Below are 57,105 nucleotides of genomic sequence, written 5' to 3'. Positions count from 1 at the left end.
GCCCCACGCCGGGGTGCGACCTTGGCGTCCAACCCGGAGGCGAGCGCCCTCAGATGAAGTTCGTATGCGTCGCCTGCCGCCTTGGCGGTGGCCTTCGTCGGGTAATCCGGCGAGTCCGGCACCCGGGCGCACTTCCGCCGGCCGGTCGCATCGGCCAGTGGTTCCCGGTAGTAGGCAGCCCAGCTGCCCGAGGCGAGTGATCGGGCGTAGCCCATTGCTCATGTCCCTTTCGGTCATGAGCACAGCGCACCGGCGAGCCTAGCCCAGAATCAAGCCCGGTGATGATCTTGTGTAGCGCTACGAGTAGCAGACGCCGTATCAAGATCGAATACACCGGGCCTGACCTGGGAGGGCACTTGCTGTCCGATTTTTCGGTCAGAAGTGCCCTTTACACGTCCCGTGCTGTCAGCCATCGCCTACCTGCGGAGAAACTTCGTGACCAGCGGAGTTCTCAGCTATCCGCGAGTTCCCGATATCTCTGGCGCTTGTGGCTGAACTGAGGTGATCTCAGCGAGAGATGGTATCGTATAGCAAGAAAGTGATACCGTTGCTGGGATTTCCTCAGTTGGGGCGTGCAATTCCGGTGCGGTCAGAACGTCAGAACGTATAGAAGCTGGGGCCGTTGACGGTGCGCACGTTCGCGCCCACGCGCCCATCGTAGGAGAGAGAGCCGATGTACCTGTCGGAGTTCGCCACCTTAATGTCAACTCGTTCAGCATGGTTGCCACCATATTTGAACGACTGGCAGGTCCCACGCCTGACGACGAAAGTCGAGAACCCGCCACGCTCGGTAAATGTCGCGAAAGAGTCGAAGTTGCCCCCGGAGCACAACTTGAAGACCCCAGGTGTGGCGGCCTGGGCGATGCCAGCCTGCCCGAGGACAAGAGCGGCACCGAGCGCACTGGAGATAGCCACGCCGCGAACGACCGAACGGAAAGATGACTTCATTATGTTCTCCTTTGTGTTGTATAGCGAGGACGATTGAAACAGAGCTCCTGACAGCCGGACAGGAATCCCTCCGCGAAGAGGCTATTCGTGCCACGGAAACTGCCCTATCTAACATGAGTGATCGACTGGAACCAGACGCCGCGTCAGAACCGCCCTCGGTAACAAGGCGCAACGGATCTATGCTGCCGCCGCATATCCCCAGTTGAACGCCCTTAACTGGGCGGGATGAATTATCCGGGGTCGGTCAGGGCGCTGAGGCGTACTTGGCGTCGTTCGAAGGACGCGTATCGGGCAACGGGTCAACCACCAACCCAGTTCACAAGATGACCACGATGTTGTGGCCGGACGAGATCGGTGAACCGGAACTCTTGCCGCTCTCCGAGGTCGACACGCTGTTGGCCGGCGCATTCGCCCCTCCGCTTACCGGGATGAGTAACTCGACAAGCTTCGGGAGCCCAGTTCCTCCAGAGCCGAAGGGCAGCAGCCCGCCTTCGAGATCTGGAACCTCAACCACAAGCTACGACGAAGACTGGTCGAACTGGCTGACCGAGCGCGACAGGCGACTGCTCGACTCCCTGACCGGTAGAGCTCTCACCACGCGCGCACAGGCTGACGACGAGTCGGCCTGCGCGCTCACACCGTGATCAAATCGATTACCCCCTGACGCGCGGGCCGTTGCTCTGTGTGATCTTGCTGTTCTCGTGATACGCAGCGTGCATGTCTACGGAGATCGGCTGCGGAACGCTGCCGCTGACGGCTGCCCAGACGGGCGTGTGGTTCGCCCAGGAGTTCGATCCGGCCAACCCTATCTACCGGGCCGCGGAGGCGCTGGAGATCGACGGCCCGGTGGATGTCGCGCTGCTCGAGGTCGCGTTGCGCCAGGTCGTTGACGAGGCGGAAGCACTGCGGGCCCGATTCGGTGACGACGGCCACGGGCGGATTTGGCAGGCGATCGAACCGTTGCCGGACTGGCAGCTGCCGGTGGTCGATCTGCGCGGGGCCGCCGATCCGGTTGGGGCCGCCGAGGAGTGGATGTGGGCCGATCTGGGCAGGCCGGCGGACCTCCGCCGCTCGCCGCTGTTCTCGTTCGCCTTGCTACGGACGGGGCAGCAGCGGTTCACCGTCTACCTCGGACTGCACCACATCATCTTGGACGGCTTCGGCCTCTCGCTGTTCATCCAGCGGGTCGCGGAACTCTACACGGCGGCCGAGGAGAGGCGTCCCGCCCCGCCGTGCCCGTTCGGCTCCCTGGCGCAGATCCTGGCCGATGAGGCCGAATACGAGGCGTCCGAGCGCTTCGCCCGCGATCAGCAGTACTGGGCGGAGCAACTGGCCGACTGGCCTGCGTCGCGCGGGTCGCACCGACCGTCGTCGATCGTGCCCCACACCTTCCTCCGCGAGACCGGTTACGTGACCCCGGCGGACACCGAGGGCCTGCGGGCGCTGGCGCGGCAGGCCCGCACGAGCCTGCCATCGGTCGCGATGTCCGCGCTGGCGCTGTACGTGCATCGGTTGGCGGGAAACGACGAGGTCACGCTGGACCTGACGGTGAACGGCCGGGCGGGCAGCGCCGCGCGCGGCGTGCCGTCGATGGTGGCCAACGTGCTGCCGCTGCGCACCCGGATGACGCCGTCGACCACCGTTGCGGAGCTGGTGCGCACCACCGCGAACAGCGCGAAGAACCTGCTGCGCCACCAGCGCTACTCCTCGACGCACCTGCTGCGCGATCTCGGGATCGCCCATCACCGCGGCGGATACCTCGGCGACTGGGGCATCAACGTCATGACCCACGACGTCCAGCTCCGGTTCGGCCGCCACCCCGCAGTGCTGCGCAACCTCTCGAACGGCCCGGTGACCGGCCTCGGCGTCAACGTCTACGACAGGCCCGCCGATGGATCACTGCGGATCGACTTCAACTCGGATCCGGCCAAGTACGACGCGGCGACCACGGCGGCGCACCACCGCCGTTTCCTCGCACTGTTGCACGCACTCGCGACCGCAGACCTCGAGCGGCAAGTTGGCGCGATCGACATGCTGTCCTCGGATGAGCGCGAACTGGTTCTGAACGCGTGGAACGACACCAGGCGGGAGACGCCGGCCACGACGTTGCCGGAACTGTTCGAGGCCCGAGTCCGCGCGGCACCCGATGCCACCGCGCTGGTCTGCGGCTCGACGACGTTGTCCGCCGCCGAACTCAACACCCGAGCCAATCGCCTGGCGCACCTGCTGATCGCACGTGGCGCTGGCCCAGAAACGCGCATCGCGCTGGCGTTGCCGCGCACTGCCGACTACATCGTCGCGGTGCTGGCGGTGCTCAAGGCCGGCGCGGTTTGCGTGCCGCTCGACACGAGCCATCCACCCGCCCGGATCGAGGCGCTGCTCTCGGACGCCCGGCCGCTCCACGTGCTCACCACCGCGACGACCAGCGCGACTCTTCCGGTCGAGCAGCCGCTCCTGGTGCTCGACGACGTCGGCATCGACCGGCAGCCCGGCACCGATCCGGCTGGCACCCACCGGCCGGACCACGCGGCGTACGTCAGCTTCACCTCCGGCTCGACGGGCAGGCCGAAGGGAGTGGTCGTCGAGCACCGCCAGCTCGCCAACCTCTTCCACGACCACCAGCGCGAGCTGATCGCCCCGGCGGGGCGGCGACTGCGCGCGGCGTTGACCGCGTCGTTCTCGTTCGACACCGCATGGGAGGGCCTGCTGTTCCTGGCCGCGGGGCAGGAAGTCCACCTCGTCGAGGACGCGGTGCGCCTTGACCCGGCCGCACTCGTGCGCTACTTCTCCCGGCACCGGATCGACTTCGCCGACCTCACCCCGTCTTTCCTCCGGCTCCTGCTGGCCGAGGGCCTGCTGTCCGGGCCGGAGAAGTTCCCGTGGCTGCTGATGGTCGGCGGCGAAGCGATCGATCCCGCGCTGTGGTCGACGCTGCGCGACTGCCCCGGTGTCGAGGCCTGGAACTACTACGGGCCTACGGAGTCCACAGTGGATGCTGTGTACTGCCGGATCGAAGGCGATCGGCCGGTCATCGGCCGTCCGGGGCACAACGTCCGGGCCTACGTCCTCGACCGGGCGATGCGACCCCAGCCGCCGCTCGTGCCCGGCGAGCTGTACCTGGCCGGTGACCAGGTCGCCCGCGGGTACCTCGACCAGAAGACGCTGACCGCGCAGAGCTTCCTGCCCGATCCGTTCGGGCCGCCTGGCGCGCGCATGTACCGCACCGGCGACGTGGCCCGGTGGACGGAGAACGGCGTGCTGGAGTACCTCGGCCGCACCGACGAGCAGGTCAAGATCCGAGGCGTCCGCATCGAGCCGCGCGAGATCGAGGCGGTGCTAACCGCGCATCCACGAGCCGCCGAGGCCGTGGTGACGACGACAACGTCCGCCGAGCCCGAGCTGATCGCTTACGTGGTTCCGGGGCCAGGGCCGGTCGACACGGCGGAACTCCGGTCGTGGCTCGCGAAAAGACTGCCCACTTCGATGGTGCCCGCGTCGTTCGTCCTGCTCGACGAGCTGCCCCTGACTGTGCACGGCAAGCTCGACCACTCGGCCTTGCCGGCCGCCGAAATCCGCGCCGGTCGGGCCGCCCGAACACCTCGCGAACAGCAGCTGTGCGCCCTGTTCGCCGAGGTGCTCGGCGTTGGCGAAGTCACCATCGACGACGATTTCTTCGAGCTGGGCGGGCAATCGCTGCTCGCGGCCGAACTCGTCACCCGCCTCCGCGCTGACCTGAGCGCCGAGGTGCCCCTCGGCGTCGTCTACGAGGCTCCGACCGTGGCCGACCTGGCGCGCATGCTGGAGCGGGAAACGTCGTCGAACGCCTTCGAGGCGCTGCTTCCGCTGCGTGCCAGCGGTTCTCGACGGCCACTGTTCTGCGTGCATCCGGTGGGTGGCCTTAGCTGGTGCTACGCCGGCCTGCCGCGCCACCTGCCCGAGGACGTGCCGGTCTACGGCCTGCAGTCCAGCGGATTGACCCGGCCCGACGACCTGCCCTCGTCGTTCCGCGAGATGATCGACGGCTACGTGCGCCAGATCCGCTCGCTGCAACAGACCGGGCCCTACCATCTGCTGGGCTGGTCGCTCGGCGGCGCATTGGCGCACGCGATCGCCACCCGCTTGCAAGCCGACGGCGAGCGCGTGGCGTTGCTCGCCCTGCTCGATGCCAGGCCGGTCGACCCGCAGGCACAGCGGGCCGCGCCCAAGCGCGAGGACGTCCGGTCGATGTTGCTTCAGGCGGCGGGCCTGCCGCCTGAAGCCGAGGCGCACCCTGCGCTGGGGGAGAAGCACCTCACGGCGCTCACCACGGTTCTCATCAACGCCGCCGCGCTGCTCCCGACCTACACCGAGTCCGTCTTCGACGGGGATCTGTTGTACTTCCGCGCGACGCAGGCCGACCACGTCTCCGATGGTGGCGAGTGGCGGTCGCGGATCACGGGTCAGGTGATCTCCCATGACATCGCGTGCACCCACCACACCATCACGCAGGCGGAACCGATGGCCGTCATCGGCAGGCTGATCGCAGACCACCCGCAATCGCAGCCGGCAGGCGGCGACCGCTGCCACATCGCGGTAGCGGCCGCGACGTCAGTCGCTGGAGCCCCGCAGATCCACAACCGGCCCGCCGTCGAGGTAGACCGCGAGCGCGGCGGGGCTGCTTAGCCTTCGCCCGCCGCGATTTGATCGTCGCAAGCGGGTGGGACGCCGTCGAAGCCGGTGGGCCAGTAGCGACCGCGCAGGGACAGCTCGAGGAGCATGCCGGTGGCTTCCTCGGGCGAGTCCTTGTCGTGTAGTGGCTGTAGAACGTCGCTCGGCCGAGATCGGCGCGCGGCGCAACAGGCTGATCGCCGCCACCGATGAGGGGTACCGCGTGCGCGACGAGGCGAGCTGCTGGTCGACCAGGCTCACGGCGGCTACTTCGAAGGGCTGCCCGAAGCCGCCGTGGTCCAGCTGCGCGAAACCCTGGGGCGGATCGTCTTCGCGTAGGTGCGGGCCTGCCTTCGCTGCGGTGCTTACTCGACCCGCGTGACCTGGGTTCCCTCGCCGTCCTCCGGCAGACGGACATCTTCGACGGTGATGTTCACCTCGACGACCTCAAGACCGGTCATGCGTTGGACGGCCTTGATGACGTTGCGGCGCACCAGCCGCGCCACCTCTGCTTGCGCGACCCCGTACTCAGCGGTGATCGCCAGGTCGATCGCGGTCTGCCGTTCGCCGACCTCGACGGCCACCCCGGTGGTCTGCGAGGCGCTGGCACCAGGAATGCGTTCCCGCAACGCCCCGAACGCCCGCGCCATCCCGGCACCGAGCGCGGCGACACCGGCGACTTCGAGAGTGGCGACTGCGGCGATCTTCTGCACCACCAGCGCCGCGACAGTGGTACGTCCGGTCGAGGGCTGCACGACTTCGCCGGTCGATGCCGGTTTGCTGGGCGTGGTGGTCCAACTTGACTCCGCGCTCGCGGCTTCCTGCCCCCGGCGCCCAGGTTCCTTCTCGGCCACCACGACCGCCTCCTCGTCAGCTCGTACTCATCTCGACAACGCGGGCCGCACAGATCCCAGTCGTCCTGTCAGTGTCGATCCGCGTTGCGTAGACCGCTACTCGCGCATGAGCACCGTGTGGTGTTGGGATCCACGTGTTGCGCGGGCTTCGCCGATGTCTGACCACCTGAGTAGCTTGGCTGCATGTCTGCACACGACAAGCCGATCGAGCTGCGGCCCGCCAGCCCCGCCGACGCAAAGCCAGTAGCGGACATTTGGTGCGGCGGATGGCGCGACGGCCACGTGGGACATGTACCCACGCTCTGGTCGCAGTCCGCAGGGCTGAGTCGTTCGCGCCCCGCGTGGCGCAGCGGGTCGAAGACACCGTGGTCTCGCTTTTCGACGGCACGGTGGCAGGATTCGTCATGGTGCTCTCCGCCCCGGTCGAGCAAGTCTACGTGGCCGTGGCCTACTGCGGCGGCATGGCAGCTCTGCTCCTCATCGAGGCGGAGCGCCGCGTCGTCGAGCCCGGTGACGACCTTGACTCCGGTGGCGAAGCCGGACATCGCTCGGCGGAATGCGGTGGGGTTCACGACGTCCTTGGCCGTTCCGCCCCGGTGGGCCGCCGCCGCTGGGCCCGGCGACCACTGTCCGCTGTGGACACCGCGTCAGCCGCCGTTCGCGGTCAGCGATCGGATGCCTCCCATGAACTCGCGCAGGCAGCGCGTGGCCAGTGCGGTCGGCGAGCCCGGTCCCTCGGTCGTCGCCTCCGCCTGCGCCCACGCTTCGAGCGAGATGCGGATGGCATCGGTCGCGGCCGCAGCGATCAGGCGCACCCCCACGGAGTCGGCCTCGGCCCCGGTCAGCGCCGCGAGCACCGGTCGCAGCTTCTCCTCGGATTCCTGGTTGACGACGTACCAGACGGCTCGCAGCGCCGGGTCGTGAGCCGCGACCCGCAGCAGCCCGTGGGTCCAGCGGAGCCTTTCGCGCGCTTCCTCGTCAGGTGTGGAGAGTGCCTGCTCGATCGCGGATTCCAGGGTGGTGGGCAGGTCGGCGCCGGGTTCGGCGTCGGCCAGCAGAGCGCGCCAGCGGTCCGCGCCGCCCGAGAGGAGTGGGGCGATGGAGTCCTGCTTGGTGCGGAAGTAGCGGTAGAAGGTGCGGGGCGCGACACCTGCTCGCTGGGCGATCTCCTCGGCGGTGGTGCCCTCCAACCCGCGCTCGGCGAACAGCTCGGCGGCGGCGCGTGCGATGTCGAGCTGGGTGGCCGCCTTGCGGCGCTCGGTCAGTGAGACGGGCTGAGGTGACTGAGTGTGGCGCACCGGTCAACCTTAACGTTGCGCGCCAGTCTGGCGCGAATTGCATAGGTGGCGCAATCTGCCACTAAGGCATATCGTGTACTCCACACCAACGGGGTCGATGGAGACATGGAGCGAGAACATGAACCGCTACGAAGGCCGACGCGTGCTCATCACCGGTGCTGGCTCGGGCATCGGTCAGGCGACCGTGCTTCGCGTGCTCGCGGAAGGCGGCAACGTCGTCGCGGCTGACATCAGCGAGCCGGGCTTAGCGGACACCGTCCAGAAAGCCAGCGCCGACGCTGACCGGCTCACCACGCTCGTGCTCGACATCTCCGACGAAGCGTCGGTCAGGGACGCCGTCGCCTCGGCCGTCTCAGTGCTCGGCGGCCTCGATGTTCTGGTTAACGCGGCCGGGATCCTGCGTTCTGCACACAGCGACAAGATGAGCCTCGCCGACTTCAACAAGATCATCTCGGTTAACCTGACCGGCACCTTCCTGATGATCCGCGAAGCCATTCCGGCGCTGCTGGGAGGAAACAGCGCCGCCGTGGTCAACTTCAGCTCCACCTCGGCGACCTTCGCTCACCCCTACATGGCGGCGTACGCGGCGAGCAAGGGCGGCATCCAGTCCATGACGCACGCCCTCGCAAGCGAGTACGGCAAGCGGGGCATCCGCTTCACCGCCGTTCAGCCCGGCTCCATCTCGTCGGGCATGACCGATGGCAGCGGGGCCAGTCGGTCGAGCGTTGGCCCGGGCCTGCCCGCCGACGCCGACTTGTCTCTCTTCGTGAAGCTGAGCCCGGCCATCGGCGAAGGCTACGCCGGTCCGGAAACGGTCGCGTCGGTCGTCGCGATGCTGGGCTCCGACGACGGCAAGTTCATCACCGGCACCGAGGTCCGCATCGACGGCGGGGCCCACTTCTGATGTCCCTCGCAGACGACGCGTTCCGCTATCGCACAGCCGTCATCGCCGGCGCCTCCGCCGGTATCGGCGCAGGTTTCGCCCGCCATGCCGCGCATGAGCGCTTCGGCGCGGTGGACCTGCTCGTCAACAACGCCGGGATCATGGCCACGGGGATACTCCCGGGAGATCCCGGCCGAGCGCTGGGACGCGATGCTCAGGGCCAACATCGGCGGTTGTGCCAACGGCATCCGGGTTTCGTGCCGAGAATGCTGGAGCGCGGGCGCAGCGAGATCTTCAAGGCTGGAAGGCCCGAAGGGCGTTACGCCACCGGAGATCGTCGCCTTCAACGAGCGGCTGCAAGAACGCGCCGACGAGCACCGACCCGAAGAGCACGCCGAACGGGTCTTCGAGAAATACGTGGAGCGCAAGTACTGGGTGATTCCGCAGCCTGAGGAGCTCTTCCCGGCGTTGCAGCCGCGCACGGACAGGATCCCCGACCGAGACGAACCCAGACCTGCGCATCATGTGAGGTCCTGCCCTGGTTCAGGCGACCGATAGTCCACAGTGGCGGCTACTGCCACGTCTGTCCGCACCGCCCAACCCGCATTGGGAATTGTGTTGCTGTGACCGCTGTGGGACCAACGGCCCTTGCTGCCGTTTCCAGTGAGGTTCACGCTCGGTCCAGGGGCCACTGATGAGTGCGCGTACGACCATTGCCTGATGAGGTCCGCAACGGCCTTGGCATCGATATCCGTTCCCGCGGGGGCAACGGTCGAGCTGGGACCGCCGGAAAGGCGCCGTCCCGGCCAAGGAGACGGCATGATGACTCGTTCGACTAGAGACCGCAGGACTGGGCGGAGAAGCAGCCGCCCGCGCTACCGCTGGGGCGGGCTCGCTTGTGGTGCAATGGCTTTGGTCGCGGTCGCATGCTCACCCGGCGAGTACCCGGACGGAGTCGGAAGTGGACTGCCGCCACCACCGACGACGGCCCCACCGGTCACGGACGAGGTCATCGCGCTCCAGACCCTTGAGGTGCCGAACCTGGGCACCGTCCTCGCCGGCCCCAGCGGTCGCACCTTGTACCTGTTCAGCAACGACCGGGACTCGCAGCCGACCTGCGTCGGCGGGTGCACCTCGGCCTGGCCGCCGCTCACGACGACCGGTCCGCCCACTGCCGGTGCGGGCGTGAACCCCGCTCTGCTCGGCGTCGCCACACGTCCGGACGGCCGCGCCCAGGTCGTCTACAACGGACATCCGCTGTACTACTACGAAGGTGACGACGTTCCCGGCGAAGCCAACGGTGACACCGTGAACTCCAACGGCGGCACCTGGTACGTGGTCTCGCCCGCTGGGAACAAGATCGAGCAGAACGGCGGCTAGCTGGACGTCGCGCCGATCACCGAACCTGCACGTCGCCTCTTCGAACCTGCCCCTCAGCGCCAGAGGCCGTCGCCGAGCTCCTGTCCTGGTTGTGCCGGATGGTCGGCGACCTGCTGCTGGCCACCGAGAGCGCTCGACTCGTGACCGCCGACGGGTCGCGTCGCCGACCTCGGTGCTCCGCAGAACAGCGCGAGGCAGAAGAACAAGCCCGATCCCGCCAGGGACAAGAACAGGCCCTGGGCGTACCAGGTTTCGGCCGCGTCGTCCGACGGGGTTCCGCCGGTCCACGTCAATGCCATCAAGCGGACGTTGCACCACATGGCCAACCCGAACAGCGCGGCGAATGCGCCCCAGATCGGCAGCCGCATGAGCCACTTCTTGCGGTGTGATCGATCCATGCCGCGTGATCCTGTCACCGCTTCGGCTCGTCACAACTTGCTCAACCCGTTAGGGCGACACTCGCCCGACCGAAGCGTCCGGGGTGCTTTCGCCGTTGGACCCGACGGCGGACCGCGATATCGGTGGTGGCGCACCTCGAACGCGGCAGTGCGGCCTTCGAGGTGGCCAGTATCTATCCGCGTGCGGTTCGACCGTCCCTGGAGCCAGTGGCATCCGGTGGCACCCGGTGGACCACTTCGGACAGACGCGGTACGTGATCACGCAGTGCTTGGGGCGGATCTGACTTCGCCGTTCCAGAGCCCCAGGACGGCCAGGTGCTCGTCGAAATGCACTTCGCCTCGATCTGCGGATCGGGCATGCACATCACCCTTCGACGTCAGCCGAGGTGACATCGAGGTCGACCACTGCCTAAGGAGCATGCACGAGCTCGACGAAGCCCGGCGGTCATGGAGCTGGCCCGCGCGCACGGCAACGGGGCGGCCAAGGTCGACATCTGGCTGCATCTGGCTGCCCGATCCGGTACTCCGGCGGTGTCGCAGCGCACCCTCGCGTGCTAGACGGCTTCGACGACCTTGCCCGCTGATTGCACGATCTTGCCGTGACGAGCAGGTGTGCGCGACGGCGGGAAGGCTTGCTGCCCCCGCGCCGCGCGCCGGTCTCCGTGCGGTGGCTGGTCGCGGTCGCCCACCCGCCCTCGGGCCACCGCGAGGGACCCCAGCACTGGCGATGCGGTGCTCATCTGGCTAACGGCGGAAGCCGGGGCGCCCGCCGCGACCCTCACCGCAACGGCCCTCGCCCTGCTAGGCGCCTTCGGCTACGCGCCGCGTGGCCCCGGCGGTGGTGGGGGACTCTTGGCGCGAAGCGCAATGCGGCTCCCCCTCCTGGTCCGGAGGGGGAGCCGCATTAAGGCTCAGCCGGGATTCCGATCGGTCGGGTCGGCGACGAGCGGAAGGCTCAGAGCGGGCGCACGCCGCTGGCCTGCGGGCCCTTCGCGCCCTGGGTGACCTCGTACTCCACCGCCTGGTTCTCATCGAGGCTGCGGAACCCGTTGGTGTCGATGGAGGAGTAGTGGACGAAAACGTCCGGGCCACCGTCGTTCGGGGCGATGAAGCCGAAGCCCTTTTCCGCGTTGAACCACTTCACGGTTCCCTGTGCCATGCTTTTCTCCTTCTTCGAGCGCTGGATGACGGAACACCACACTGTGTGGCGAACCGGGCCTTCAGATGGCAGTTTTCTCCAGATCGATCGAAGACAACAACACATCCGCACGAGATCCTGCGAACATGTACTAACACGTACCCAGAAACTAACGACCGCGGGCGAGCTTAGCATGATCCGCGCCGGCAAGGTCCAGCGATCACATCGTGACCCGTCGTGGCCGATGCCGGTGCGCTGCGCGCAGCAAGGCACCGCCCGATCGACGTGCGAATCCACTCAAACCGTTGACCGTTGACCGGCTGTCGCGCTCGCGGAACAAGGCGGCGATGTCGTCACCCGTGGTGAGGTCAGCGGTTGCTCGCGTTGTCCGGCAAGTGGGGCATGAGGCTCCGGTGTGGTTCCGGTGAGCAAGTTGTTTCATCTAAGTTTATTAGTTCAGTTATGACTGAATTTATTTCTGGGAGATCGAAGTGCGGTCGGCACCGCGCTGAGCGCTGCTAGCTTGGCGCTGTGGATCTCTTCTCGAGCTCTTGGGCGGCGTTGCGCGCGGCCGTCGCCGGACTCCGGGACCAGGACTTCGAGCGGCCGTCCGGCTGCACCGGCTGGCTCGTGCGGGACCTGGTGTGCCACCTCATCATCGACGCCCAGGACGTCCTGATCACTCTCGTGACCCCGGCCGATGCGGAGCCGACCCGGAACGCGGTGACCTACTGGAACGTCGCCGAAACGCCGCCGACCGGCGACGACCCGCTCGACGCGCTGATCGTCCGGCTGGCCGCTGCGTACGAGCAGCCGTGGCTGCTGAAGTTCCACCTCGACGACGTTGGCTCCGCCGCCGGTCGCGCCGCCGGGCTCGCGGATCGGGGCGTCCTGGTCAGCACCCAGGACCAGGTGCTCACCGCGGGCGACTACCTCTCCGCGTACGTCCTGGAGTGGACCTTGCATCACCTCGACCTGATCGCGCACCTCCCGGACGCCGCCGAACCGCCCACCGAAGGCCTGGCTCGCACCCGCGAGATGCTGGAAGAGATAGCCGGGGCACCGTTTCCCGCGTCGTGGTCCGACAAGGACGTGCTGCTGGTGGGCACCGGACGCCGGGCCCCGACGGACGCGGAGACGACCGAGATCGGCGAACTGGCCGCGAAGCTCCCGTTCGTCCTCGGGTGACCGGCTGGCGGAACGGGACCGAGGCGCTGCCCTGGCCGCGTCGTTCGGTTCACCATCCGTTGACGCACGGGGAGTTTCGCCGCCGGAGTCGCGGCGGAGATCGCCGGGCAGGCTGGCGGCCGGTGAAGTGGGGCGCTGTGCATCACCCATCAGCGGAGTCGGCGCAGCTCCGGATCATGATTCGAGCGTGGGGAGCGAGTTATTGTGGGCTCGGCGTAATAGACACGGCTCACCGGCCTGATCAGTCATCGGGGTGGTGACGGGCGAGCGGCGGAAGGAGCGTCCGAAGTGGCTGCTGCAGGCGAGGACGTGGAGTTCAGCCCGATGGACTGGGTGCGCAACCAGACGAAGAAGGTGCTTGAGACCGGGACCACTGAGGGCATCGAAATCCTCGGGTCGCCCATCGTGCTGCTGACGTTGCGCGGCGCGCGGACCGGCAAGTTGCGCTACACCCCGGTGATGCGCGTGGCGCAGGGCGGAAGCTATGCCGTGGTTGCGTCGAAGGGCGGCGCACCGGAGCACCCCACCTGGTATTACAACATCAAGGCGCACCCCGAGCTCTCGCTGCAGGATGGGACGGCGAACAGGAAGTACCTCGCTCGCGAGGTCGAGGGCGCCGAGCGGGCCGAGTGGTGGGGGCGTGCTGTCGCGGCTTACCCCCCGTACGCCGAGTACCAGGAGAAGACCGACCGGCAGATCCCCGTGTTCGTGCTCGACCCCAGGTGACGGCCCGGCCGGCGGCAGTACTTCCGGGGCTGACGGTCCCATCCTTCGAGAACGGGACGGGCAATGCCCGCGTCGGCGCTACTCTCACTACCGGTCGCTCAGCGTGGTCGGCCCATCCGGGTCGTCCACGTCGACCGCGGACGGCTGGCCGAAAGGCCCCTTACGACTTCGAACGCCACGGCGACGGGATGCAGGCATGCGGGCGTACGGGTTCACCGAAGCGGGTGGACCGGAGAAGCAGGTCTTCCTCGACGTCCCGGTGCCTGCCCCCGGCCCGGGTGAACTGCTCGTCCAGGTGCGCGCGGCGGGAGTGAACCCGGGGGACTGGAGGCTCCGGGACGGCACCTACGGCATATCCGGGCCTGCGGTGCTGGGCCGTGAAGTGGCCGGGACCGTTACGGCGCTCGGGCCGGGGGTGGCGGGGTTCTCGGTCGGCGACGAGGTGTTCGGTGGCTGCCCGGGGATGGTCGGCGGCTGGGCGGAGCAGGCGCTGGTCACCGCGTCGTTCGCGGCGCATCGACCAGAATCGGTGTCGCGGGAGGCGGCAGCCGTGCTGCCAGTCGCGGTCGGCACCGCGCACGATGCGCTGGAGAACCTCGGCCTGCCCGCCGGTGCCACGCTCTTGGTCAACGGTGCAGGTGGCGGCGTCGGGATCCCGGTCGTGCAGCTCGCGCGGGCCCGGGGGATCAACGTCGTAGGCGTGGCGAGCCCGGCCAAGCACGACCTCGTCGCCGGGTTCGGGGCGACCCCGGTGGCCTACGGCGATGGTCTTCTCGATCGGGTGCGCGTCGCCGCGCCGAATGGGGTCGACGCCGTCTTCGACCTCGTGGGAGGCGCGGCCCTGCGCGCCGTCGCAGGTCTGGTCGCGGACCGCTCCCGGCTGTTGTCGGTGGCCGACAAACCGCTGGTTCGCGAACTCGGTGGCCAAGTGGTCGAACGGGACCGGAGCACTGCCGTGCTCACCAGTCTCGTCCGGCTGGTCGCTTCGAAGGCGTTGGACCCGCACGTCGCGCAGATTCGTCCGCTGGACGAGGCTCGCCAGGCGCTCGCCGAGGTCGAGAACGGGCACGTCGTCGGCAAGGTCGTCCTCGTCCCCTGACCGGACCGGGACTGCATTCGGCTGGCTTCCGGTGTGCGTCCGGTAGCCCTCCCGCGCTGCGCTGAGGTGTCGTGCTGCCGCCCGCTGGCGCCGGGTGCACCGCGCTGAAGCCGAGCACCAGCAGGGGAATGATGAGCATGATCAACCAGGCACCGTCGAAGAACTTCCCTGCGGTGATCACGAGCGCGGCCGGCGGTGGTCAGCGCCGCGCCGATCGCTGTCAGCGCCAGCCCTGACCCCCAGCCGCGTCCCTTCTCCTTGCTGGCACGCGGCGCATCGCCGATGTCGCCGCACCACCGGGCGGATCCCGCGACGGCTCGACCGTCCTCCCTGCGCAGCGCAGAGCCAGCATCACTTCTCAGCGCACGGGCTCGGGGCGGGCGGACCGGGCTGGCCCGTACTGCACTGATCCGCACCGAACGGCATCGATTTGTCCTGTGACGCGAACCCGGCGTTGCGTTAGAGCCTCGTGTACGTGTCGATATCCTGCTCGAACTCGGCGATGACCTCGGCGGTCAGCGTCGGGCGTGCGTCTGCGATCGCTTTCAGGTATTCATCGGTCGTCGCGAGCTCGGTCCTCGTGCAGCACGTCGCGCTCGAACGCGGCCTGGGCGCCCTGGCGCGCGGCGAACTCGATGTCCGCCGGGGTGAACAGTTCGGTTCGCTGCACAAGCAGATCGAGATCGACGTTGTCGCGCGCCAGGCCGGGTCCAGCGAGCCCACCGCGTTGGTGGCGCAGACCAGCAGGCGGTGGTCGTGTTCGCGGAAGCCCGGGATCAGCTTGAGCAGTTCGTTGGTCACCCCGTGCGCAGGGCCCGCCGCATAGGTGGAACGGGTTCCGGCGATCTCTTCGACCTCGTCGAGCTCGGCGGGGTCGAGTTCTTCCACCTTCTCGAAGTAGGTCAGGTCGGTACGCGGCCGGTAGCCGGAGTTGACCATCGCCCGGAAACCCGCGGCTCCCTCGGACACCAGGCTGGTGATGCGGTGCACGCCCAGGCCTCGCAGCTTCTTCTCCAACTCGGCCAGCAGTGCGCTGCCGATGCCGCGGTTGCGCCACCGGGCGTCGAGGGCGAACAGCGCCAGCCAGGCACTGTCACCCTCGACCTTGGCTGCCGCCATGCCGACCACGTCCTGCTGCACCACCGCGACCAGGGCCGGATGCCCGGCCCGCGCGATCGACACCACCTCGGCGGCGGAGAACACCGGCTCCCCGCCTTCCCTGGTCTGGTTCCAGATGTGGATCGCCTGGTCCAGGTCGTCGTCGTGGAAATCGCGCACCCGCCAAGCCGGCATGGCACACCTCCCGCTTCCGCCCTGCGCTGCGGTGCACCGAATATGAGGCGAAGCTCGGCCGTCGGCAGCGGAGTTCGGAATCGGGACAAGAGCGTTTTCCGCGCCGCAGCAGCAGGATCTTCAACTTGGCTGAATTCTCCGCCGGAATTCCGGGGTGCGGCAAAGTGATGTTTCCGAATTGCCGATAAGCCGCACCTATCAGTTGCCGGTTCCGGCTCAGTTGCCGGTTCCGGCGGGGACGAGGTTCGGTTGCACCCGTTCTGCTCCGGTGTAGATGTTCATGGAGGTGCCGCGCAGGAAGCCGATGAGCGTCAGCCCGGAGTCCGCCGCGAGATCCACGGCGAGCGAGGAAGGGGCGGACACGGCCACCAGCGCCGGGATGCCGGCCATCACCGCTTTCTGGACCAGTTCGAAGGACGCCCGGCCGCTGACCATCAGCACCGAGTCCTGAAGCGGCAGCCGGTCCGCGCGCAGGGCGTCACCGATGACCTTGTCCACCGCGTTGTGCCGCCCAACGTCCTCGCGCAGGCAGGTGAGCTGACCGTCGGCGGTGAACAGTCCGGCGGCGTGCAGGCCGCCGGTGCTGTCGAACACCCGCTGGGCCGCGCGCAGCCGGTCGGGGAGCGTCGTCAGCGTCTCTAGGTCGATGCGCAGCGAGTCCTCGCCGAGCGGCCAGGTCGTCGTGGTGCGCACCGCGTCCAGGCTGGCCTTTCCGCACAGTCCGCATGAGGACGTGGTGTAGAAGTTCCGTTCCAACGACGGGTCGGGTGGTGCCACGCCTGGCGCCAAGGCCACGTCGACGACGTTGAAGGTGTTGGAGCCATCGGCGGTGGCACCCGCGCAGTAGCGGATCCCGGCCACGTCCTCGCTGACGCGGACGACACCTTCGCTCACCAGGAACCCGACCGCGAGGTCGAAGTCGTGCCCGGGGGTGCGCATGGTCACGGTGAGGGGGCGGCCGGCGACCCGGATCTCCATCGGTTCCTCGGCCGCGAGGGTGTCCGGGCGCTGCGACGGCACTCCCTCGCGGATCCGCAGCACACGCCGCCGCGCGGTGACTCGTCCCATGAGTTCGTCCTTTCCAAGCACACGGTGTGGGAACTGCTGGCGCAGGAGTTCGTCATCCCCCGGCGAGTGACGGCTCCAGCCGGACCACGATTCCCTTGGAGGTAGGTGTGTTGCTGATGTCGGCCACGCTGTCCAACGGCACCAGGACGTTGGTTTCCGGGTAGTACGCGGCGGCAGAACCAGGCGTCGTCGGATAGCCGACCACCCGGAAGTTGCGCGCACGCCGCTCCACCCCGTCGTGCCACACGCTCACCAGGTCCACTTCGGCACGATCGGCGAGTCCGAGCGCGTCCAGGTCGGCCGGATTGACGAGCACGACCCGGCGCGCGTTGTGGATTCCCCGGTACCTGTCGTTCGGCGCGTACGGGATGGTGTTCCACTGGTCGTGGGAGCGCAGCGACTGCAGCACCAGATGTCCGGCCGGGGGTTTGAGCATCTCGAACTCGTTGCGGGTGAAGATCGCCTTGCCGCTCGTGGTCCGGAAAACCCCGCGGTTCACCGGGTTCGGCAGCGCGAACCCGCCCGGCTCGGCCACCCGCGCGTTGAAGTCCGCGAAACCCGGCACGACGCGCGAAATCCGGTCCCGGATCGTGCCGTAGTCCGCCTCGAACCCCTCCCACGGGATGGCGGGGTTGTCGCCCAGGGTCCGACGAGCCAGCCGGCTGATGATCGCCACCTCGCTGAGCAGCACCTCCGAGGCGGGTTCCAAGCGACCGCGGGAGGCGTGCACCTCGCTCATCGAGTCCTCGACCGTGACGAATTGCTCGCCGCCGGCCTGGACATCCCGGTCGCTTCGCCCGAGCGTCGGCAGGATCAGCGCGGTTTCGCCGCAGTCAGCTTGGTCGAGATGTGCGCGGTCAGCCGGCAGCGGCGCATCGCCTGCTCGGTGATCTCGCTGTCCGGCGCGGCCCGCACGAAGTTCCCGGCGACGCCTAGGAAGAACTTGGCGCGGCCGTCGCGCATGGCGCGGATGGAATCCACCGAATCCCAGCCGTGCTCGGTCGGCGGCGTGAACCCGAACTCGCGCTCCAGCGCATCCAGGAAGCCCTGCGGCATCCGCTCCCAGATACCCATCGTGCGGTCGCCCTGCACGTTGCTGTGGCCCCGCACCGGACAGGTACCGGCTCCGGGCTTGCCGATGTTCCCGCGCAGCAGCAGGAAGTTGACGACCTCGCGGATGGTGGGGACGCCGTGCTTCTGCTGCGTCAAACCCATCGCCCAGCAGACGATGATGCTCTTGCTGGCCAGGACCCGGTCGCGCACCTGCTTGATCTCCTCGCGGGTCAGCCCGGTGGCGGTGCGGACCTCGTCCCAGGTGATCTCGTGGGCGCGCTCGGCGAACTCCGCGAAACCGCTGGTGTTGGCCTGGATGAACTCGTGGTCGAGCACGGTGCCGGGGTTGGCGTCCTCGGCCTCCAGCAGCAGCAGGTTCAGCGCCTTGAATAGCGCGAGGTCACCGCCGGGGCGGATCTGCAGGAACTGGTCCGCGATCGCGGTGCCGCGGCCGATCACCCCGCGAGCCTTCTGGGGGTTCTTGAACCGGATCAGCCCGGCCTCGGGCAACGGGTTCACGGCCACGACCTGCCCGCCGTTGCGTTTGGTCTGCTCGAGCGCCGACAGCATCCGCGGATGGTTCGTGCCGGGGTTCTGGCCGACGACGAAGACCAGGTCGCTGTGGTGGATGTCGTCCAGGCTCGCGCTGCCCTTGCCGACGCCCAACGTCTGCTGCATCGCGGATCCGCTTGATTCGTGGCACATGTTGCTGCAGTCGGGCAGGTTGTTGGTGCCGAACGCCCGCGCGAACAGCTGGAGCAGGAATGCCGAGCGAACAGCTGGAGCAGGAATGCTGCCTCGTTGTTGAGCCGGCCCGAGGTGTAGAACAGCGCCTCGTTGGGGGAGTCGAGCGCCCGCAGCTCGTCGGCGAGCAGGTCGAACGCGGCGTCCCAGGTGATCGGCTCGTAGTGGTCCGAGCCGGGCCGCTTGACCACGGGCTCGGTGAGCCGGCCCTGGTGGTTGAGCCACTGGTCAGACTTCTGGGCCAGCTCGGAGACGGGGTGCTGCCGGAAGAAGTCGGCGGTGACCCGGCGCGTGGTCGCCTCGTCGTTGATGTGCTTGGCGCCGTTCTCGCAGTACTCGTTCATGTGCCGGTGCTTCGGATCGGGCCACGCGCAACCGGGGCAGTCGATTCCTTTCGCCTGGTTGACGTTCAACAGCGTCAGCACCGTCCTGCGAGGCGTGGTCTGGCTCAGCGAGTACTCCAGGGCGTGCGCCACGGCGGGCACACCGGCCGCCCAGGTCTTCGGCGCGACGACCGAGAGTTCGTCCTCGCCAGGACCTTCGACCTTGTTCATGATGTGGCCACCCCTCGCGTCCGTCGCCGGCATTCGCCCGCTGGCGGCGGGCCCGAGACTCCACCGCTGATCCAGCGTTTGCCGCCCGCGCGGGGAAGTCAAAGAAGCAGTGGCGATCTAGTGATAGGCGCCGTTTATCTAGCGACGACCGAGCGGCTCGGCCTCGACCCCGCGTGTTCGGCGTCACCAAGTGGTCGCGGCTCGGACAAGCCCGTGCACCGGTCTGACAGGTATCGCCGATCACTTGATCCTGGTCGACGCGGCGGCTTCCCCCGACCGTGGCACCGCCCCGCAACGGGGCAGCCGTGTCTGGCGCCGGAATTCGTTGGGGTGAAACACAAGTCGCCGATCGTGGTGGCGCGGCGGCTTCGACGTCGTGGACGAAACCGAGCGGACCGTGCCCAGCCGAATTCGGGTTCGGTCCCGCACCGCAAACCTGGCCGTGATGCGACGGATCTGCGTCAATTGCCACGGGAGGTTGTCGTGAGATTGCCGAACGAGCGCGAGATCCGCTGGGCGAGAGTTCGATTCCACATCCGGGAAGCGGCCACGGCAGCATCGACGACCGCTGGGGTCCTTCCGCGACAAACGTGGTCCCGATGCGGGTGCTGACCTTCGGGCACGGCACCGCCGACGCAGCGACCATGACCGGCCTGCTGCGCGGCGCCGAGGTCCACCTGCTGGTCGACGTGCGCACCGCACCCGGCAGCCGGTACAACCCCGATGCGACGCGGTCGGCGATGTCGCAGTGGTTGCCGGAGGCCGACATCGGTTACCGATGGGACGCCCGGCTCGGCGGGTGGCGCCGGGCGCACCCGGACAGCCCCGACACCGCGCTGCGCAACCGGTCGTTCAGCGGTTACGCCGAGTACATGCGCTCCGCCGGTTTCCGGGTCGCCATCGACGACCTGCTGGCCGACGCGGCCGCGGAACCGACCGCGGTGATGTGCGCGGAGTCGGTGTGGTGGCGTTGCCACCGCAAGATGATCGCCGACTTCCTGACCCTGGTCCGCGAGGTGGAGGTCGTCCACCTGATGCATGACGGGACGGTGCGACCGCACCGTCCCAGCCCCGAGGCGCGCCTGGTCGCCGGCCGGGGCGTGCTGGTCTACGACGCAGGCCAGCCCCCGCTCGGCCCGGACTGGACCTGGTGACTGCGCCGGTGAGCAGCACAGCACCCTCTGTGCCTGGTGCCCGAGGCGGAACCGGTGGCATTCGGCCCTGCCGTAGATGCCGGTGAACCTTCCGAACACGGCGTATGTGATTGCAAACATCGGAGTTGGCCATCGATCGGAGCTGCCGCCCGCGCGGTCGGACCAGGTCATGGCGACGGTGCGAAACACCGCTGCCGTCGGTTCTCCAAGCTCCGGCGTGGTCGAATGGGTCATGCTTTTCCGCCAGCTCGAGTACTTCGTGGCACTCGCGCGGGAGCGGCACTTCGCCCGCGCCGCGAGCGCCTGCTACGTGTCCCAACCAGCGCTGTCCGAAGCCATCCGCAAGCTCGAACAGGAGCTGAAGGTGCCGCTGGTCCGGCGTGGGCGCAGCTTCGAAGGCCTCACCCCCGAAGGCGAGCGGCTCGTGCTGTGGGCGCGGCGCATCCTGGCGGATCACGACGCGCTCAAGCAAGAGGTGGCGGCCCTGCAGACCGGTCTCACCGGCGAGCTCCGGCTCGGGGTGATCCCGGCTGCCGCGAGCACCGTCGCGCTGCTCACCGATCCCCTCTGCGCCGAGCACCCGCTGGTGCGCGTGCAGCTGGAGACGAGCCTGCGATCCTCGGAGATCGTCGAACGGATCCGCCGCTTCGAGCTGGACGCAGGGATCATCTACCCGGACGGGCCGAACACCACCGGCCTCGTGGTCACCCCGCTGTACGAGGAGCAGCACGTGCTCATCGCCAGCACCGAACTGCTCACCGGCCAAGCGGAGACCATCAGCTGGTCGGACGCGCTGGAACTGCCGATGTGCCTGCTCACCGAGGGGATGCGCGGCCGCCAGCTCATCGACGACGCGCTGGCCACCCAGGACCTCGCGGTGACGCCGCAGCTCGAGGCCGACTCCGTGGTCGCGCTGCTCGCGCACGTCGGCACCGGCCGGTGGGCGAGCATCATTCCGCAAACCTGGATCCGAACCCTGCGGCCCCCGGTCGGTACGCGCGTGCTGCGGCTGGAGAACCCGTCCGTCACTGCTGAGATCGCGCTCGTCACCAGCGCGGTGGAGCCCGGCTCGGTGCTGGCCCGCGCGTTGGTGCAGGTCGCGCGGAACGTCCGCGTCTACGACGCGCTCAGCAGCGATCCACGCCCCGCATCCGGCTGACGATCAACCACGCCTATCGAGCAGTCAGAACCGCATCTTGGGATGCCCCCGGCGTGCGAATACGACGAGGTGCACGGCTTCAAGTACTGGGACAGCGCGACCTGCTCGGCTTCGTCGACTGCACCGAGAATCCCGGCGGCGCGACGGCTCGGACGGCGGTGAGTTCGAGGTCATCGGCCCGCCTGAACTCACGGCCGCCGTGGCGCACCTGGCCCGCCGCTACGCCCGCGCAGCGACCGACGAAATCACCAAGAGGCCCGCACGCCGATGAGCGAAGCGGGCATTGATGTCGGTGGCAGTCCGCATCGGGAGAGGTAGAGGATCCGGCGACGACGACGGCGGCGGCGTCGTCGGTGAACGGGCCGAAAGTATGAGGTGCCATGCCGTTGTCTCGGTCGATCGGTTGATCTTTGCTGCCACTTCGGCCGATACGGCGGACTCCTCGGATGGATAGCGTCGATCGGGTCAAGGGCGATACCAGGATTGAGGCGGATCATGATGACGTTTCCGGCCACCGCGAGCCGTGATCACGAGCTGGGGCTCAACGCGACTCGACGTGCTCGCGCGCTCACCGAACCGATGCTGCGGGATCTCGTCGACCGGCTCGGTCCGTCGCTGGCGCGTATCGGCAGATACCACTTCGGTTGGCGCGCAGGGGGTTCCTTCACCGGGGGCAAGGCCATCCGGCCCACCTTGGCCCTGCTCGCGGCGGAGGCGGTCGGTGCCGTGGCAACGGATGCGTTGCCCGCGGCTGCCGCCGCCGAACTCGTGCACAACTTCAGCCTGATCCACGACGACATCATCGACAACGATGAACTGCGACGCGGCCAGCCGGCGGTGTGGAAGGAGTATGGGGTTCCGGCGGCGATCCTGATCGGTGACGCGCTGCACTCCGAGGCGTTCGGGATCCTGCTCAGCGGAGGCGGCCCCAACGCCGCTGCGGCGGCTGCGCGCCTTGCCGCCGCCATGCGGGAGGTCGTCGTGGGGCAGGTCGAGGACCTTCGGTTCACCGAGCGGCCGTGGACGGGCGAGCAGGCGGTGAGCATCGCCGAGTACCAGGCGATGGCCGAAGCCAAAACCGGTGCGCTGCTGGCCTTCTCCGCCTCGGCCGGTGCCTTGCTGGGCGGTGCTGACGCTGCGGCTGCGGACTGCTTCGACCGTCTCGGGCGCCATCTGGGCCTCGCGTTCCAGTGCACCGATGACGTGCTCGGCATCTGGGGCGATCCAGCGAACACCGGCAAGCCAGTCTTCGGGGACCTGCGCGAGGCCAAGCGGACGCTGCCGGTGATCGCTGCGCTGACCGCCGAGGCGCCCGCGAGCTCGCGGCTGGGGGCTCTACTCGGGCGCGGCGTGCGCACCGACTCGGGCCTGCGACTAGCGGCGGAGCTCATCGAGGAGGCTGGTGGGCGTGAGTTCGCCGAGCGGGAAGCTGCCAGGCAGCTTGCCGGGGTCGACGACTGCCTCGCCTCGCTGTCGATGCCCGTTGAGATCCGCGCTTCCTTCGACGCACTGGCCCATTCGCTGATCGGGAGGATCAAGTGACCGGGCCCCGCAGCAGCATGAGACGTAGTACCCCGTCATTGTCCAAAAGCTGCCACCAAATCCTAAAAGGACGATGATCGCGACGTAGGTCGGAGTGCTGCCCGAATGCATTCCAGACCGGCGCGTGGATCCTGCCGGATGAACGCCCGCTCCCGGCCGGACCGGAATCCTTCCTCGACGCCGGCGAGCCATCCATCTACTTCGGCTGGGTAGTTCCGCCCGCTTGCGCGGCATGGGCGAATCCGGGGAGAACATCAGCCAAGTAGTGGTGGAAGCGGCCCGCGCTCTCGGTCACCGCGCGATCATCTCCCGCCAGTGGGCCGACCTGGTACTGGCAGACGATGGGGCCGACTGCATCTTGATCGGAGAGAACCAACCACCACGCGTTGTCCGGCCGGATCGCCGCAGCCCAGCGCCACGGCGGCGCGGGCACCACCACAACGGTCGCGCGAGCCGGATCACCCCAGACCGTGCTTCCCCAGCAGTGCGACCAGAACTACTGGGCAGGCCGCGTCGACCAGCTCGGCATCGGGGTCGCCCACACCGGCAGCGCATGCCCACCATCGACTCGCTGGCCAACTCGCTCAGCAGCGTCCTGGAACCCGCGACGGCCGCGCCCTCTCTCGCCGCCGCGATCAGCACCGACGGTACGCCGACCGCCGCACGACACCTGATGGCCCCGCCGGACGCCTAAGGCCCAACTTCACCTCGCACTGGCCAGCGGCGGATCGTCTCGGTCGATTGCGTTCTCCGATCGCCGTCCGGCGGGCGAGTTCCGCAGATGGCGGTGTTTTGCCTGTTCACAGGCATTTTCGGGGCTCGCCAGGTCCGGCGGGTGGCAGCGGTCGTTCACCGGCCGTATACGAATCGCTGTTGCACTGAGCCGCGTTCGGCGGGAGCCCGTCGAGAGAGGCGAAAGGTGCGCAGTGAGCCGTATTGAACTGCAGGGTCTGAGCCGCCGATTCGGGTCGGTCACCGCCGTGAACGACGTCTGGCTGGATGTTGCCGACGGGGAGTTCGTGGTGCTGCTGGGCCCTAGCGGCTGCGGCAAGTCCACCCTGTTGCGGATGATCGCCGGCCTGCTGCCGCCGACCGGGGGACGGCTGCGGCTCGCGGGCGCCGACATCACCGACGTCCCGCCGCAGCAGCGCGACCTCGCTATGGTCTTCCAGAGCTACGCCCTCTACCCGCACCTGTCCGTGGCCCGCAACATCGGCTTCCCGCTGCGGGCCCGGCGCTGGTCCCGGGCCGACATCCGCGCGAAGGTCGCCGAGGTGGCCGCCACCCTCGACCTGGTTGAGCTGCTCGACCGCAAGCCGCGCGAACTCTCCGGTGGTCAGCGGCAACGGGTGGCGTTGGGCCGGGCGTTGGTCCGCGACCCAGGCGCGTTCCTGATGGACGAGCCACTGTCCAATTTGGATGCCAAGCTGCGGGCCAGCACCCGTGCGGAGATCTCCGCACTGCACCGGCGATTGGGCGCGACGATGGTCTACGTTACCCACGACCAGGTCGAGGCGATGACTATGGCAACCCGGATCGCCTTGCTCGACGGGGGAAAGCTGGAACAGGTCGGCACCCCGGCGGAGGTCTACGACGAACCGGCCTCGGTGTTCGTCGCCCGGTTCCTGGGCTCGCCTGCCATGAACCTGCTGGACGTCAACGTGCGTGCCGAAGGCGGCGCGCTCACGGCTCGGGCCACCGACGTCGAGCTCGGATTGGGCATCGATGGCGAGATGCCCGAGCGCGAGGTGGTGCTCGGTGTGCGGCCAGAGCACCTCCGCCCGGCCGGGTTGGCGGAACCCGGCATCCGCGCAGCGGTCACCGCGGTGGAGAACCTAGGCAGCGAGGAAGTCGCCCTCTGCGAGGCCGCTGCCCGCTCGATCTGCGTGCGCGGACCCCGTCCGCTGGGCCTGCGGCCTGGCGACCGGGTGAACCTGACCACCCGCCCCGAACACCTGCATCTCTTCGACCCCGGCAGCGGCCGCAGGCTGGCCTGGCGGCCTGCCCCGGTCGCCGCAGGCGTTTGATTTCCCATCAGAACAAGGAGAATCCGATGAAAAAGTCCCTCGCCGCAGCGGGCGCGGCGACGGCTCTCTTGCTGGCCGCCGCCGGCTGCGGGCTCGGCACCACCGACACCCCGACGGCGGTGGGCCGGGCTCCGGAGCTGGCCCCCGACCAGAAGGTCTCGATCGTCTTCGAGAGCTACAACTTCGGCCAGGCCGGCGCCTGGACCGACACCTTCAACGAGCTGATCGACGAGTTCCAGAAGACCCATCCGAACATCACGGTGACCGCGCAGAAGCCCCAGGGCAACAGCTCGAACCCGGCCACGGACACGATTCCCAGCCTGCAGAGCCAGCTGACCGCGGGTAAGCCGCCGGACGTGGCGCAGCTCGGCTTCAGCGACCTGGACTTCGCCGTCAACCAGCTCGGTGCCGCGCCGCTGGACGATCTGGTCGGCAAGGACGAGGTGCAGCGGAACTTCGACGGATCGCGACACCCGTACGCCCCGACCGCGCGGGCACTCGGCGACTGGAACGGCAAGACCTACGGCGTTCCGTTCGTTTTCTCCACCCCGACGCTCTACGTCAACCAGGACCTCTTCGCCGCCGCCGGGCTGGACCCGGCAAGACCGCCGGCGACCTGGGACGAGGTGCAGCAGGCGGCGCTGGCAGTCAAGGAGCACACCGGCAAGGACGGTGCCTACGTCGACTGCATGACCAAGGCGTCCAAGGACTGGTGCTTCCAGGCACTGGTGCGTTCCAACGGCGGCCGGGTGATCGCCCAGGACCGTAGTTCCCTCTCCTTCGCTGAGGCGCCCGCGGTCGAGGCCGTGCAGAGCATGCAGAACATGGTGCGCTCCGGCGCGATGCCCAACCGCACCCAGATGCAGGCGGTGGATGCCTTCGCCCGCGGGGAGCTGGGCATGATCCTCGAATCCAGCGCCACGCAGGGCAACTTCCTCAAGGGCGCCGCTGGGAAGTGGCGGCTGGGAGCGGCCCCGATGCCGGGGTTCCAGGGCAAGCCGACGGTGCCGACCAACTCGGGCGCGGCGCTGTTCGTGTTCTCGCACTCGCCCGAGAAGCAGCGGGCCAGCTGGGAACTGATGAAGTTCCTGACCAGCGAGCAGGCCTACACCAAGATCGCGAGCAAGATCGGTTACCTGCCGCTGCGCACCGGACTTGTCGACGATCCGAACGGGCTCAAGTCGTGGGCCGACAAGAACCCCTACCTGAAGCCGAACCTGACGCAGCTGGCCAACATGGAACCGTGGGTGTCCATGCCCGGCCCCAACTACCTGCAGATTCGCGACGGCATGATGGAGGCAGTCGAGAGCTCGGTGTTCCAAGGCGCGGACGCCGCGACCGCGCTGCGGGCCAAGCAGGCCGAGGTGTCCAAGCTGCTGCCGGGTGGTGGCAGATGACCCGACCAGACCTCACGCTCGTGCAGCTCAGCGACACCCACCTGCGGCCGGCGGACGGCTTGATGCACGGTGTCGTCGACACAACGGCGAACCTGACCACGGCCGTCGAGATGGTCGAGAACTCCGAGGCCGACGTGGCGGCGCTGCTGCTCACGGGTGACCTCGCCGACGACGGAGACCCGGCGGCGTACCGCAGGCTGCGCAGCATCGTCGCGCCTGCCGCACGCCGGCTCGGCGCCGAAATCGTCTATGCGATGGGAAACCACGACGAGCGCGCGGCGTTCCGCGCCGAGCTGCTCGACCAGCATCCCGCGACGGGCGACTGCGACTCGGTGTCCACGGTGGACGGTCTTCGGGTGGTGGCGGTGGACAGCAGTGAGCCCGGCCACCACGATGGTCACCTGTCGGACGCGCAACTGGACTGGCTGGCTGGCGTGCTGGCCACCTCGGCCCCCTCGGGCACCGTCCTGGTCAGCCACCACCCGCCACTGCCCTCGCCGGTGCCGACGGTGCACCTGCTCCGGTTGCGCGGCGCGGACCGGCTGGCCGAGGTGCTCAGGGGCACCGATGTGAGGCTGATCGTGAGCGGGCACGCGCACCACACCGGGTGCGGTGCGCTGGCCGGAATCCCGGTTTGGGTGGGCCCAGCACTCGCCTACGGCGTGGCCGCGGTCCCGCCCAGGGGCCGGCTGCGCGCCGGAGCGGACGCCGGGTTCAGCCGCATCGACGTGTTCGGCGACCAGATCGTGGCCACCGCGGTCCCGCTGTCCACGGCTGACCAGGTCTACGACGTGGACGCGGCCGAGCGCCTGCGGATGGTGCACGAAGTGGTGGGGGCCTGGTGACCGGCACTTTCGTGGAGGTCTCCTCGCCGAGTGCGGCGGGCGCGGAGGCTGCGCCCGCCCCACGCCGGTCGGCGTGGAGCCGGGTGCGGCGGATCGCACCGCCGTACCTCTACTTGGCGCCTGCCGTCGCGCTGCTCGTGTTGTGGACCTACCAGCCGCTCGCGCAGACGGCGTACCTGTCGGCGCAATCCTGGAACCTCGTGCCGACCTCGCCCATGCGGGAAGTCGGGTTCGCGAACTACGTTCGCCTGCTCACCACGCCGGAGTTGGGCGAATCGGTGCTGCGCACCTTCGCGGTGATCGCCGGGATGCTGCCGTTCACCGTGCTGATCCCGACCGTCGTGGGGTTGCTGACCCGTCATGTGCGCGGCCGCGCCGCGGCTGTCTACCGCGGCCTGGTGTTCGCGCCGATGCTCGTCGCGCCGGTCGCCGGGGCCGCGGTCTGGCAGTGGTTGCTCGATCCGACCGCCGGTGTGGTCAACCGGCTGCTCGGAACCGAGCTGAACTGGATCAACACCACCGGGACCGCGCAGTTGGTCATCATCGTGATCACTGGGTGGCATTTGGTCGGGTTTGCCGCGCTGGTCGTCTCCGCCGGGCTGACCGGGATCAACCCGGACTACGCGGCAGCGGCGCAGGTCGACGGAGCCTCGCGCGGGCAGGTCACGCGGTGGGTCACACTGCCGCTGCTCTCGCCGACGCTGGCCTTCCTGGTGCTGATGACGGTGTTGCTGTCCGCGCAGTGGACCTTCCCGCTGATCGACACCCTCACCCAAGGAGGCCCGGTCGGCGCCACCACCAACGTCTACTACCTGCTGTGGGAGTACGGGTTCCGCAGCCACGACGCGGGGTTGGCCGCAGCGGCCGGGATCATCTTCTTCCTGGGATTCATCGTGCTCGCCGCATTGCTGGCGAGCCTGGCGGATCGGTTGAGCCATCATGACGACTGAACGCAGCCCGAACGACGAGCCGGTCGGCGCACGCAGCCCGGCGCAGCGGGCCCTGGGCCACTCCGCCCTCGGGTTGCTCGGCTTGTTCTGCGTGTTCCCGATCTACTGGCTCTACGCCACGTCGTTGCGCGCTCCCGGCGATGTCTACCAGCTGTCGGTGCTGCCGTGGCCGCTGTCCACCGGCAATTACGCCGACGCGCTCGGCAAGATCGACCTCGCCGGGATGCTGCTGAACACCGCGATCGTGGCCGTGCTCAGCGCGCTGGGGCAGCTGCTGATCGCGCTGCTCGCCGCTTATGCCTTCGCGGCCTGGTCGTTCCCGTTCCAGCGGCTGCTGCACCTGATGTTCGTGGGCACCTGGCTGGTGCCGTTCCAAGCGACCATGCTGCCCAACTACGTGCTGCTGGCCCGGTTGGGCCTGTTGGAGACGCTGGCCGGGGTGATCATCCCGACGCTGTGCTCGGCATTGGGCGTGCTGCTGCTGCGGGAGCACCTCAAGAACTTCCCGAAGGAGCTGCTCGACGCGGCGCGGATGGACGGCCGGTCATCTTGGAGTTCATTGTGGACGGTCGTGGTGCCTTCGCTGCGCCCGGTGCTTGCGGCGCTGGGCATCCTGCTGGTCATCACGGCGTGGAACGAGTACTTCTGGCCGGCTATGGTGCTGCAGCGCAGCAACGCGGTGGTGCAGCTCGGCCTGCGCAGCTTCCTCGGCACGGAGGGCAACGAGTGGGGACCGCTGATGGCCACTGCGGGACTGACCTGCCTTCCGGTGTTCGCGCTCTACCTGGTGCTGCAACGACACATCGTGAACGCGTTCGTGCGATCCGGCCTGAAATGACGCTGCGAACACGACGCGGCAGCGGGTTCTGCCATCGGGTCGCCAGTTGCGGAGCACGTCGCCTGCAGATGAATCCTCACTCCACCGCACCGGGGGGAAGGCATTCCAGGAACGCGTTCACGAGCGGGCCGTGCTCGGTGGGCCAGACGGCGTGGAGATCGAGGATGGGTACGGGGTCGACCAGCGGGACGGTGGTGGTGCGCGCGCCGGGGGAGCGGACGTCGGTGAGCCGGCCCCGCAGCGCCGAGGCGAAGCCGACAACCGGCTTGACCGCGGCGAGGATGGCCGTCGCACCCGGGTCGTCGACCTCTTCGGCGACGGTGAGCTGGATTCCGCTGGTCCGGGCGGCGGAGAAGATCGTGTCGTACATGGCCGACGACTGCTCCCGGTTGAACAGCACGCAGGGTTCCCCGGCGAGCTCGCCGAAGGGCACCCGGTCGAGACCGGCCCAGCGGTGTTCCCGGCCGACCACGGCGACCAGCGGTACGCGCAGCAGCAGGCGGCTGGTGAGGTTGGTCGCCGCCGGCTTGCCGTACACCATCGCGACGTCCAGCCGCCCGTCGGCGAGTGCCGCCAGCTGCGGGCCGGTCCGCATCTCGAACATGGTCACGTCGATCGCCGGGTGGCGGCTGTGCAACGCGGTCAGCGTGGCGGGCAGGATCCGTTGCCCGGCGGGGAAGTTGTACCCGACCCGGACAGTGCCGGCCCGACCGGCAGCGGCCGCACGCGCGGCCTGCCCCGCCCGCTCCGCCCTGGCGACGATGTCCTGCGCGAGTTCGCGGAAGGTTTCCCCGGCGGGGGTGAGCCGGACCTCGTGCGAGTTCCGAGCTACCAGCGCCACCCCGACCGAGCGTTCGAGCCGCTGCAGGTGCTGGCTCAGCGACGGCTGCGCCAGGTGCAGCCGCGCCGCGGCCCGGCCGAAGTGCAGTTCTTCGGCGATAGCTAGAAATGAGACGAGATGCCGCAGTTCCACGCCTGACCTCCCTGGGTGCCGCCACGCTATCGGGCGCTGGAGAGCGACGGATGAACAGCGGGCGACGGGCAGTGGTGGATTGGCGCCGATCGCCGTCTCCGGCCCGGTCAGCCGAGGTCGGCGAGCTTGCGCTCCAGCACCGCCCTTTCGCGTTCGTTGCCGCACATCCGCACTGCGAGTTCCAGTTCGGTGCGCGCCTCGTCGGAGCGTCCCATGCGGGCGAGCAGTTCTCCGCGAACGCTCGGCAGCAGATGCGAGTTCGACAGCACATCAGCGGCCACCAGCTCGTCCACGATCGGCAGCGCTGCAGCCGGTCCCCGAGCCATGAAGACCGCCACCGCTCGGTTCAGGTCGACCACCGGTGACGGCGCGAGCCTGCCCAGAGCCTCGTAGATGAGCACGATGCGTTCCCAGTTCGTCTCGTCGACGGACGGAGCGACGGCATGGCACTCGGCGATCGCCGCCTGCAAACCGTAGGCGCCCAGCCCCCGGCCGACCTGCGCCGCGCGGGCCAGGGCGGTTCGTCCCCGGCGGATCGCGGCGCTGTCCCAGCGGCGGCGGTCCTGCTGCTCCAGCAGCACCGGCTCGCCGTCCGGTCCGGTGCGGGCGGGGAAGCGCGCCGCGGTCAGTTCGAGCAGCGCCAGCAGGCCGTGGACCTCGGGTTCGTTCGGCACCAGCCGGGCCAGCACACGCGCGAGGCGCTGCGCCTCGCCAGCCAGGTCGAGTCGCAGCAGGTGGTCGCCGGAGCTGGCCGAGGAGCCTTCGGTGAAGATCAGGTAGACGACGCTGAGCACCGAGCCGAGCCGCTCGGCCCGCTCCTCGGCCGGTGGCACCTCGAACGGCACCCGGGCCGCCCCGAGGGTCTTCTTCGCCCGGGTGATCCGGGCCTGCACGGTCGCTGTCGGAACGAGGAACGCCTTGGCGATCTCGTCGCTTGTCAGACCGCCGACCACCCGCAAGGTGAGTGCCACCCTCGCCTCCCGCGACAGCACGGGGTGGCAGGAGATGAACACCAGCGCGAGCACGTCGTCGTCGATCTGGTCCGGATCCCACAGCACGTCCTCGGGATCCCGGGCCGGATCGGCGAGTCCGCTGCCCGAGGCGACGCCGCCCTCGCCGAGGTTGTGGGCCAGGGCGGCGTACCTCTCGTCGAGGGCGGAGCGCCGGCGGAAAGCGTCGATCGCGCGACGCCGGCCGACGGCGAGCAACCACCCTGCGGGGTTTCGGGGTACGCCGTCGCGCGGCCAGGTCACGAGCGCTTCGGCCAGCGCTTCTTGGGCGAAGTCCTCGGCCAGCGCGAAATCGCCGGTGTACCGCGCGAGTGCACCGACGATCCGCGCGGACTCGATCCGCCAGACGGCGGCGACTGCCTCACGGCCGGTGGGATCGGCCATCGCCCTTCGACCCGCTCAGAGCTGGCCGGTGGCTTCGCGCCACGCCCGCTCTCGTTTGATCCACTCGTTGTCCTGCGGGAACTCGTCGATCGTGGCGACCCGGCGGATCTCCGTTTTGAAGCCCGGGCCGGTCATCGGCGACCGCTTGGCCCACTCGATGGCCTCCTCTTTCGACGCCACGTTGAGGATGTAGAACCCGCCGAACAGTTCTTTGGTCTCGCCGTACGGGCCGTCGGTGACCACGGGCGGCTCGGAGGAGTAGTCGACGACAACGCCTTCGGCGGCGTCGTCGAGTCCCTCCGCGGCGACCAGCACGCCGGCCCGGATCATCTCATCGTTGTACTTGCCGACGGTCTCGAGCATCTCGTTGAAATCAACGTCCGCCATCCCCGCGTAGGCCTCGTCGTTGGCGCGCATGATCAGCATGTACTTCATGGTTCTGGCTCCCTGGGCCGTCCGGGTCCTTCTCGGACCCTCTCACCCCTAGGTCGAACGGATGATGTCGTGGATCGACACACCCGTAGAATTTCTTGCGAGAGTTTCCGGCAGCGTACGACTCGTCATCCGCGGAAGTCCGGTGATCATGGGTCATGCCTGCTGGTACCCGCTGGCTGCACGGGTCGGTGCGGCGCCTCGAAATCGTCCTGCGCCACCAGGTAGGACTTCAAGACCCCGGAGCGGGGGCTGTGCTGTCGGCGGGTTCGTCACGCGCTGTCCAGGGGCCCGCCCTCGGCTTTGGACGTCACCGCGTTCATGGACGCACCCCACATCCCGCGCAGGCTTCGGCTGGGGCGACCTGTGGGGGCCCCGGAATCACGATTCGGACGCGCGTGCGGGATGAGCCTCGCTCCACTCTTGATTAATTCAAGAAAATGGGCCAGACTGCGGCGCGTGCCAACGACTGCGGACCTCGAGCACCTGCTGCGCGGGGTTTCACTGCGAGTGACCCGTCCTCGGGTGGCAGTGCTGTCTGCGGTGCATGATCACCCGCACGCTGACACGGAATCGATCATCGGTGCCGTGCGCAAAGATCTTCCCAAGGTGTCCCACCAGGCCGTCTACGACGTGCTGCGCGCGCTGACCGCCGCGGGTTTGCTGCGTCGCATCCAGCCGATGGGGTCCTTGGCCCGCTATGAGGCGCGGATCGGGGACAACCACCACCACCTGGCATGCCGGTCGTGCGGCGTCATCGTCGACGTCGACTGCGCTGTGGGAGCCGCGCCCTGCTTGACTGCCTCCGATGCCCACGGCTTCACGATCGACGAGGCCGAGGTCATCTACTGGGGACTGTGCCCGGCCTGTTCCCCCGAGCCAGTTCCGGAAAAAACCCGCTGATGAGCCCGAAAGGATTCCCGTGACTGACAGCACTGACCCCGTTGTTGGCGAGGCGCAGGAGGAGAGCGCAGGCCAGTGCCCGGTCGCGCACGGACGCGCCCCGCACCCGACCGAAGGCGGCGGAAACCGCCAGTGGTGGCCGAACCGGCTCAACGTGAAGATCCTCGCGAAGAACCCGCCGGTGGCCAACCCGCTGGGCGAGGAGTTCAACTACGCCGAGGCGTTCAAGGCCCTCGACCTGCCCGCCGTCAAGCGGGACATCGAAGAGGTGCTGACGACCTCGCAGGACTGGTGGCCGGCCGACTTCGGGCACTACGGTCCGCTGATCATCCGGATGGCGTGGCACAGCGCGGGCACGTACCGCATCAGCGACGGCCGCGGTGGTGCCGGTGCCGGTCAGCAGCGCTTCGCGCCCCTGAACAGCTGGCCGGACAACGTCAACCTCGACAAGGCCCGCCGCCTGCTGTGGCCGGTCAAGAAGAAGTACGGGCAGAACATCTCGTGGGCCGACTTGCTGATCCTGGCCGGCAACGTCGCCCTGGAGTCGATGGGCTTCGAGACTTTCGGCTTCGCCGGTGGTCGCGAGGACGTCTGGGAGCCCGACGAGGACGTGTACTGGGGCCCCGAGACCACGTGGCTCGGCGACGAGCGCTACACCGGTGACCGGGACCTCGAAAAGCCGCTGGCGGCGGTCCAGATGGGCCTCATCTACGTCAACCCGGAGGGCCCGAACGGCAACCCGGACCCGATCGCCTCGGCCCGCGACATCCGCGAGACGTTCGGCCGCATGGCGATGAACGACGAGGAGACGGTCGCGCTGATCGCCGGTGGTCACACCTTCGGCAAGACCCACGGCGCGGCGCCCGACAGCAACCTCGCGGCCGACCCCGAGGCCGCCCCGCTGGCGGAGCAGGGCCTGGGCTGGAAGAACTCCTTCGGCGCCGGAAACGGAGCGGACACCATCACCAGCGGTCTCGAGGTCACCTGGACCTCGACGCCGACGAGGTGGAGCACCAACTTCCTCTGGAACCTCTTCAGTTTCGAGTGGGAGCTGACCGAAAGCCCGGCCGGCGCGAAGCAGTGGAAGCCGAAGGGCGGCGCGGGCGAAGGCACGGTGCCGCACGCCCACGACTCGTCGAAGCGGATCGCGCCGAGCATGCTGACGACCGACCTCGCGCTCCGGTACGACCCGATCTACGAGCCGATCGCGCGGCGGTTCATGGAGAACCCCGAAGAGTTCGCGGACGCCTTCGCCCGGGCGTGGTTCAAGCTGACCCACCGGGACCTGGGGCCGAAGTCGCTCTACCTCGGCCCGGAGGTGCCGGAGGAGACCCTGCTGTGGCAGGACCCGCTCCCGGCGGTCGACCATGAGCTCATCGGTGCCGAGGACATCGCCGACCTGAAGGCCAAGATCCTCGACTCGGGTCTGGACATCTCGCAGCTGGTCTCCGCCGCGTGGGCGTCGGCCTCGACGTTCCGCGGCAGCGACAAGCGCGGTGGCGCCAACGGCGCGCGGATCCGCCTGGATCCGCAGAAGGGTTGGGAAGTCAACAACCCCGACCAGCTCGCGAGGGTGCTGAGCACCCTGGAGGGCATCCAGGAGTCGTTCAACGCCGCCCAGACCGGGGGCAAGAAGGTCTCGCTGGCCGACCTGATCGTGCTCGGTGGGTGCGCGGCCGTCGAGCAGGCCGCCAAGGCCGCCGGCCACGAGGTCGAGGTGCCGTTCACGCCGGGCCGCGTCGACGCCTCGTCGGAGCAGACCGACGCGGAGTCCTTCGTCGCGCTGGAGCCCGCCGCGGACGGGTTCCGCAACTACCTGGGCAAGGGCAGCCGGCTCCCGGCCGAGTACCTGCTGCTGGACAAGGCGAACCTGCTCACGCTGAGCGCGCCCGAGACGACTGTGCTCGTCGGTGGTCTGCGGGTCCTCGGCGCGAACTACTCCTCGGAACTCGGTGTCCTCACCGACACCCCGGGGCAACTGACCAACGACTTCTTCGTGAACCTGCTCGACCTGGGCATCACGTGGAAATCGACGTCGGAAGAAGCGCAGACCTTCGAGGCTCGCGACGCCTCGGGCGAGGTCAAGTGGACCGGCAGCCGCGCCGACCTCGTCTTCGGCTCGAACTCGGAGCTGCGCGCGCTCGCCGAGGTCTACGCGAGCGACGACGCGAAGGAGAAGTTCGTGCGCGACTTCGTCGCGGCGTGGGACAAGGTGATGAACCTCGACCGGTTCGACCTCGTCTGATCCCGACGTGCAGGTCGGCCCGCGCCGAGCGGGTCGCGTGCATTCAGCCCTGAGGGCTGGCGAGACCCCGTCCCTGTAGTTATCCGAGGGCGGGGTCTCGCTTCTGTAGACAACTTCTGGGGCTGCTGGTGTTCGGTTCTGCTGCGGTCTCGCTGTTCACCGTCAGGCTGCTTGCAGCCTCTTCCACCTATCTCGCCGATGCCTCGCGGGTATGCTCGCTCCGTGGCAGGGATCAACGACTTCGCCGTGCGGGTTCCGTCGCCTCTCGTTGAGTTGCGAGACGAGACGTTGGATCGGTGCGGCATTCGCCTGTACATCAAACGTGACGACCTTATTCACCCTGATATCCCTGGCAACAAATGGCGTAAACTAAAGTACAATATTGCAGCCGCCAAAGAACAGAACGCGACGAGCTTGCTTACCTTCGGCGGAGCCTATTCGAATCACATCCGCGCCACGGCGGCGGTTGGGCACTATTTTGATTTCCGCACTATCGGGATCATTCGAGGCGAAGAACATCTTCCGCTCAATCCTTCGCTGGATTATGCCGCCAGCATGGGAATGCGCCTCTCGTATCTAGATCGTGCCAGCTACCGCAATAAGACTTCGCCAGAAGTGCTCAATGAGCTTCGCGATACGTTCGGTGAATTCTACTTGATACCGGAAGGGGGCAGCAATGAGCTCGCGCTGGCGGGTTGCAAGGAACTGCCGCATGAGATAGGAATCAATTTTGATGTAATATGTTGTGCGTGCGGAACGGGTGGGACATTGGCGGGGATAGCGGCAGGGCTCAAGCCGGGCCAGCGTGCGCTGGGTTTCTCGGCTCTAAAGGGTGGGGATTTCTTGCGCAATGACATAGCCAGCCTCCAAAGGCGAGCCTTTGGCGGAGACACGGGCAATTGGTCGATAGAATGCGAGTTTCACATGGGCGGCTATGCTCGCCGTAACCATGAGCTGGATGATTTTATTGATTCTTTCGAACGCAGCCATAAGTTGCGCCTTGACTGGATATACGTCGCGAAGATGATGTACGGAATCTTTTCATTGGTGGAGATGGGAAGGTTTTCGCGGGGCTCGACGTTGGTTGCTGTCGTCACGGGCTAACCATGTCGTAGGCGTTCGACGTCTTATACGCGTCGATGGTAAGCGCGTTGCGCATTCTTTCCGGTGTCCGCCTCTTGTCAAGTCAATTCCCATTCGCCGCTATTGACTGAAAAGTCACGACCGAATCCCAGCCACATGCCGCGCATTTGTCGTCCGCTAGGGTCGATAATGAGTTGTAGTGCGCCATAGTATGAAGCTCCCTTGTAGTATCCTGTGGGCGACGTCGTTTCGTGCCAGGTCCCGGTGGCTACGGGATTTTTTAAGGCTAGCTCAAGTTGAAGGCGTGACCCAGTGCTGTGTGGCACGTTCTGGGCAATAAGTCTGTTTCCCTCCTGGCGCAACACTACATAGTGTTCGTCGGTAAATTCTCCATTCCGGCCGGTACTCGGGTAGGCATAGCGACTGTGCCAGATGCCGCTAAACCCTGCTTCTCCGAATGTAAATGGCGACCGCGAGAATCAATCAGCCGGAAACCCCGCCACCGGTTCCGTGGCTGGGGTACCGGACCCGCGCGGTACTCGGAGACACCGACACCGGCGGTGCCCCCGTCTCCGTGCTGCCCTTGCCGACGCTGACCGGTTTCGCCATCCACAACCCCAGTTACCTCACTGTCGGACTATGGCCTGTAGCTCCCCTGGCTACACCCGACCTGGTGCGCTTCACCGAGCAACTACCCACCTCGTGGCGATCCGGGAAGGCCCTGTTCCGTGCACTGCTGCAACGTGCTGGGCTTCCCGCTCTGGTGACGCATCCGAAGCGCCCCGAACCTTTCCGTGACCTCATGCAGCACGGGCTACGACGCTACGGCCTGCCGCTGCTGCGCCGCCTCCTGCGCGAGGGAATGCTGTTGGCAGACAACGGTCATGTCGATCCGGCTGCTCTCACTGAGGCCGTTAAGGAGGCGGAACAGCATGGACAGGTACCGAGCCTGTTGTGTGACACGCTCACCGTCGAACTTGGCCTACGCAGCCTCACTACTAGTTCACCCGTGCCAGCAGTAACCCCCGGAGCGACCGTGAACCCGACCGATCTCACCTCCAGCAATCTGCTTTACCGGTGCCCAGAGTGGTACGACGAAGTTCAGACAGACCCCTCCGGTACCGCAGTTCGCGCCGTCGAAGACCTGATAGCCGACTACGTGCCCGATGCCACCACCGTGGTGGAGTTCGGGTGTGGCACGGCAGCCGATCTCCAGCGAATGGCCACGTCTGGGGTAAGCCGCGTCGGTGTTGATCTGCAACCTGCCATGATCGCTCATGCTCGCCTACGTCACCCCGATCTTGACCTGCGCATCGGGGACATGCGAACAGCCCGGCTGACTGGCCTGCTGGGAAGTGCTGACGTGGTGGCCTGTCTGGGCAACTCGCTGGCCTACCTGCACACCGATGATGAGATCGGCGACGCCTTGGCCACGTTCGCCGCGCACCTGCATCCAGGCGGCCTGCTCGTCCTGTTCACTCCGATTCAGCCACCCGCCACTGGCGCTGCGCGGACCAGTCGCGTTGACACAGCCAGCGTGCACGGCACGGTCACGATTCGCTACGAGTGGAATCCGCAGAACCAGATCTCGACCCTGCATCGGCACTGGCTGTTGGACGACGGGCGCACCTCCACCGACGTGATCCGCCGCCGCGTGATCAGCCCTGGAGAGCTCCACAACCATCTCAACGCCGCCAGGTTCCAACACCTGGAGACGTTCGCCGACCCTGCCCGCAGAAATGAACCGGTGGACGCTCCCTCCGCGTACACCGCAGCCCGATTGATGGCGTGAGACTGCCAGGTGACGGCGTCCAAGACTTGGGTGCGGTCCAGACGCCGCCTCGTACCCGCCGGGAGTAGATCCGTCGGCTCGGGTCCACAATGCCCTATAACGCCTGATCAGAGCGCTGCTGATGGGAGGTTGAAACGGATACCCCCGATAGTTCAGGCCGGAGCGGTGTTGACTTCGGCGCATAGTTGGCAGATGTGGTCGCTGTTTTGAACGGCGCGTTCGATCCCGGACCAGGCGCCCGCGTGTTGCCAATTGTCGAGTCGGGTGCGGCACGTTTAGCGCTGACTCCGAGGGTGGGTGGGATTTTGGTGTAGGAGCAGCCGAGTTGTTCCACGCACGTGAAATACGTGTAAGATCAGCAATGTGCTGGCGGCGGGTATCGCCACGGCAAGACCAGCGCCGGACGGGCGCTGGCCAACGTCGCGGCACCGTAAGGTGTCGGCTCGCGGAACGTTTTTACACGTTGCGTGAACGGGAGTCAGTCCTCGTCGAGGAGACGGAGGACGAGACCGGGGTGCGGCTTGGGGCCGAACGAAGTCGACTTGCGCGGCAGCCTCAAGCCCGCCGTGGCGGCGTTCTGGAGATCCGCCTGCCGCGGTGGCGCGACCAGCACGGCGATGCCACCGAACTCCTGGACCTGGCGCACCGCCCTGGTTGGGCTGTCCTCGTAGTGGACGTCCTCGGGCGAATCCGGTACACCCCAAAGCGTTTCGATCACAGCTGCGTGCAGGACGGTGAGCTGCATCCGGCGAAGTGCCGCTGGAACCCGGCGCAGTTCTTCGGCCACGAAAGCCTGGTGCGGGTCGATCAGCAGGCAGCAGGAACGCTTCGCGCCCGGTCACCAGCACGAAGGCGATTGCGTGCTGGGCGTTTTGCCGGAGCACGCGCAACCATTCGATGAGGCCGCCCCGCAACCTGGCTATCCGGAACCGGGTCGCCGCCGAGTTCAGGGCTGCTGTCGGATTGACGTGCGGCAGGAGGCGGTGGACCGGGGAAAGCGCCATCGGGCTGCGCTGGACGTCGACGAGCAAGCCGGAGATGTAGTCCCACGGGCCCGCGCCGCGACCATCGGCGTGGAGGCAGCGGCGGAGCTGCCGGGCCGCGACCCAACGATGGTGCCCGTCGGCGAGGAAAGCCGGGATGCGGCTGAGCTCGGTCGTGATGTCAGAGTGCGCCGCTTGGTCAGTGATGCGCCACAACCGGTGCCGTTGTCCGTCCGAGGCGAGGACTTCCGACGCCGGCGTGCGCCGGGTCGCTGCATCGAGGTGTGCTGCGGTGCGCCCACCGCCCGAGTAGCCCAGCAGCAAGGGCTCGAGGTTCAGCCGACCGACCTCCAGGACCCGGCCAATACCGTTGGCGCGACTGGGAATGACGTCCTCGTGCGGCAACAGGCGGCTGTCCAGGTGGACGGCCGCGAGCAGCCCGCGCTGGGCCCCGCGCGGCCCGGTCTGTTCGTAGGCGTACAGGGCGCGGGCGGGCTCGCGCACCAGCGCGCCGCTTCGTTGCCAGGACCGCAGGACGCTCGCTGCTTCCTCCGCCGACCCGTCCCAGGCACCGGCATGTTGATCCCAGGGCGTGGCGTAGCGCCCGGCCAGATCTCGCAGACGCTCAGGCGCGACGCGCCAACCGCGGAAGGGGGCTAGGCCGACCCCGTTGGTGCTTGGGCGGGCTGGGTTCATCGCGCCGACTACTGGCAATTGGGTCGTCTCCTCGGCGTCCGCTTCTTCGTCGAGCTCCGCATCGTCAGCGGAATTCTCTCGCTGTGCCGAGGCGAGCGCGAACAGGCCCGCGATCGCGCGTGCGGTGGTCATCACGAGAACGGCGGCGGCGACCGGCATCAGGCCGACCAGCGGTCCCGCGAGCAGCGGGCCTGCGGATTGACCGATGAGGAGGAAGCTGCTGGCCGCGCCGACGGAGGAACTCCTGCACTCCTCCGGAGCATGTCTGCTGAAGTGCAGGAACAGCGACTGTGCGCGTGCGGCGAAGCAGAACCCATGCACCACGCGCAGCGGGATCAGGGCGACGGGATCCAGGGGGAGGCTGAGGGCCGCGATGCTCACGGCGCATCCGCCGGCGGCGATCGCGAAGGTACGAACGGGTCGGACCGTGCGGTCGTGGTGCTTGTCCCACCAGAACGAGCCGACCAGGCTCAGGAATCATGAGTCATGAACTCTGCCCCCCTTTTGCGGTCGGAGTTCCCCGGCAACCCCAGGAGTTTCCGGATCCGGGGAGTGCCGATCTGATCCGGGATCCCGGCGCGGGATCCGACTCAGGAACGTGCCGGTTGTTTGTTCGGGATGAGGCGCGTGAAAAAGAGCGAGATCCCAGCGATGACTGCGAGCACCGCGTCGGCCGCGCGCAGAGCCTGTACCCGCGCGGCGGCGTTCTCCGCCACGATCGCGGAAACGGTGCTGGACGGTAATCCGGTCGTCGCGAGGGCCTGTTCCAGGTCGGCGTCGGACAGGAAAGGGACACCGCTGACGAGCTCGACCGTGGCTTGGGAGGTCACCTGAGGTGGCACGCTCGGGTTCTGGCCGATGCCCTGCAGGAACGACATGGTCAAGGCGGCGATGAGCACCGAACCGGCCAGCGCGGTGCCGACCGACACGCCGAGGTTCGTGGAGGTGTTTTGGAGGCCACCGACCTCGCCGGTCCGTTCGTCCGGGACTGCGGAAACGGTCACGCTACCCAACTGCGAGGCTAGCGAGCCGATGCCGAGCCCGGCCAACAGCATGGGCACGGTCGTGATTTCGGGACCTGCGCCGAGCTCGAGTGCCGCCAGCAACGCCACCAGCCCGCCGAAGAGGGCGAACAGGCCCCACTGCACCACACGACGTGGTGACGCATCCGGCCATGCCTTCGGGATGCCGACCGCGGCGATGAGCAGGGTTATCGACAGCGGCAGGAGCCGCACGCCGGTCTGCAGGGCGGTGAGTCCGAGCGAAACGGACAGGAACAGGGGAACGATGAAGAACAGTCCGGCCTGCAGGAGGAACTGGAAGAAGAAGATCGCCAGCCCTCCACGAAGCTGCCGATTGCGCAGCATCGCGGGGTCGACGAGCGGCTCGAGGCCGTGCGTCACGCGCCTGCGCTCCCAGGCGAGAAACACCCAGAACACGAGCCCGCCTGCCAAGATCAGCCAGATGGTGGCGGAGATGCCCAGCAGAGCCGGTGTGTCCGGCTTGGGTGCCACCCATCCCCAGCTGCTCGAACGCAACACCGCGTAGACGACCAGCCCGAGGCCCGCAGCGGACAGCGCGGTGCCCACAAGATCGAGTACCTGGCGGCGGTGCGGCGGTGCGTCCTCCACGCGGCGCGCGAGGAGAAGGATCACTATCACGATCACGACCTCACCGGCGAAGACCCACCGCCACGAGAAGTACGTGGTCACGAGGCCACCGATGAGCGGCCCCACGGCTACGGCTATCGCGCCGGCGGACGCCACGAGCCCGTACGCCCGCGGGCGCTGGGCCTGCGGGAAGTTCGCCGCCACGAGCGCGACGATCGCCGGCATGATGAGCACGGCGCCCAGCCCTTCCAGCAACGACCAACCGAGGATCAGCACTCCCAGGCCGGGGGCGAGCGAGGTGGTCAGGGAGCCGCACCCGTAGATCACGCAGCCGGCGGTGAACGCACGGCGTCGGCCGATCAGCGTGCCGATCTTGCCGCCGGTGATCATGAACATCGCCATGACCAGGGCGTAGAGCGTGATGGCGGTCTGGATGCCGCTCACCGTCGTACCGACGTCCTCGGCGACCGTCGCGATGGACACGTTCATCACCGAGGTGTCCAGCGTCATCAGGAACTGCCCGACTGCCAGAGTTCCCAGCACCGTCCCGCCGCTGGTGCCTCTCCTCACCTGCATACGGCCATCCTCTGCGGAGGACGACGTTTCGGCAGCGCGGCTGCTGACCGCTTGATCGTCGCCAGCGGCACAACGCAGCGCCAAATCGCGGTCGTGCAGTAACCCGTTTATCGTGTTGCGGCCGGTGTGGACATCCGTCTGACGGGCTCCCGTCGAAGCGATTTACTAACTTCAATAGTGGCCCGATTGGCCGGATGCCGTGGGATTCCGGTCTCGTGTCGATCGCCACTACGGTGAATAGTCGAAACACCGCGGATCGGAGTCGGCCGTTCGTTCGACGTGCGTCCGGGCTCCTACTTTCCGCGGGGCTCGGCCGGTCTGCGGACCGGCAGGCGCAGCCCCTTGAGCGCCAAGGCGTTGACGGCGACGATGACGCTGGAGCCCGACATCGACAGGGCGGCGATCTCGGGGCGGAGCATGAGCCCGAACGTGGGTTCGAAGACGCCTGCGGCGATGGGGAGGGCGATCGCGTTGTAGCCGATCGCCCAGCCCAGGTTCTGACGCATCTTCCGCAGAGTGCCCCGGCCGATGCGCAGTGCCGTTGGGACGTCGAGGGGGTCGGACCGCATCAGGACGACTTCCGCGGTTTCGATGGCCACATCGGTCCCGGCGCCGATGGCGATCCCGAGGTCTGCCTGGGCCAGTGCGGGCGCGTCGTTCACCCCGTCGCCGACCATCGCCACCCTGCGGCCGGTGCGCTGCAGCTCGGCGATCTTGAACGCTTTGTCGCTCGGGAGCACGTCGGCGATGACGGCGTCGATGTCCAACCGCCCCGCGATCCGCTGCGCAGTCGCCTGGTTGTCCCCGGTGAGCATGACGACCTCGGCACCCAGGGCGTGGAGCTCGGCGATGGCGGCCGTCGAGGTTTCCCGAGGCGCGTCGGCGATGCCAATCAGCCCGGCCGCGCGTCCGTCGAGGGCTGCGATGACGACGGTGCGACCGGAACCGGCCAGCCGTTCGCGGCGTTCGGCCAGCATCCCCAGGTCGATGTCCTCGCGCTGGATGAGGCGCTGGTTGCCGACCACCACGCGCCGGTTCGCCACCCGGGCGATGGCGCCGTGACCGGGGACGTTCTCGAACTCCTCGGCGAGCACGCTGTCCAGGCCCCGTCGTTCCGCGTGGCGGACGATGGCGTCGGCGAGAGGATGCTCGGATTCGTGTTCCACCGCGGCGACCAGGCGCAGCAATTCGTCCTGGTCGCGGCCATCGGTGATCACGTCGGTGACCTCGGGCTCGCCCTTGGTCAAGGTGCCGGTCTTGTCTAACACCACCACCTCGATGCGGGCCGCGGTTTCGACGGCGACCGCATTCTTGAACAGCACGCCCCGCTTCGCGCCGAGTCCGGTACCGACCATGATCGCGGTTGGGGTGGCCAGGCCGAGTGCGTCGGGGCAGGTGATGACCACGACGGTGATGGCGAACAGGATCGCGACGCTGAACGTGCTTCCCGAGAGCAGCCATGCGGTCAGGGTGGCGGCACCGCCGAGCAGGGCCACGAACACTAGCCAGAACGCCGCCCGGTCGGCCAGTTTCTGCCAGGGAGCCTTGGAGTTCTGCGCCTCCTGGACGAGCTTCACGATCTGTGCCAGAGCAGTGTCGGCGCCGACTTTGGTGGCCTGCACCCGCAAGGTGCCGTTGATGTTGATCGTCGCCCCGACGACCTCGACACCGGGGGACTTGTGCACGGGCAGGCTTTCTCCGGTGACCATCGACTCGTCGACCTCGCTGTCGCCGTCGATGACCACACCGTCGACGGCGATCTTGGCGCCCGGGCGGACCAGCAGCAGATCGCGCACTTCGATCTCGGCGGTCGGCACTTCAACGGGTTCCCCGTCCCGCAGGACCAGGGCCTTGGGCGGGGCGAGGTCGAGCAAGGTCCGGATCGCGTCGTTCGCGCCGCCGCGCGCCCGCATCTCGAACCAGTGTCCGAGCAGCACGAACGCGGCGAGCACGGTGGCCGCCTCGTAGAAGACCTCCCCGCCGCCGGTGAGCGTGATCACCAGTGAGTACAGCCAGCCCGCCCCGATGGCCACCGCGACCAGCACCATCATGTCCAAGGTGCGGGCCCGCAGCGCCCGGACGGCGCCGTCGAAGAAGATCCAGCAGGAGTAGGAGATCACCGGCAGGCTCAGCAGCAACGCCCACACGTCCTGCCGCAGCCCGAACGGCGTAGGCACGTGCAGCCCGAAGACCTCGGTCCCGATCGGGGACCAGATCACGATCGGGATCGAGAACAACAGCGCCACCAGGAACCGGTCGCGCATGTCGGCGACCATTTCCGCCATCGACGTGCCCCCGTGGCCGCCGTGCCCCATCGCTTCGTGCGGTGAGCGCGCCTCCGCGGCGGCATGGTCTTCTTCCGGTAGGACGGCAGTTCCTGCGTGCGCATCCTGACTGGGCGGGTCAGGTTCTTGCATCGGGTCGCAGATGTGGTGCGGTACGGATTGGCCTGCGCAGTGGTAGCCGCAGTCCCGCACCCAACGGCGCAGGTCGCCCACATTCGTGCGGGACGGGTCGAAAACGACTGTCGCCGTCTGGGCCACCGGGTTGACCTCGATGCTGCGGACCCCGTGCTGCCGCCCCAACCGGGCGGCGATGACATTCTGCTCAGAGGCCCACAGCAGCCCGCGCACGTCCAACACGGCAGTGCTGGACTCCTTGCGTCCGTGCAGGTGTGTGCCGTTCACTGGAATACCCCCGTCGACCAGTGTCGACCGAGCTCGCTGTCGTGTCCACGCGGCCGGCCCCTGCCCCGCCACCGTTGGCGGCGGACGAACGGCGGAGTTTACCGTGATATCGCTGCAGCCTTCCGCCGTGCGGACCGTTCCTGAAAATCAGCCGACGATCCGGCGGGCGCGGATCTGGAACGGATTTCCGGTGCCGTCGCCGTAGAAGACGAGATCGCCGGGCTGCAGCTGTTCCTTCGGCGCCGGTCGTCCTACCGTCCACTGTGTCCTGCTGCTCGGCGGGATCGAGATTCCCGCCTGCTTGTAGGCCCACTGCGTCAGACCTGAGCAGTCGAATGGCGTCGGCCCCTTCGAACCCCATTCGTACTCCGAGCCGCGCTTGGACAACGCGGCTTGCAGCGCGGTGTCGGCCGCGCCGGGCGGACCAAGGTAGGAGCCGGTGTCCGGCCGCTGCAGGCGTTTCCGGTCGGAGTCGTCGAGTCCGTTGAGCGCCCGGCGAACCTCCTTGATCTGCCCGTCGAGATCCTTCTTGCGCTGCCGGACCTCGCCCAGGAGCCGCGCCGCTTCGTCGGTTGCCTGTTACGCGCTGAGGTCGGTGTGCTCTCCCATGCCCAACGACCGGCGCAGCGCACGCACGTGCCGGTTGAGTTCTCATTTGGCGCGCGCCGGATCGTCCCGCTCCACGGTGCTGATCCGGTCCGCCGCCGCGCGTTCCGACGTCCGCGGTGATCTCGGCCGACCACAGCGGGCGGGCGGCTGCGCGCAGTTCCTGCTCGGCCTCGCCGGGATTGCCCAACAACTGGTAGGTGACCGAGTACAACCGCGCCGGACCATCTTCCAGGTCGGTGCTGGCGAAGGTGTCCGGATCATCGCCGAACAGCCCGACGGAGCCGCGCCACTTGTTGCGGATGGCCGTGGTGGGCGACAGGACGAGCGTGCGTTCGCCGAGGCGGCGGGCCAGTTCGAGCCCCACGAGGGTCTTGCCGGAACCTGGCGGCGTGCACACATGCCACCGCCGGTCGGTGACGTGCGAGCACGGCTCCAACAGGTGCCGCTGGGACTTCGGCCAAGTGAACGTCGGCGCCAGACCCCGACCGCATCCTGAGCTCGACCGGGTCTTCGCGAATGGCAACCCCGACCGAAGAAGCAGCAACCCCGGAGCCGATTCCTGTCGGTTTGTCCGTACAGGCCGAACCGGACGCAGTTCGGGGCTCCGGGGCCGGGTAGCTGCCTGGTATTCGCCGACCGCATGCCCGCGTCAGATCCTGCCGGATCATGACGACTCGGGTCGGCTGGAGTGCCGTGGGCGGTCCTAGCGGACAGCCACCTCACAAGTCCTGTTGATATTCAACGTTGGACCACCTCCTTTCCTGTGTACGAAGGAGGCTAGGGCGCGGCGTGCCTTTCGGGCAACTGATTTTTTCGCAACGCTAACCGCCTCCGGCCAAGGTCACGCCAGGTGAACGAACGACCTTGACGTTCCGGCGGAATCGACGCGGGCCGCACGGGTGCGCCTCGGTCCGCTCACCCTCCTCGATCGTGCCGTTCGCATGGCGCACGAACTCGTTCTCGGGCATTGGAAAATCGTGGATGGGGGCTTCGCCGCCAGGCGTTTTAGGTGTCAAAGCCACACCCCGTGTTTCGGCGGGGAAGGACCACGACGGCCCCTTCGCGGCGCAGGTGCCGCGAAGGGGCGAGCGTCTTGTCTGATCTGTCGGCCCTCAGCAGGTGCCGACCGTGTCGTCGGTCCACTCGTCCAGGCGCGATCCGACGTGGCCGGGGAAGTCCTCTAGGGCGTCCAGGCGCCGACGGATTTCCGCTCGGACGACCAGCAGTTCGCGGTGGTGCCGCTGCACGAGGTCCCAGCACTGCTGTTCGAGCGCGTGGTTCATGCAGAGCTCGGCCAGCTTCGCGCGGCGATCAAGTTCGTCCAAGAGGCAGGAAGCCAGTGATGTGGTCTGGGAGCGCTGGGTGAGCTGGGACATGGTCACACCCCGATTTCGTCGGCAGATGTCTGGTGGGTCGAACTGTTTCGGCCGCGCTATCCACTGTGACGGCCAACACCGGAGCCGAGCACGGGGTGAACTACTCATGCTGCCCTCGCATTTGGCCTGAGTAGTGCGCGGGGCTAGCGGACGGGCGGGGTGGACGGATGTGTCGACGAGGTCCAACCAGGTAGGACGAGGATGTGGATCATGCCAGGAGGTGTCCCTCTTCAGGGGGAGGGCCGCCGGTGTATTCGCGGCGCACGCCGCAACAGCTGGTGCGACCACGACGGGCTCGGGGCTGGTCTTCCTGATCACGAGTAGCGGGCGCGGATCTCGTCTTCGAACTCCTCGAGAGTCGTGCTGCGGGTTTCGGGGACCTGGGTAGCGACGAAGACTCGCGGAGTTCGGGCCGTCAGGGCGCGGCTGGCAGGGGGAATCGGGGCGGCGTGATGATGTAGGCGATGCCGCCGGAAGCGTCGACCACCGCTCCGGTGGCGTCCCGGCGCTTCGTGCGCAGCCAGACGTTCTCGAACTGGGCGCGGGGGTAGACGTTGCGCACGGCGGCGTCGTCGGACGAAGCCGGATCGTTGGCGATGACGTCCCCGTTCGTGGTGAATCCGACTATGACCATGAGGTGGCCGTCGGTGTCGTAGCCCGCGCCGTCGAGTTCGTCGGCGGCGAATGACTGCGACGTGATCAATGGGATGCCGCTGCGGATGTAGGGTTCCGCGTCGGCCAGCGAGTGCAGGCGGGTGATGTGCGCTTCCAACCCGTGGGTGGCGGCGTAGGCGGCGTTGAAGGACCAGTTCCCGGTGCCGTCGTAGGCGTAGTCGAACGTCTGGCGCGCGGCGTGGTCGACGGCGGGATCCGGGTGTTGTGGACCGATCCAGGCCAGGTCCTGCTCGGATGGCCGTTTTCCCCAGTACTCGACGACCATTTCCGTCGATGTGGGGCTGCACCAAGCCTCACCGCCGCCGCCGTACTGCGGGAAGTGTCCGCTGTGGACGTTCTGGGAGTATCGCGGTACTGGGAGTTCGATGCCCCATGCGCCGCCGGGACCGGAGGTGGGAACTCCGAACCGGTCCGGGATCCTCGAGGTCATCGCGCCCAGCATCGACACCGAGGGGGAGGCCGGTGTGCCAACGGCGCGGTAGAGGGTGGCGCGGAGCTGATAGCCGGACAGGGTCGTCCCGGGACTCGTGGTGAAGGTGTCCACGTTGACGGTTCCGTGGACGTCGGACTGCCCGGCGAGGCTCGTGCGGTGGATGTCGGCATCACCCGACGCCCATTCGCCCATGACGTACCAGCCGGTTTGCGCACCGGTGTTGGTCCGCCCCCGCATTTCGAGACGCAGCCAGGTGCCGGGCGGTGTCGCCGCGTTCCACGAGGCGACCAACTGGGTCGTCCCGAACCCCGTTGCCTGCAGCGGGGACGTCCACAGCGCGTAGTCGTAGTCGCGCGCCCGCCCATCGGGTGCGGGATGCGCGGCGGTGCCGATGGGTTCGTCGATCTGGATGCCCGCTCCGCCAATGCGCACGCCCTCGGCGGTGCCCGACTGGAAATCGTCGGCGGAGTGCCATTGGTGGTAGTCGATGGCGGGCTGTTCCGGAGCATGTGCCGGTTGAGCGCAGGCGGACATCGTCAGCGCCAGTGCGCCGATGATTACGGTGAGGGCGCTGCGGTGGATCGATCTGGAAGTGCGCATGCCGACCCCTCATCGGCCTCGCCGCCGGACGGCGGTTCTTCTCGATCGGTTCGCAGTATAGATTTCCGCGCCTCCACCGGCGATTTGATGTCCCGCGTGCACCGGGAACCGCTGCTGAGCCGCGTTCGTCGAGTGGGCGGGTTGGCACGCTCGTCGTTAGCAACCTGATCGACTGGTTCCGCGTCTGTTGGAGAAAGGAGTTCACCGGCCGAGAGGTAGCGATGTCGAGAAGAACCGGAGCAACCGTCGCCACGGCGCTGGCCGTGGTCGTGGGCGTGGCGGGCACAGCGTTGGCTCAGGGCACTTGGACTCGTGAGGAGTTCCCGGCCAGACCGGAGATGGCCTCGTATGTGAGCACCGTGTCCAGCGGTGGCGGGGCGACCTGGGCGTTCGGCAGCTACAGCCGGCCCGGTTCGCCGACATCGATCACCGCGCAGGCGTTCCGCCGTGAGGAGACCGGACGCTGGGTGGAGGTGCAGGTTCCGGACATCGGCCAGATCGTCGCCTCTGCCGTGACCGATCCGGACAACGCGTGGGCGGTCAGTCAGTTCACCAAGGTCAGCCGTGGCGCGACAATGCATTGGGACGGCAGGACGTGGACCGAGGTGCCGCTGGAGGTGCCCGGCGCTCCGCGCATCTCTCCCCACGACGTCACGGCCGTCGGCCCCGATGTCTGGGCTGTTGGGAATGCATTTCGCGACGGCGACGCCCCGCTCGCGCGCAGCTTCGCCGTGCGTTGGGACGGCGGAGGGTGGCGGGCAGTACCGCTGCCACCCGCCGCCGACGACCAGAACTTCTCCACCGTCGGCGGCGCCGCGCCGGATGACCTCTGGATGGCCGGAACGACCGTTGAGCGGCCGTCGCAGATCGTTTCGATGCACTGGGATGGCACGCAGTGGAGCCACGTGCAGGTGCCACCGGTGGAAACAGGGGACTCGGGTTTTCTCACCGTGCACGACGTCGCGGCCTACCGGCCGGATGACGTCTGGATCTCGGCTACCCAAGCGACCTACGACAACCCTGACGCTGGTCAACCGATCTTGATGCACTGGGACGGTGCGGAGTGGAACCGGCAGCAGGCTCCCGTGCCGACTGGAGGCCTCGGGAAGCTCGTGCAGGCCGGCGGCGCGCTGTGGGACCTCGGCACCCACGAGCTGCTGCGGTATGACGGCACTTCGTGGCAACGCGTTGACGGACCGCAGGAAGGCGCCCTCGGCAACGGAGGCGAACTTCCGGATGGGCGCCTGGTCGGGACTGGCAGCTCGGGCGACTCGTACAAGCCCCAGCCCTTCGCGGCCGTGAGCGGTAGCTGACGGCCGCCCGGACGCTCGGGAGCCGAACGGCCCCGGGGAGGGGTCCCATTCCTTGGTGTGGTCTTGGGCCCGACCCCGAATCTTCTTGGCGAAGTTCCACCCACGGCTGCGCTCGTTCGTCCGGGTCGCTCCGGAAGGGCGAACGACGCAAGGCGTTCGTGTTCGCCACCAGCGGATTGCCGCTAAGAGCTCGGATCGCCGCCACGTCGCGACCGGTCTGACCGTGCCACGGTGTGGCGGTGGTCAGGCGGTGATCTGCTGGGTTGGGGCGTCCGGGGCGGTCAGGCTCGCGCTGATGGTCCGCTGCAGGTTCCGGTGCGCATTGTTCATCTCGTGGCGCAGACCCAAGATCTGCTTGGTCAGCGCGTCGCCGTCGGAGAGCGTGTTCGTTTCGACGGCGCGTAGGAGCACGCCGAGGTTGCCGTGCAGGCGTTGGTGCACGTCGACGAACGTGACGAACTGCTGCTGCACTTCCAGGGGTGGAGATGTGCGTGCTACCGCCTTGATCATCGTTTCCTGCCAACGCCGAGCGGTTTGTCGGTAGTACCGTTCGGCGGCAACGCGGTGGTGCGGGGCCACGTGGGTGTCCAGGGCGCTGCGGATCAGTTCCTGGCTGGTGTCGACGAGCTCTCTGGCAGCCGTAGTCACCGAGTACGCCCATTCCCACTGTTCCGTCTGCGTGGTGGCTCGGCGCTCCTCCCGCGCCTCCTCGAGCTGGCCGTTGGCCAGCTTGACCTGTTCCCAAGCGCGTTCGGCCTGTGCCTGTGCGGTTCGGGCAGCTCCTGCTGCCTTCGCGGCGTGGCTTTCGGCGGCGTCCGCCAAGCGGCGGAGAGTTTCCGCTCGTTCTGTTGCTTGGCGGGCCGCGAGGCGGGCCAGCCAGAGCTGCCAGCCGGCGAGCCCGACGGCCACGATCGCCAGGCCTGCGCAGATCCACGTGGCCAGCTCAGCTATCCGCATGAGCCCAGACCCTGGCACACCTGCGCCGACCGCTGACCCCGCTGAGTGAAATCTCACGGTAGTTCACGCGGTGTGCGGCTTGACTTGCCCAGCGTGCTATGCCGCTGCGGCCGCCCAGTCGATCGCCGGCCTGATCGCGAGAAAAAGGGCTCTTGGTATTGCTGTGTGGGTCCTTGTAGAGGGGGCGCGTCGTTGGCCCGGCATGGAACCGGGCACACTCGTGCCTTCGACGACATCGCCGGGTCGAAGCTCGCCCGAGTAACGCGCTAGCGCTCCACGACACTTCGTCATGTGAAGCACCCGATCCGATCGGTGTCGTCCCTACACGGAAAGCCCCCGCCTGTAGCGGGAGCGCGGTGCCACCAGGCCGTCAGACCTTGAGCCCCAGCCACGCGGTGAAGTTGGCGATGCGGTCGGACTTCCGACGTTCCGCGAGCGCGATCGCACGTGCGGTCTCATGTACCTGCGGGTGATAACGCGTCTGCTGCGGAGCCACCTGCCGAGCCTTGTTCAGCGCTTGCATTGCTTTGGAATGCTCCCCGGACAGCACCCACGCCCGAGCAACGTCTTGCCAATGATGACCAACTCGCGTCGCGTGTACGTCTGCGGGAATTTACAACGCTGAGCCATCGCGCGCGGCACGGCCCGGATCTCCGATCTCAAGCGAGACCGCGACATCGTGGATTTCGACGTTGCCAGGGCCGAAACCTGTGTCATAGGCGGAGGACGTGTGGCCGATCTTCGCGCCGATCGAGCGAGCTTCGGCGATGTGCTTACGTGCGCTGTCTGCGTCGTTGTTACGTGCACACAGAATGGCGCCGCGCAGGTGAGCAGAGCCCCGAAGCGCGAGAACTGGCTCAGTGTCCGGCCGCCCGTCGAGCAGGTCGAGCGACCGGCCGACCAAAGTTTCGCCGGTGTCGTACGCAGCGTACGAGAGCAAGAGCAGTGAACGTTGCTGCGCGGCATGAGCCAGCAAATCCGGGTCGCCAGCATTCTCGGCGGCGACCTCCATCCGATCGACAGCCTGAGTCCCGAGGGTCATCCAGCCGAAGCGAGACACCATTTTCCCACGGTCGCCGACCGGGTCGTTCAGGCCGCGTTCAAACTGGTGCTGGAACCGATCTTCGAGGCTGACTTTAAGCCGGTCTCCTACGGGTTTCGGCCCAAGCGGCGAGCGCAGGACGTGATTGCGGAGATCCCCCACTTTGGCAGCCGAGGCTACCGGTGGGTGTTGGAGGCGGACATCGCGGCGTGTCTCGACGAGATCGACCACGTCGCTCTGATGGACCGGGTCCGTGCACGGGTCAAGGATAAACGCGTGCTGGCACTGGTGAAGGCGTTCCTCAAGGCCAGGGTTCTCGCCGAACTCTGCGACCGCGAGAACACCCACACCGGCACACCTCAGGGCGGGATCTTGTCTCCGTTGTTGGCCAACATCGCCTTGTCGGTGCTCGATGAGCACCAGTAGCAGAGCCGTTCAGTTTCTTCCGATCGGGATTGGCTGGGCCGCGCGGCGCGCGGCTCAGCCCTCCGGGGTAGGCGGGGTGGTCGGGGGTGCGGGGGAATTCGGCGGGCTCGGCAGGTGTTCGTTGTCGTCGATTCGCGCCGTCAGCGAAGCGTACGCGGCGCGCAGGTCGGACAGTCCGTGCTCGTCGTCGACGCCCCGCATCTGCTCCTGCGCGGAGCGTAGCGCGGCCTCGGCGGCATTGCGGTTACCGTTCTCGATCGCGCCTTCGGCGGTGTTCAGGTCCTCGCGGGCCGAGCTCGCGGCAACCACCGCGCGGGTGTGGTCGGTGTAGAGAACCTGGGCCACGCCCCACAGCATGTCGCCGGGCTGCGCATCGCGAGCGGCCACGCCGACACCGGTGAACGTGATCATCAGCACGGCAGCCGCAGTCGCCACCGGCACCAGATGACGGCGACAGAGCCTACGTTGCGGGCGGTTGCCCGCGACGATCGCGGCGTCGGCGGCGTCGGTGTCGACCAGGTCGCCGATTGGCGCCGCGTCGGCATCCTGCCGCCAGGCGACCAGCAGCGCCTCCAGGCTCGGACGCGTGGACTCGGTCGGCATGGACACATCGGGGTTGGTCCCGCCGAGAGCGTCGAGTAAGGCGTCGTCCTCCTGCAGTGCGGTCAGGTCGACCGTAGCTGCGGAGTTTCGGGTTTCGTGGGCCCTGTCATCGTGGAAGATTCGGTCGATGACCTCGGCTGGGTCTATCGACGTCACTGTGGCGGTGGCATCCAGATGCCGACCGGCGGCGGACAAGAGCCGGTCGATTCCGGTATCTCCCGTCACTACGGGAATCTCAGGCTCGGCCGCCGAGGCAGGGCTCACCACCCGGTCATCGTCGGTTGTCATTGCGCACCTCCCGCCGGGTTCCCGCCACGCCCGATGCCCAGTTCAGCGAGCACGTCAGGGTCAATGGATCGGCGGAGCTTTTTCCGGGCGCGGTGAAGTTTTGTCGTCACGTTGGTGGTGGCCACGCCGAGTTGAGCAGCGATCTGGCCACGCGACACACACGCGATCGCAAGGTCAAGGATCAACCGCTCCTCATCCGGCAGTTTTGCCATCGCGTCGGAAAGGACGCGTAAGGCGGTACGCGCTAGGTGGCGGTCCTCATAGCTTGCCCCATTTTCCTCGAAGTTCACCATGTCCGAGGGATCTTGGAGTTCGCCAGCACGGCGCCGAGAACGCTGTTCCTCCCGAGCTTTATAGCTCATCGCGGCATACACGAAGGCTATGCGCCGTCCGCAATCCGCACCGGCCAGTTTCTTCCCCCACGCTCCCCACGCGATGCACAGGGCGTCTTGAGCGATGTCCTTCCCGGCGGCCTCCGGCAGCCCGTTAAAACCGGCGTACCGCCTCGCAACGGATGCCAGTTCTCTGTCGTTCTCCTTCATAAACGCCTCGAAGTCACGCCGTAGGTCTTCATCGTCCGCAGGCATCTCTCTCCGCCCTGGCCAGTTCACCCTCGCCGAGGCGGGAATCAGCCACGCGCACGATGATGAGCACCCGACCACGTCGGGACTTGTCAATCAGCAGGGTTCCATCAGGGGCGGTGGCGAGGACCGATTTGTAGGTTTTTCTTCGTGATCGCTCGATGGCCAGTGCCAGCAGCATCGCCGCTGCGAGCCCTACTGGCCACGGCGCGTTGGCCAGAAAACCCATCAAGATCATGACTGGCATCCGTTCGTCGGTCGTTGTTCCGCTGTCATCTCGATATGACCGACGGAGGCCAGATGTCACAGCCTCGACCAAAATTCGCGCCAAGAATGGCGTCTACCCGCGGGGCGGTCGGCCCCGCGGGTAGCGGGGATCGTTCCCAGCCCTGCTGGCCATTCGGGGTGCTGATCGCGTCGGCCCCGCGCATGCGGGTGCCAATTCCCCGGTGCGCAGCGGGCCCTCAGCGACAGCTGTCGCTGGGTGGCGAGGCGGGCGGTGGTGAAGGCATGGATCATCCACAGCTTCGCACCTGTGCCACGCCGATAGCGTTGGACTGAGAAGACCAGCCCGGAGACTGTCAGGAGCAACGTTGATCAGGTTCACCGACTTCATGCCGGTGCCGAAGCCGGGCCTGACCAAGGTGAAGTTCAACATCCGGGCGGGCGTGGGCGGCGCAGGGCGTCTTCATCATCACCGAGCTGAGCAGCGGCCGGCTATACGTGGGATCTGCTTCGGGCGAGGCGAGCGGCCTGTGGCAGCGGTGGTCCGGCTACGCGCACCTGAGAAACCTGACCGGCGGCAACAGGGAGCTTGACGACTTGCGAGCCGAGCTAGGCGACAGGCATATCGTCGACAATTTCCAGTACTCGATCCTGGAGATCTTTGACTCGAAGACGAAGGCAGAGACGATCCTGCTGCGGGAGTCGTTCTGGAAGCTCGCCCTCGACAGCCGCGCGCACGGTATGAACCGGAACTGACGGCAGCAACGTTCATGTCGCTCGTTCGACGCCATGAACGTACGTAGGTCGATGCCTCCAGCCGGCAGGTCGAAGCCCACGTACCGAGAGTTGTGGTGACCCGAGACCTCCGACTCGAGCTCGGCAATTATCGCATGTGTGTTGGTGCCGACTCCCGCGTTATGCGGGCACCCCGACGCGGGCGGCTAGCCCGCGCAGCTCAGCGCTGGTGCGTCCGGAGACCAGCAAGCCTGTGACCAGGGATTTGACTGCTGGTCTCAGGTGGGTCTCTTCCGGGGCGTGGGATTCGGCGGTTAGGAGTGCACGCAGGCACTGTTCATGCCGTCCCCACTGAGCGAAGGCGGTGGCGATGTCGGTGTAGTAGCGGGCGCGGCGCTCGGTGCTGGGCAGGGTCTGCGGGGCCACCATGCGTGCGGCTGTGAGTGCGGCGGCGGGGTCGCCGGCGGATAGTTCCGCAGAGATCAGGTGCAGCCGCACCGTGGTCGTGCTGAAGCCGCCATGATCAGGTAGGAGCGTTCTGCCGAGACCGTCGGCAATGGTAGCGGCTTCGGTGGTCAGTTCCCGCATGCCGGCTGCGTCGCCGCATTTCGCGGCGGTGTACGCCGCCGACTGGATGAGCAAGCCGCGTCCGGCGGCGTGTTCCGGTCCGCCGGGTCGGAGTTCTGGGTGCTCGGCTGCGGTCAGGGCGATGTTCATCGCTTGCTCGTACCAGCGCGCTTTGCGTGCCAGGACAGCGAGATGGCGGGCGGCTTCGGCGACGAAGAGTGCGTCGCCGGTGGCCTCGGCGTACTGCCGGGCGCGGTCGGCGGCCATCCACCCCAGTTGCTGGTCGTCGAGTTTGATGAGCACGCGCACCACTAGCAGGTAGGTCTGCGCGAGCAGCGTGTTGCCATCACCGCCAGCATGGGCATGACCCGCGTGTAGGAGACGGGGTAGGCGGGTGGCGAGGCTGCCGTAGCGGCATGCGCGGAAATCGGTGTAGGCCCGTGCGAGATCTACCTCGGGCGGGAGTGGGTTATCCGTGCCGGGGTGCAGGCCGAGCATGGCGTCGCGTAGCCGCGCAATGAGCATGGGGCCCAGTGCCGCTTCGCTCACCGGCCCGCCGGTGGTTGTTAGGAGTGGGGCGCCTGCGGCGGTTGCGGCGGTGACTGCGAGGTTCGCCAGCAACTGCCGTCTCCGCACCGGGTCCTCACCGTCCTCTCGTCCGGATCTCTCCTGCACCTTAGACGTGGGAAGGCGTGGATAGTCGGCCGGTGCGATCGCGTGTCCGTTCCCGGCCGGACCGGATGTGAGTCCGAGCGTCTGTGGTGCGATTCCCAGAGCGTCGGCGAAGCTCCGCAGCACCGCCACGTCCGTCAACGCGGACACACCACGTTCATAGCGGGAGACCTGCGCGGCTGAAAACCCGGCCAGTTTACCGAGCTGGACTAGCGTCAGACCCTTTTCCTTGCGCTTGCGGCGGATCAGCTCGCCCGGAGCCTTGCTCGCCGCCCATGAGGTTCTGCCCGCACCCATTCGTTTCCGCTCGTAGCCGAGATCGCGCCGCCGACCAACCCTAGCCCCGTGAACGGGGAGTGACCAGAGGGTTTGCACCGCATGCAAACCGGTTTGCACCTGATGTGAGCACCCCTGCCGCTGACGAGGGCGGGTGCGGTCTCCTCATAGGGCGGGAGGGCCGGTCCCTCGGTTGCAACCACGGCAGGTGCGAAGGGAATTGGCAGCTCTTCTCGTCGCGAACGGGCCGGATTCACGTCCACACCCGCAAAGTCCCGCGGATTCATCGAAACAAGGAGGTCCACGATGTCACCGCCACAGCTTCCAGCGCTGGATAGGCAACTCGGTGGTCGCCGCGTCCTGGTGACCGGTGGATCAGGGTCCATTGGATCCCGGGTGGTCGAGGAACTGTGCCGGGCGGGGGCGCAGGTGGTGTCGGTGGATCGCCGCCCGCCGTGGTGGCGCTCTCCGGTGTCCTGTCGTGTCGAGGAGTGCGACATCCGAACCAACCGGCTGGCCGAGCTGATCGTCGAGTTCGCGCCTGATTGCGCCACCACGTGGCGGTGCTCCGCCAAACGATGCCTGTTCACCGACCCGGACCCCTCCGTGGTCAGCCAACACGAGCACGACGCCCACGGCCCCGCATGGATGGCCGCCGAGGCCCCGCAGCAACCCACGACCAAGGTGGTGGGTTCCCGGTGAGCACCCTCTCCTGCCGACAACTGGTCAGCGAGAACAACATCGCCCACTACATCCAAAGCGGAGCCACGCGTGCCCTGTGCGGTGTTCCTCTGACCAATTTCTTCCCGCCAAACTCGCAGCGTGCCACCCCAGCGCCGTGCTCCTTCTGCCCTTCGGAGCTCGCGCGACTGCGCAAGAAGGCGGCCGCTCAATGAGCGCCAACACCACCACGGCGGCTGGGCTTCCCACCCGCCCCCCACACGACGTTGTCATTCTCCACGAACGTGCGTCCTCTCCGGTTGACTGGTTCACCGAGAACTCCGACACCGGCGACGACATCACGCACGCCGACGTATGGACCGACCATCACCGCGTCACACATGAACGCGATCCAATCCACAACGGCATGACTCACTGCGGAACACGGATCCTCGGCAGTGACGCACCCAGCCACGCCCGCATATACCCAGTAGGTTGCCGCCGCTGCGT

50 protein-coding genes and 2 pseudogenes (1 of these 52 only partly in view) are annotated in these 57,105 nt (G+C 67.6%); 25 read left to right on the top strand and 27 right to left on the bottom strand.

The window, feature by feature from the left end; genetic code table 11:
• Both SSPN_RS0117425 and SSPN_RS0117420 read right to left on the bottom strand, forming a co-directional pair.
• Positions 1-122, bottom strand: partial view of a tyrosine-type recombinase/integrase gene (locus SSPN_RS0117425; RefSeq protein WP_158309579.1) — the 5' portion only. Its footprint begins 1,039 nt before the window's first position; the window shows 122 of its 1,161 coding nt (coding positions 1-122); the start codon lies at positions 120-122; the stop codon falls past the left edge of the window.
• 475 nt (positions 123-597) lie between these two features.
• Positions 598-948 carry a hypothetical protein gene (locus SSPN_RS0117420; protein WP_010696531.1) on the bottom strand — a complete coding sequence of 117 codons (351 nt, stop codon included), beginning with the start codon at positions 946-948 and terminating at the stop codon, positions 598-600.
• A 717-nt stretch (positions 949-1,665) separates the two neighbouring features.
• On the opposite strand from SSPN_RS0117420, the gene SSPN_RS0117415 reads away from it, so the two are divergent.
• Positions 1,666-5,610, top strand: a complete 3,945-nt coding sequence (locus SSPN_RS0117415; protein ID WP_010696527.1) for a non-ribosomal peptide synthetase — start codon at positions 1,666-1,668, stop codon at positions 5,608-5,610.
• 350 nt (positions 5,611-5,960) lie between these two features.
• Here the strand turns inward: SSPN_RS0117415 and SSPN_RS0117405 are convergent, their stop codons facing one another.
• Positions 5,961-6,452, bottom strand: coding sequence for an Asp23/Gls24 family envelope stress response protein (locus SSPN_RS0117405; RefSeq protein ID WP_010696524.1), 492 nt, complete (start codon positions 6,450-6,452; stop codon positions 5,961-5,963).
• Positions 6,453-7,096: 644 nt separating this feature from the next.
• On the bottom strand, positions 7,097-7,747 hold the full coding sequence (locus tag SSPN_RS0117400) for a TetR family transcriptional regulator (protein WP_010696522.1): 651 nt from the start codon (positions 7,745-7,747) through the stop codon (positions 7,097-7,099).
• Positions 7,748-7,865: 118 nt separating this feature from the next.
• Here SSPN_RS0117400 and SSPN_RS0117395 point away from each other — a divergent pair, with 118 nt between their 5' ends.
• Positions 7,866-8,651: an SDR family NAD(P)-dependent oxidoreductase gene (locus tag SSPN_RS0117395; RefSeq protein WP_010696521.1), complete on the top strand. Its 786-nt coding sequence runs from the start codon at positions 7,866-7,868 to the stop codon at positions 8,649-8,651.
• A gap of 885 nt (positions 8,652-9,536) precedes the next feature.
• Complete coding sequence (locus tag SSPN_RS44290; RefSeq protein WP_010696516.1) at positions 9,537-10,010, top strand: COG4315 family predicted lipoprotein; 474 nt, start codon at positions 9,537-9,539, stop codon at positions 10,008-10,010.
• Between the two features lie 53 nt (positions 10,011-10,063).
• Here SSPN_RS44290 and SSPN_RS0117380 read toward each other — a convergent pair whose 3' ends face one another.
• From SSPN_RS0117380 to SSPN_RS0117370, 3 genes are all read right to left on the bottom strand, one after another.
• Entirely contained in the window at positions 10,064-10,408 is a 345-nt protein-coding gene (locus SSPN_RS0117380) for a hypothetical protein (RefSeq protein WP_010696515.1), read from the bottom strand.
• A gap of 554 nt (positions 10,409-10,962) precedes the next feature.
• A complete protein-coding gene (locus SSPN_RS54915; RefSeq protein ID WP_143539561.1) occupies positions 10,963-11,148 on the bottom strand; it encodes a hypothetical protein in 186 nt (61 codons plus the stop codon).
• A 215-nt stretch (positions 11,149-11,363) separates the two neighbouring features.
• On the bottom strand, positions 11,364-11,567 hold the full coding sequence (locus SSPN_RS0117370) for a cold-shock protein (protein WP_010696509.1): 204 nt from the start codon (positions 11,565-11,567) through the stop codon (positions 11,364-11,366).
• Between the two features lie 510 nt (positions 11,568-12,077).
• Here SSPN_RS0117370 and SSPN_RS0117365 point away from each other — a divergent pair.
• From SSPN_RS0117365 to SSPN_RS0117355, 3 genes are all read left to right on the top strand, one after another.
• Positions 12,078-12,734 (top strand): maleylpyruvate isomerase N-terminal domain-containing protein, encoded by a 657-nt coding sequence (locus SSPN_RS0117365; RefSeq protein WP_029535441.1) that lies wholly within the window; start codon positions 12,078-12,080, stop codon positions 12,732-12,734.
• Between the two features lie 288 nt (positions 12,735-13,022).
• Positions 13,023-13,460 (top strand): nitroreductase family deazaflavin-dependent oxidoreductase, encoded by a 438-nt coding sequence (locus SSPN_RS0117360; RefSeq protein ID WP_010696505.1) that lies wholly within the window; start codon positions 13,023-13,025, stop codon positions 13,458-13,460.
• A 196-nt stretch (positions 13,461-13,656) separates the two neighbouring features.
• The gene (locus SSPN_RS0117355; RefSeq protein ID WP_010696503.1) at positions 13,657-14,559 is read left to right on the top strand and encodes an NADP-dependent oxidoreductase; all 903 of its coding nucleotides are present in this window, start codon (positions 13,657-13,659) and stop codon (positions 14,557-14,559) included.
• 459 nt (positions 14,560-15,018) lie between these two features.
• Here the strand turns inward: SSPN_RS0117355 and SSPN_RS44285 are convergent, their stop codons facing one another.
• The 3 genes and pseudogenes from SSPN_RS44285 to SSPN_RS61665 form a co-directional block, all read right to left on the bottom strand.
• Positions 15,019-15,852 (bottom strand): GNAT family N-acetyltransferase, encoded by an 834-nt coding sequence (locus SSPN_RS44285; protein WP_010696499.1) that lies wholly within the window; start codon positions 15,850-15,852, stop codon positions 15,019-15,021.
• Between the two features lie 216 nt (positions 15,853-16,068).
• Positions 16,069-16,920 carry a formate dehydrogenase accessory sulfurtransferase FdhD gene (fdhD, locus tag SSPN_RS0117340; protein WP_010696498.1) on the bottom strand — a complete coding sequence of 284 codons (852 nt, stop codon included), beginning with the start codon at positions 16,918-16,920 and terminating at the stop codon, positions 16,069-16,071.
• 52 nt (positions 16,921-16,972) lie between these two features.
• Positions 16,973-19,271 (bottom strand): annotated as a pseudogene (locus SSPN_RS61665) (FdhF/YdeP family oxidoreductase).
• Positions 19,272-19,870: 599 nt separating this feature from the next.
• Between SSPN_RS61665 and SSPN_RS0117320 the strand changes: the two are divergent.
• The 3 genes from SSPN_RS0117320 (at position 19,871) to SSPN_RS0117310 (ending at position 23,126) form a co-directional block, all read left to right on the top strand.
• Positions 19,871-20,425: a DUF488 domain-containing protein gene (locus SSPN_RS0117320; protein WP_044574248.1), complete on the top strand. Its 555-nt coding sequence runs from the start codon at positions 19,871-19,873 to the stop codon at positions 20,423-20,425.
• 169 nt (positions 20,426-20,594) lie between these two features.
• Complete coding sequence (locus SSPN_RS0117315; RefSeq protein ID WP_237710577.1) at positions 20,595-21,584, top strand: LysR family transcriptional regulator; 990 nt, start codon at positions 20,595-20,597, stop codon at positions 21,582-21,584.
• A 495-nt stretch (positions 21,585-22,079) separates the two neighbouring features.
• The gene (locus SSPN_RS0117310) at positions 22,080-23,126 is read left to right on the top strand and encodes a polyprenyl synthetase family protein (RefSeq protein WP_010696493.1); all 1,047 of its coding nucleotides are present in this window, start codon (positions 22,080-22,082) and stop codon (positions 23,124-23,126) included.
• Between the two features lie 196 nt (positions 23,127-23,322).
• Here the strand turns inward: SSPN_RS0117310 and SSPN_RS44275 are convergent, their stop codons facing one another.
• The gene (locus tag SSPN_RS44275) at positions 23,323-23,559 is read right to left on the bottom strand and encodes a hypothetical protein (protein WP_143539563.1); all 237 of its coding nucleotides are present in this window, start codon (positions 23,557-23,559) and stop codon (positions 23,323-23,325) included.
• Here SSPN_RS44275 and SSPN_RS62705 point away from each other — a divergent pair.
• The 7 genes and pseudogenes from SSPN_RS62705 to SSPN_RS0117280 form a co-directional block, all read left to right on the top strand.
• Positions 23,513-23,617, top strand: a pseudogene (locus tag SSPN_RS62705) (hypothetical protein); the annotation flags it as partial. The gene SSPN_RS44275 and the pseudogene SSPN_RS62705 overlap by 47 nt on opposite strands.
• Positions 23,618-23,679: 62 nt before the next feature.
• Positions 23,680-23,820 carry a hypothetical protein gene (locus SSPN_RS56775; protein WP_010696489.1) on the top strand — a complete coding sequence of 47 codons (141 nt, stop codon included), beginning with the start codon at positions 23,680-23,682 and terminating at the stop codon, positions 23,818-23,820.
• 232 nt (positions 23,821-24,052) lie between these two features.
• The gene (locus tag SSPN_RS0117300; protein WP_010696487.1) at positions 24,053-25,153 is read left to right on the top strand and encodes an ABC transporter ATP-binding protein; all 1,101 of its coding nucleotides are present in this window, start codon (positions 24,053-24,055) and stop codon (positions 25,151-25,153) included.
• Positions 25,154-25,179: 26 nt separating this feature from the next.
• Entirely contained in the window at positions 25,180-26,550 is a 1,371-nt protein-coding gene (locus tag SSPN_RS0117295) for an ABC transporter substrate-binding protein (protein WP_010696485.1), read from the top strand.
• The gene (locus tag SSPN_RS0117290; protein ID WP_010696483.1) at positions 26,547-27,395 is read left to right on the top strand and encodes a metallophosphoesterase; all 849 of its coding nucleotides are present in this window, start codon (positions 26,547-26,549) and stop codon (positions 27,393-27,395) included. The genes SSPN_RS0117295 and SSPN_RS0117290 overlap by 4 nt, the downstream gene beginning before the upstream one ends.
• Positions 27,392-28,345 carry a carbohydrate ABC transporter permease gene (locus tag SSPN_RS0117285; RefSeq protein WP_010696481.1) on the top strand — a complete coding sequence of 318 codons (954 nt, stop codon included), beginning with the start codon at positions 27,392-27,394 and terminating at the stop codon, positions 28,343-28,345. The genes SSPN_RS0117290 and SSPN_RS0117285 overlap by 4 nt, the downstream gene beginning before the upstream one ends.
• Complete coding sequence (locus SSPN_RS0117280) at positions 28,335-29,183, top strand: carbohydrate ABC transporter permease (protein WP_010696479.1); 849 nt, start codon at positions 28,335-28,337, stop codon at positions 29,181-29,183. The genes SSPN_RS0117285 and SSPN_RS0117280 overlap by 11 nt, the downstream gene beginning before the upstream one ends.
• 76 nt (positions 29,184-29,259) lie before the next feature.
• On the opposite strand, the gene SSPN_RS0117275 is transcribed toward SSPN_RS0117280, so the two are convergent.
• The 3 genes from SSPN_RS0117275 to SSPN_RS0117265 form a co-directional block, all read right to left on the bottom strand.
• Positions 29,260-30,156, bottom strand: coding sequence for a LysR family transcriptional regulator (locus SSPN_RS0117275; RefSeq protein ID WP_010696477.1), 897 nt, complete (start codon positions 30,154-30,156; stop codon positions 29,260-29,262).
• 107 nt (positions 30,157-30,263) lie between these two features.
• Complete coding sequence (locus tag SSPN_RS0117270) at positions 30,264-31,550, bottom strand: RNA polymerase sigma factor (protein ID WP_010696475.1); 1,287 nt, start codon at positions 31,548-31,550, stop codon at positions 30,264-30,266.
• 15 nt (positions 31,551-31,565) lie between these two features.
• On the bottom strand, positions 31,566-31,985 hold the full coding sequence (locus SSPN_RS0117265) for a YciI family protein (RefSeq protein ID WP_010696473.1): 420 nt from the start codon (positions 31,983-31,985) through the stop codon (positions 31,566-31,568).
• A 456-nt stretch (positions 31,986-32,441) separates the two neighbouring features.
• On the opposite strand from SSPN_RS0117265, the gene SSPN_RS0117260 reads away from it, so the two are divergent.
• The 4 genes from SSPN_RS0117260 (at position 32,442) to SSPN_RS54900 (ending at position 38,005) form a co-directional block, all read left to right on the top strand.
• On the top strand, positions 32,442-32,885 hold the full coding sequence (locus tag SSPN_RS0117260) for a Fur family transcriptional regulator (protein WP_010696471.1): 444 nt from the start codon (positions 32,442-32,444) through the stop codon (positions 32,883-32,885).
• Positions 32,886-32,904: 19 nt separating this feature from the next.
• On the top strand, positions 32,905-35,130 hold the full coding sequence (gene katG, locus SSPN_RS0117255; protein ID WP_010696469.1) for a catalase/peroxidase HPI: 2,226 nt from the start codon (positions 32,905-32,907) through the stop codon (positions 35,128-35,130).
• 222 nt (positions 35,131-35,352) lie between these two features.
• Positions 35,353-36,234, top strand: a complete 882-nt coding sequence (locus SSPN_RS0117250) for a 1-aminocyclopropane-1-carboxylate deaminase/D-cysteine desulfhydrase (protein WP_237710576.1) — start codon at positions 35,353-35,355, stop codon at positions 36,232-36,234.
• Between the two features lie 553 nt (positions 36,235-36,787).
• Positions 36,788-38,005, top strand: a complete 1,218-nt coding sequence (locus SSPN_RS54900; protein WP_148271983.1) for a class I SAM-dependent methyltransferase — start codon at positions 36,788-36,790, stop codon at positions 38,003-38,005.
• 275 nt (positions 38,006-38,280) lie between these two features.
• Here SSPN_RS54900 and SSPN_RS59890 read toward each other — a convergent pair whose 3' ends face one another.
• The 4 genes from SSPN_RS59890 to SSPN_RS59885 all read right to left on the bottom strand — a co-directional run bounded on the left by SSPN_RS59890 (position 38,281) and on the right by SSPN_RS59885 (position 44,944).
• Entirely contained in the window at positions 38,281-40,065 is a 1,785-nt protein-coding gene (locus SSPN_RS59890) for a DUF1015 family protein (protein ID WP_337466336.1), read from the bottom strand.
• Between the two features lie 209 nt (positions 40,066-40,274).
• The gene (locus SSPN_RS0117220; RefSeq protein ID WP_010696459.1) at positions 40,275-41,870 is read right to left on the bottom strand and encodes an MFS transporter; all 1,596 of its coding nucleotides are present in this window, start codon (positions 41,868-41,870) and stop codon (positions 40,275-40,277) included.
• Positions 41,871-42,163: 293 nt separating this feature from the next.
• A complete protein-coding gene (locus SSPN_RS0117215; RefSeq protein ID WP_010696458.1) occupies positions 42,164-44,557 on the bottom strand; it encodes a heavy metal translocating P-type ATPase in 2,394 nt (797 codons plus the stop codon).
• Positions 44,558-44,704: 147 nt separating this feature from the next.
• Positions 44,705-44,944, bottom strand: a complete 240-nt coding sequence (locus SSPN_RS59885; RefSeq protein ID WP_010696455.1) for a C40 family peptidase — start codon at positions 44,942-44,944, stop codon at positions 44,705-44,707.
• A gap of 256 nt (positions 44,945-45,200) precedes the next feature.
• Here SSPN_RS59885 and SSPN_RS59880 point away from each other — a divergent pair, with 256 nt between their 5' ends.
• Positions 45,201-45,662: a hypothetical protein gene (locus SSPN_RS59880; protein ID WP_170121555.1), complete on the top strand. Its 462-nt coding sequence runs from the start codon at positions 45,201-45,203 to the stop codon at positions 45,660-45,662.
• Positions 45,663-46,278: 616 nt separating this feature from the next.
• On the opposite strand, the gene SSPN_RS0117190 is transcribed toward SSPN_RS59880, so the two are convergent.
• Both SSPN_RS0117190 and SSPN_RS0117185 read right to left on the bottom strand, forming a co-directional pair.
• Positions 46,279-46,542 carry a hypothetical protein gene (locus SSPN_RS0117190; protein ID WP_143539564.1) on the bottom strand — a complete coding sequence of 88 codons (264 nt, stop codon included), beginning with the start codon at positions 46,540-46,542 and terminating at the stop codon, positions 46,279-46,281.
• A gap of 415 nt (positions 46,543-46,957) precedes the next feature.
• Positions 46,958-48,250 (bottom strand): C39 family peptidase, encoded by a 1,293-nt coding sequence (locus SSPN_RS0117185; RefSeq protein ID WP_010696443.1) that lies wholly within the window; start codon positions 48,248-48,250, stop codon positions 46,958-46,960.
• 221 nt (positions 48,251-48,471) lie between these two features.
• Here SSPN_RS0117185 and SSPN_RS0117180 point away from each other — a divergent pair, with 221 nt between their 5' ends.
• Entirely contained in the window at positions 48,472-49,563 is a 1,092-nt protein-coding gene (locus tag SSPN_RS0117180; RefSeq protein WP_029535431.1) for a hypothetical protein, read from the top strand.
• A 243-nt stretch (positions 49,564-49,806) separates the two neighbouring features.
• On the opposite strand, the gene SSPN_RS0117175 is transcribed toward SSPN_RS0117180, so the two are convergent.
• The 3 genes from SSPN_RS0117175 to SSPN_RS59870 form a co-directional block, all read right to left on the bottom strand.
• The gene (locus tag SSPN_RS0117175) at positions 49,807-50,520 is read right to left on the bottom strand and encodes a hypothetical protein (protein WP_010696438.1); all 714 of its coding nucleotides are present in this window, start codon (positions 50,518-50,520) and stop codon (positions 49,807-49,809) included.
• A 370-nt stretch (positions 50,521-50,890) separates the two neighbouring features.
• On the bottom strand, positions 50,891-51,043 hold the full coding sequence (locus SSPN_RS59875; protein ID WP_237710575.1) for a hypothetical protein: 153 nt from the start codon (positions 51,041-51,043) through the stop codon (positions 50,891-50,893).
• Between the two features lie 90 nt (positions 51,044-51,133).
• Complete coding sequence (locus SSPN_RS59870) at positions 51,134-51,460, bottom strand: hypothetical protein (protein WP_237710574.1); 327 nt, start codon at positions 51,458-51,460, stop codon at positions 51,134-51,136.
• 12 nt (positions 51,461-51,472) lie between these two features.
• Between SSPN_RS59870 and SSPN_RS51235 the strand changes: the two genes are divergently transcribed.
• Positions 51,473-51,988 (top strand): reverse transcriptase domain-containing protein, encoded by a 516-nt coding sequence (locus SSPN_RS51235; protein ID WP_237710573.1) that lies wholly within the window; start codon positions 51,473-51,475, stop codon positions 51,986-51,988.
• Positions 51,989-52,042: 54 nt separating this feature from the next.
• Here SSPN_RS51235 and SSPN_RS44260 read toward each other — a convergent pair whose 3' ends face one another.
• From SSPN_RS44260 to SSPN_RS54890, 3 genes are read right to left on the bottom strand one after another with little or no spacing between them, the layout of a single operon-like run.
• A complete protein-coding gene (locus SSPN_RS44260; RefSeq protein ID WP_010696435.1) occupies positions 52,043-52,879 on the bottom strand; it encodes an anti-sigma-D factor RsdA in 837 nt (278 codons plus the stop codon).
• On the bottom strand, positions 52,876-53,466 hold the full coding sequence (locus SSPN_RS0117150) for an RNA polymerase sigma factor (RefSeq protein ID WP_010696433.1): 591 nt from the start codon (positions 53,464-53,466) through the stop codon (positions 52,876-52,878). Before SSPN_RS0117150 ends, SSPN_RS44260 begins: the two co-directional genes overlap by 4 nt.
• The gene (locus tag SSPN_RS54890) at positions 53,450-53,698 is read right to left on the bottom strand and encodes a hypothetical protein (protein WP_010696431.1); all 249 of its coding nucleotides are present in this window, start codon (positions 53,696-53,698) and stop codon (positions 53,450-53,452) included. Before SSPN_RS54890 ends, SSPN_RS0117150 begins: the two co-directional genes overlap by 17 nt.
• 452 nt (positions 53,699-54,150) lie before the next feature.
• On the opposite strand from SSPN_RS54890, the gene SSPN_RS44255 reads away from it, so the two are divergent.
• Positions 54,151-54,441, top strand: a complete 291-nt coding sequence (locus SSPN_RS44255) for a GIY-YIG nuclease family protein (RefSeq protein ID WP_143539565.1) — start codon at positions 54,151-54,153, stop codon at positions 54,439-54,441.
• Between the two features lie 159 nt (positions 54,442-54,600).
• Here the strand turns inward: SSPN_RS44255 and SSPN_RS0117135 are convergent, their stop codons facing one another.
• On the bottom strand, positions 54,601-55,956 hold the full coding sequence (locus SSPN_RS0117135) for a helix-turn-helix domain-containing protein (RefSeq protein WP_010696427.1): 1,356 nt from the start codon (positions 55,954-55,956) through the stop codon (positions 54,601-54,603).
• A gap of 285 nt (positions 55,957-56,241) precedes the next feature.
• Between SSPN_RS0117135 and SSPN_RS0117130 the strand changes: the two genes are divergently transcribed.
• On the top strand, positions 56,242-56,637 hold the full coding sequence (locus SSPN_RS0117130; RefSeq protein ID WP_085982080.1) for an NAD-dependent epimerase/dehydratase family protein: 396 nt from the start codon (positions 56,242-56,244) through the stop codon (positions 56,635-56,637).
• Positions 56,638-57,105 lie beyond the last annotated feature (468 nt).

The sequence above is a fragment of the Saccharopolyspora spinosa NRRL 18395 genome (assembly GCF_000194155.1).
GTDB classification, from domain to species: Bacteria; Actinomycetota; Actinomycetes; order Mycobacteriales; family Pseudonocardiaceae; genus Saccharopolyspora; species Saccharopolyspora spinosa.
Note: the sequence above shows the minus strand (reverse complement) of the source record. Positions and strands in the feature narration are given on the sequence as shown.

Excerpts from the sequence above, each read along its gene's own strand:
- SSPN_RS0117420 (WP_010696531.1), bottom strand. The coding sequence starts at position 948 with ATGAAGTCATCTTTCCGTTCGGTCGTTCGCGGCGTGGCTATCTCCAGT.
- SSPN_RS0117415 (WP_010696527.1), top strand. The coding sequence starts at position 1,666 with ATGTCTACGGAGATCGGCTGCGGAACGCTGCCGCTGACGGCTGCCCAG.
- SSPN_RS0117395 (WP_010696521.1), top strand. The coding sequence starts at position 7,866 with ATGAACCGCTACGAAGGCCGACGCGTGCTCATCACCGGTGCTGGCTCG.
- SSPN_RS44290 (WP_010696516.1), top strand. The coding sequence starts at position 9,537 with ATGGCTTTGGTCGCGGTCGCATGCTCACCCGGCGAGTACCCGGACGGA.
- SSPN_RS0117380 (WP_010696515.1), bottom strand. The coding sequence starts at position 10,408 with ATGGATCGATCACACCGCAAGAAGTGGCTCATGCGGCTGCCGATCTGG.
- SSPN_RS54915 (WP_143539561.1), bottom strand. The coding sequence starts at position 11,148 with ATGAGCACCGCATCGCCAGTGCTGGGGTCCCTCGCGGTGGCCCGAGGG.
- SSPN_RS0117370 (WP_010696509.1), bottom strand. The coding sequence starts at position 11,567 with ATGGCACAGGGAACCGTGAAGTGGTTCAACGCGGAAAAGGGCTTCGGC.
- SSPN_RS0117355 (WP_010696503.1), top strand. The coding sequence starts at position 13,657 with ATGCGGGCGTACGGGTTCACCGAAGCGGGTGGACCGGAGAAGCAGGTC.
- SSPN_RS44285 (WP_010696499.1), bottom strand. The coding sequence starts at position 15,852 with ATGCCGGCTTGGCGGGTGCGCGATTTCCACGACGACGACCTGGACCAG.
- fdhD (WP_010696498.1), bottom strand. The coding sequence starts at position 16,920 with ATGGGACGAGTCACCGCGCGGCGGCGTGTGCTGCGGATCCGCGAGGGA.
- SSPN_RS0117320 (WP_044574248.1), top strand. The coding sequence starts at position 19,871 with ATGCGGGTGCTGACCTTCGGGCACGGCACCGCCGACGCAGCGACCATG.
- SSPN_RS0117315 (WP_237710577.1), top strand. The coding sequence starts at position 20,595 with ATGGCGACGGTGCGAAACACCGCTGCCGTCGGTTCTCCAAGCTCCGGC.
- SSPN_RS0117310 (WP_010696493.1), top strand. The coding sequence starts at position 22,080 with ATGATGACGTTTCCGGCCACCGCGAGCCGTGATCACGAGCTGGGGCTC.
- SSPN_RS56775 (WP_010696489.1), top strand. The coding sequence starts at position 23,680 with ATGCCCACCATCGACTCGCTGGCCAACTCGCTCAGCAGCGTCCTGGAA.
- SSPN_RS0117295 (WP_010696485.1), top strand. The coding sequence starts at position 25,180 with ATGAAAAAGTCCCTCGCCGCAGCGGGCGCGGCGACGGCTCTCTTGCTG.
- SSPN_RS0117290 (WP_010696483.1), top strand. The coding sequence starts at position 26,547 with ATGACCCGACCAGACCTCACGCTCGTGCAGCTCAGCGACACCCACCTG.
- SSPN_RS0117280 (WP_010696479.1), top strand. The coding sequence starts at position 28,335 with ATGACGACTGAACGCAGCCCGAACGACGAGCCGGTCGGCGCACGCAGC.
- SSPN_RS0117270 (WP_010696475.1), bottom strand. The coding sequence starts at position 31,550 with ATGGCCGATCCCACCGGCCGTGAGGCAGTCGCCGCCGTCTGGCGGATC.
- SSPN_RS0117265 (WP_010696473.1), bottom strand. The coding sequence starts at position 31,985 with ATGAAGTACATGCTGATCATGCGCGCCAACGACGAGGCCTACGCGGGG.
- SSPN_RS0117220 (WP_010696459.1), bottom strand. The coding sequence starts at position 41,870 with ATGCAGGTGAGGAGAGGCACCAGCGGCGGGACGGTGCTGGGAACTCTG.
- SSPN_RS0117190 (WP_143539564.1), bottom strand. The coding sequence starts at position 46,542 with ATGTCCCAGCTCACCCAGCGCTCCCAGACCACATCACTGGCTTCCTGC.
- SSPN_RS0117185 (WP_010696443.1), bottom strand. The coding sequence starts at position 48,250 with ATGCGCACTTCCAGATCGATCCACCGCAGCGCCCTCACCGTAATCATC.
- SSPN_RS0117180 (WP_029535431.1), top strand. The coding sequence starts at position 48,472 with ATGTCGAGAAGAACCGGAGCAACCGTCGCCACGGCGCTGGCCGTGGTC.
- SSPN_RS0117175 (WP_010696438.1), bottom strand. The coding sequence starts at position 50,520 with ATGCGGATAGCTGAGCTGGCCACGTGGATCTGCGCAGGCCTGGCGATC.
- SSPN_RS59875 (WP_237710575.1), bottom strand. The coding sequence starts at position 51,043 with ATGCAAGCGCTGAACAAGGCTCGGCAGGTGGCTCCGCAGCAGACGCGT.
- SSPN_RS44260 (WP_010696435.1), bottom strand. The coding sequence starts at position 52,879 with ATGACAACCGACGATGACCGGGTGGTGAGCCCTGCCTCGGCGGCCGAG.
- SSPN_RS0117150 (WP_010696433.1), bottom strand. The coding sequence starts at position 53,466 with ATGCCTGCGGACGATGAAGACCTACGGCGTGACTTCGAGGCGTTTATG.
- SSPN_RS54890 (WP_010696431.1), bottom strand. The coding sequence starts at position 53,698 with ATGATCTTGATGGGTTTTCTGGCCAACGCGCCGTGGCCAGTAGGGCTC.
- SSPN_RS0117135 (WP_010696427.1), bottom strand. The coding sequence starts at position 55,956 with ATGGGTGCGGGCAGAACCTCATGGGCGGCGAGCAAGGCTCCGGGCGAG.
- SSPN_RS0117130 (WP_085982080.1), top strand. The coding sequence starts at position 56,242 with ATGTCACCGCCACAGCTTCCAGCGCTGGATAGGCAACTCGGTGGTCGC.